The following is a 55,039-nucleotide window of genomic DNA, read 5'->3' as shown; positions in this document are numbered from 1 at the left end:
CCGCCAAGGAGGAGATGCGCCGGGTCAAGCAGGAGTGGAAGGAGCAGGCCCGCCGCGCCAAGGACGAGAGCCGCCGGGCCCGAGAGGAGGCCCAGCGAGCCCGCCGCCAGGCCCAGGAGGCGCAGGCGCGGGCGCGGGCCCAGGCGCAGGAGGAGATGCAGCGCATCGCCCGCCAGGTGCAGGACCGCGTCCAGGACCACTTCGCCCAGGGCGACTGGCCCACGGGCCTGCGCGAGGGCCTGTCGGAGCTGGCCAAGGAGCTGGGCGACTTCGGCAAGTACTGGGGCTCCCCCCGCACCTCGGGGGAACCGGCGCCGAAGCACACCGGCTCCGTGTCGGACCCGCACGACGTCGCACCGGGCCCGTGCTTCCCGGCCGAGGACTTCCCGGCGGAGTACGAACCCTCCTGGGCGCACGCCGACTTCACCGGCGACCCGGCCCGCGACCTGGACCGCCTGTTGGACCGCTTCCGCGACGACATCCGCGACGCGGCCCGCGACCACGGGGTCACCCCGGACCAACTCCGCGACGCCCGGCGCCATCTGTCGACGGCCGCGGCCCGCATCGCCGCCCTCCTGCGCACGCCGAACGCCGACCGGGGGGCCTGACGGAGGGCCCGGGACGCGGTTCACCGACCTGACAAGCCGAGTGCGGAAAGGGCGGGCCGGGACACCCGGCCCGTCCGGCGCCCCGGCCGGAGTCAGGAGTTGGTGAGCACGATCTTTCCGAACTGCTCGCCGGACGCGAGGCGTTCGAAGCCCTCGCGGGCCCGGTCCAGCGGCAGTTCCTCGTCGATGACGGGCCGGACACCGGTCGCCGCGCAGAAGGAGAGCAGGTCCTCCAGCTCGTCCTTGGTGCCCATGGTGGAACCGACGACCTTCAGCTCGAGGAAGAAGATCCGGGTCAGCTCGGCGTGGGAGGGCCGGTCGCCGCTGGTGGCACCGGAGATGACGAGCGTACCGCCGGGCCGCAGCGACTTCACCGAGTGGGACCAGGTGGCGGCGCCCACGGTCTCGATGACCGCGTCCACCCGCTGCGGCAGCCGTGCTCCGGGCTCCACCGCCTCCACGGCTCCCAGCTCGACGGCCCGCTTCCGCTTGGCCTCGTCGCGGCTGGTGGCGAGGACGCGCAGGCCCGCCGCCTTGCCGAGCACGATCGCGGCCGTGGCGACACCGCCGCCCGCGCCCTGCACGAGCACCGAGTCCCCGGGCCGTACCCCGGCGTTGGTGAACAGCATCCGGTAGGCCGTCAGCCAGGCCGTCGGCAGACAGGCGGCCTCGGCGAAGGACAGCTCCTTGGGCTTGGGCAGCACGTTCCAGGTCGGCACGGCGACCTGCTCGGCGAAGGTGCCCTGGTAGCGCTCGGTCAGGATGGAGCGCGGCTCGTTCGGGCCGACGCCGTGGCCGGTCTGGCCGATGACGGAGTGCAGGACGACCTCGTTGCCGTCCTCGTCGACGCCGGCGGCGTCACAGCCGAGGATCATCGGAAGCCGGTCCTCCGGCAGACCGACGCCCTTGAGGGACCAGAGGTCGTGGTGGTTGAGGGAGGCGGCGCGCACATCGATCGTGCTCCAGCCGGGCCGTGCCTCGGGGGCCGGACGCTCCCCCAACTCCAGGCCGGTGAGCGGCTGGTCGCGGTCGATTCGGGCGGCGTAGACAGCGAACATGCAGCCGACGATAGGTGGGCTGATCAGCCAACGGAACCACACGGCCCTGTGACACATGCCCTCTTGCGCAAGGGCACCCATGCGGCGCAGCCCCGGCGGCGACCCGAAGGGCACTCCCTGAGGACCCGGGACTTCACGGGCACGTCCTCGCCCCTGGGGCCACCCACCGCCTCGGCGCACCTCCTCGACACCCGATGCGGTGCGCGCGGGCGGCAGAGAAATGGCCCCGCCTCGGCAGGCGGGGCCATGCAGCGCGACGTCAGCGACGAGCGACGCCCTCGGCCCGCGCAGCGGCCGCCACCGCGGCCGTCACCGCCGGAGCGACCCGCTCGTCGAACGGCGAGGGGATCACGTAGTCGGCGGCGAGGTCGTCGCCGACCACCGCGGCCAGCGCCTCGGCGGCGGCGATCTTCATCCCCTCGGTGATCCGAGTGGCCCGCACCTGCAGCGCACCGGCGAAGATGCCCGGGAACGCCAGCACGTTGTTGATCTGGTTCGGGAAGTCGGACCGCCCGGTCGCGACGACCGCCGCGTACTTGTGGGCGACGTCCGGGTGCACCTCGGGGTTCGGGTTGGCCATCGCGAACACGAAGGCGCCCTCGGCCATGGAGGCGACGGCCTCCTCGGCGACCGTGCCGCCGGAGACGCCGATGAAGACGTCGGCGCCCGCGAGGGCGTCCTCCAGCGAGCCGGTGATGCCGGCCTTGTTGGTGAACCCGGCGAGCTCCCGCTTGACCGGGGTGAGGTCCTCCCGGCCGGCCGAGACGACGCCCTTGCGGTCCGCCACCGCCACGTCCCCGATGCCGGCCTCGACCAGCATCTTGGCAATGGCGACACCGGCCGCGCCGGCGCCCGAGATGACCGCCCGCAGCTGACCGATGTCCCGACCGCTGAGCCGCGCCGCGTTCCGCAGCGCCGCGAGCGTCACGACGGCCGTGCCGTGCTGGTCGTCGTGGAAGACCGGGATGTCCAGGCGCTCCTGCAGCCGGCGCTCGATCTCGAAGCACCGGGGCGCCGAGATGTCCTCCAGGTTCACCCCGCCGAAGGACGGGGCGAGCCGGACGACGGTCTCGACGATGTCGTCCACGTCGGTGCAGTCGAGCGCGATCGGCACCGCGTCGACGCCGCCGAACTGCTTGAACAGAATCGCCTTGCCCTCCATCACCGGGAGGGATGCCTCGGGACCGATGTCCCCGAGTCCGAGCACGGCCGTACCGTCGGTCACGACGGCGACCACCGACGACTTCCACGTGTAGTCGTTGACCAGCTCCGGCTGCTGCGCGATCGCGGTGCACACGCGAGCGACGCCGGGCGTGTACGCGAGGGAAAGGTCGTCCTTGTCGCGGACCGGCACGGTGGCCTGCACGGCCATCTTGCCGCCGCGGTGCAGCGCGAACACCGGATCGAAGGAATCGAGGGGCTCCGCCCCGCCGTCCTGATCCGCTTTGCTGTCGCTGCGAGGATTGACGATCTCCGCTGCCACTTCGTTGTACCCCTTAGGTGTGCATGGTTTGAGGGTCGACCACTCCTGGTGAGGGGTGGGCGGGCACCGCGTACCGCCCGATTGCTGATACGTACGGGCCGTACGCGACGGGCGCGCCGCACACGCGCCCTGAGCCCCGGATGAGGGGTGTAAAGAACCTTCTTACCGGACGGACGGCGCCCACGACGAGTCCATTAGGTGCAAGGTCACATCACGGCACCAGAAAGCCACACGGAGATGACGCGCGGCTGACGACCGCGCCAAGCACCCGGAGACACCGGTATGCGGACACAGGCGCTGACCACATCGTGAGATGCGCCGAAGATTTTCCGGCCGGAAGGCTGGAGTACCGCAGATGGTTCGGTGGTGAACGACCAAGGATGTACCGACCTGATGCGGTTCGGGGGTGACCCGTTATCCGATTTTGACATGGCGACGCCCCTGCACGGCGTAGTCCGAATGGCAAGATGCCGTAAACCCACGAGGTCGCGACACCCGAAGGTGTGTGTTCTCGCCGACCCATCGCACGTCTTCCCATCCGCCGGAGGAACCACGATGACCGCAAACTCCACCCCTCGTACGACCGCCGCACGCTCTCGTCTGGCAGCGGCCGGTGCGATCGCGGTCGCGGGCGCCCTGCTGCTCACCGGCTGCGGTGACCAGACCAAGGACAACAGCAAGGGCTCCGGCGGCGCCTCCACGGCCGCCGCTCCGCTGGCCGACAAGCTCCCCAAGGAGATCCGGGACAAGGGCAGGATCGAGGTCGGCTCGGACATCGCGTACGCACCGGTGGAGTTCAAGGACTCCTCCGGCAAGGCCGTCGGCCTGGACCCGGACCTCGCCGCGGCCATGGGCAAGCAGCTCGGCGTGAAGCTGGAGTTCCAGAACGGCACGTTCGACGCCCTGCTCACCGGTCTGCGCTCCGGCCGCTACGACATCGCGATGTCGGCGATGACGGACAACAAGAACCGCCAGGAGGGTGTCGACCCCGACACGGGCAAGAAGGTCGGCGAGGGCGTCGACTTCGTCGACTACCTGACCGCCGGTGTCTCGATATACACCCGCAAGGGCGACACCCAGGGCATCACCGGCTGGTCGGACCTGTGCGGCAAGAAGATCGCCGTCGAGCGCGGCACCGTCTCGGAGGACCTGGCCAAGCAGGAGGCCAAGAAGTGTCCGAGCGGCAAGAAGCTCACCATCGAGCCGTTCGACGACGACCAGCAGTCCCAGACCCGGCTGCGCTCGGGCGGCGTGGACGCGGCCTCCTCCGACTTCCCGGTCGCCGCGTACGCGGTGAAGACCTCCGGCGGCGGCAAGGACTTCCAGATCGTGGGCCAGCAGGTCGAGGCGGCCCCGTACGGCATCGCCGTGGGGAAGTCGGACACCCAGCTGCGCGACGCGCTGCAGGCCGCGATGAACGCGATCATCAAGAACGGCGAGTACGCGAAGATCCTCCAGAAGTGGGGCGCCCAGGACGGCGCCGTCAAGGAGTCCGTGATCAACGGCGGCAAGTGACCCGCGGCAGCGGCCACTGAGAGGCAACACCCGTGACTGACATGGAGAAGACGGCCGGGCAGGAGAGCGCTCCCCCGGCCGGCGGCCCGGAGGCCATCAAGGCGATCCCGGTCCGGCACTACGGGCGATACGTTTCCGCCCTCATAGCCATCGCGATCCTCGTCGCGATCATCTACGCGTTCGGCCAAGGCAAGATCAACTGGCACGCGGTGCCGGACTACTTCTTCGACCACCGGATCATGACCGGTGTCTCCAAGACGCTCCTGCTGACGGTCCTGTCGATGCTGATCGGCATCGTCGGCGGCATCGTCCTCGCCGTCATGCGGCTGTCGAAGAACCCGGTGACCTCGTCGATCGCGTGGTTCTACATCTGGTTCTTCCGCGGCACCCCGGTCCTGGTCCAGCTGTTCCTCTGGTTCAACCTGGGCCTGGTCTTCGAGTACATCAACCTGATGCCGTTCTACAAGGACTACTGGTCGAACTTCATGACGCCGCTGCTGACGGCGCTGCTCGGCCTGGGGCTGAACGAGGCGGCGTACATGGCGGAGATCTGCCGGGCGGGCCTGCTCGCGGTGGACGAGGGCCAGACCGAGGCGGCCCACGCGCTCGGCATGAGCCACGGCAAGACCCTGCGCCGGGTGATCATCCCGCAGGCGATGCGCGTGATCGTGCCGCCGACGGGCAACGAGGTCATCAACATGCTGAAGACGACCTCGCTCGTGGCGGCCGTCCAGTATCCCGAGCTGTTCCGCTACGCCCAGGACATCGGCCAGAACTCCGGCGCCCCGGTGGAGATGTACTTCCTGGCCGCCGCCTGGTACCTGATCATGACGTCCGTCCTGAGCGTCGGCCAGTACTACATCGAGCGGTACTACGCCCGCGGTTCCAGCCGCAGCCTGCCGCCCACGCCGTGGCAGAAGGTACGGGCCAACATGTTCTCCCTGGGCCGCCCGAAGGGAGGCATGGCATGACCGAGCAGAAGCCGATGGTCAGGGCCGAGGGCGTGCACAAGTCCTTCGGCCAGGTCGAGGTCCTCAAGGGCATCGACCTGGAGGTCAAGCCGGGCGAGGTGTTCTGCCTGATCGGTCCCTCCGGCTCCGGCAAGTCGACCTTCCTGCGGTGCATCAACCACCTCGAGAAGATCAACGCCGGCCGGCTGTACGTCGACGGCGAACTGGTCGGCTACCGCCAGCAGGGCGACAAGCTGTACGAGCTGCGCGACCGCGAGGTCGCCATGAAGCGCCGGGACATCGGCATGGTCTTCCAGCGCTTCAACCTGTTCCCGCACATGACGGCGCTGGAGAACGTCATGGAGGCGCCGGTGCAGGTCAAGGGCCGAAGCAAGGCAGATGCGCGCGAGCGGGCGATGAGCCTGCTGGAGCGCGTGGGCCTGGCCGACCGGGCCGGGCACTACCCCTCGCAGCTCTCCGGCGGCCAGCAGCAGCGGGTGGCGATCGCCCGGGCGCTCGCGATGGACCCGAAGCTGATGCTGTTCGACGAGCCGACCTCGGCCCTCGACCCGGAGCTGGTCGGTGACGTCCTCGACGTCATGCGGGACCTCGCCGAGTCCGGCATGACGATGGTCGTCGTCACCCACGAGATGGGCTTCGCCCGCGAGGTGGGCGACAGCCTGGTGTTCATGGACGAGGGCGTGGTCGTCGAGTCGGGCCGTCCCCGCGACGTCCTGACGAACCCGCAGCACGAGCGGACGCAGTCCTTCCTGTCCAAGGTGCTGTAGGCACACGGATCACCTGGACGAGGGGAGGTACGGAGATCCCGTGCCGCCCCTCTTCGGGTGCCCCCGCTACGGCAGCAGCTGGGGCTCGAGCGCCAGTGTCCGCAACTGCGCCCCGTGAGCGGGAACGTCTTGAGCACCGGGCCCTGCGAGCCGTTGCCCAGGAAGCCCGTCCAGTCACGGACGATCAGCATGCTGCCGTCCTTGCGCACCGGCCGTGCCTCCAGTACGGCGCCGTAGTACGACGGCTGCACGGCCTTCTGGGCGGGCGTGAGCCAGATCGACAGCAGGCCGCCCGGCACCTTCTCGTTCGTGCACCGCAGCACCGGCGGTGTCACGTTGCCGATGTGGCAGGGGTCCTTGTGGAGGTCGACTCCCTTGGCCTTCACCGCCTTCGCCGGTATCACGCCCACGGAGACGTACCCCACTCCGTCCTTCCGGGCGAACGCGTAGTCCCCGTCGCACCCGCTTCCGCGCCCCGCGTCACCCCTCCCCCTTTCCGCCGGTCCACCGGCTACGGACCGTCTCACCCGTACCAGTGCGGTGGGAGCCCCGCGTGGACGCAGAAGAGGCGGTACGAATTTCTCTCGCACCGCCTCCGTCCATCGGGCCTTTGCCGTACCCGGGCTACTTGAGGGCGAGGAGCAGGGTGTCCGAGGGCGAGCACCACACCGGCCGGGCCTCGGCGAAGCCCTGTGCCAGCAGCGTGCGCGCATGCCAGGCCGGCGACGGCATCTCGCCGTCGGCGTGCTCGCCGTAGATCTCGAAGCGGCGGGCGGTGGGTTCGGCGAGGACCGGGTCCTCGGCCGCGGCCCGCCACCATGCGGCCCAGTCGAGGGCGCCCTCCCGCTTGGCCTGTTCCATGCGCGCGTGGCGCTGGGCGCGCTCCGCCGCGTTGATCCGGGGCGTGCTGTCGTCGATCATGTGGTCCGCGTTCATGAAGACACCGCCGTCGCGGACCAGCTCCGCGACCTGACCGTAGAGGGTCGCGAGGGGTTCGCTGTGGAGCCAGTGCAGGGCCGTGGCGGTCAGGACGGCGTCGTACGAGTCGTACGGCAGCCGCTGCGCCCAGCCGGGGTCCTTGAGGTCGGCGGTGACGAAGGAGACGCGCTCGTCGCCCTCGAAGGTGCCGCGCGCGACGGCGAGCAGGGCCGGGTCGAGGTCGACGCCGGTGCTCGTGGCCTGCGGGAAGCGCCCGAGCAGTCGCGCGGTGATGCTGCCGGTGCCGCAGGCGAGGTCGAGGACGCGGGGAGCCGTGCCCACCAGTGCCTCGACCATGTCGAGCATGATGCGGAAGCGTTCCTCGCGGTCCGGCATGTACCACTCCTGCTGCCGGTCCCAGCTCTCCTGCCACGCGGCCCACTCGGTGCCCGTGGTCGTCGTCATGAAGCCCGTCCCCCTTGTCTGCGTAATACCCTGGTAGCACGACCGGCTATTACCGACCGCAGACACGACCATAAAGCGCCCTCATAAGGACTACAAGTGGAACTGGCCTATTACTCGGATTACGCCGTCCGTCTCGTCAACAGCGAGGAACCGGCCCGGGGCAAGGACTCGCTGACCTCGGTCGAGGCCGTCCGCGACCTCTTCGGGGCCAACGCGTCGGCGGCCCGCCGCGCCACCGACGCCGACGTCACCCGCTTCCGCTCGGTGAGGGCGCGGCTCCGCGCGGTCTTCGAGGCGGCCGACAAGGGCGACGAGACCCTCGCGGTCGACCTGCTGAACTCCCTGCTGCTGGAGTTCCCGGTGTCGCCGCAGATCTCCGGCCACGACCACCGGGACGAGGACGGCCGCCCGCTGTGGCACATGCACCTGGCCGACCATCCGTCGAACGCGACCGCCGGCTACGCCGCGATCGCCGCGATGGGCCTGGCCTTCCACCTCACCGAGTACGGCGTGGACCGGCTCGGCCTGTGCGAGGCCGCCCCCTGCCGCAACGCCTACCTGGACACGTCCACCAACCGCTCCCGGCGCTACTGCTCCGACCGCTGCGCCACCCGCGCCAACGTGGCCGCCTACCGGGCCCGCAAGCGCCTGGAGGCCGACCGGTCCGGCAACAGCGGTCTCGCCGCGGAGAGCGCCCAGCGCACCAGCGCGAGCGGCGAGCGCTGACCGGCCGGCAGCGGCCGGTACCGCAGGCGCGCCCGCCCGAGGACCAGTTCGTCGGGCACGACCCCGTAGTCCGTGCTGTCCCCGCCCGCGTAGGGGTTGTCCCCGAGCACCCACCAACCGCCGTCGCGCCGCTCCACGGCGCGCTTGACGACGAGCAGGTCCTGCTGGAACGGATGACACAGGACGACGACGTCCCCCGGCCTGACCGGGGCCCCGTACTGCACCAGCAGCCGGTCCCCGTGAAGGAGCGTGGGCACCATGGACGGGCCCGTCACCTCGGCCAGTCCGAACGGCGCAACGGCTCTCCCCCGCTCCGTCTCCTGCGACAGCTCCGGCATGGCCGGCACCTCCCCGGTCCGTTCCTCCACAGTCCCAGTCTGACCCTGGACTTTTGTCCTAAGCCCTAGGGGGCACCCGAGAAATAGCCTTCCGCAGGGAGTAATGTCGCACCTGAGAAGACGATCACGAGGAAGGAATGCTCCATGCTTTCCCGCCTGTTTGCCCCCAAGGTCAAGGTCAGCGCCCACTGCGACCTGCCCTGCGGCGTGTACGACCCGGCCCAGGCCCGCATCGAGGCGGAGTCGGTGAAGGCCATCCAGGAGAAGATGGCCGGCAACGACGACCCCCACTACCAGGCGCGCGCCACCGTCATCAAGGAGCAGCGCGCAGAGCTGGCCAAGCACCACGTCTCCGTCCTCTGGAGCGACTACTTCAAGGCCCCGCACTTCGAGAAGTACCCGGAGCTGCACCAGCTGGTCAACGACACCCTGAAGGCCCTCTCGGCCGCCAAGGCGTCCACCGACCCGGCGACGGGCCAGAAGGCTCTGGACCACATCGCCCAGATCGACAAGATCTTCTGGGAGACCAAGAAGGCTTGATCTCCGATCATGCCGTTTGACCTGGGCTTTCCTTGATCGCCTGGTCTTCCGGTCCGCACCCGGTCCGCAGGCCGCCGCGAACGGCGGCATGACGGTCCGGGTGCGGTCTTCTTCGCCCGGCCACAGATGGGCGTAGATCCGCAGCGTGATGACGGCGGAGGCGTGGCCGAGGACGAGCCGGACCCGCTTGACGTTCTGCCGAGGACCGTTGCCAGAGGTCGCGAAGACAGAGGTGGCGGAGGCGGGAGCAGGCCGGCTGCTCGCGGCCTGCTCGGTGGTGAGCTGGCGATGGCCGGGGTACCGCCGTGCTGCTGGCGCGCGCCCGCCATCGGCACCGCACGGTTCTGGAGGACCGGCGGTGGCTGCTGGAGCGCGAACGGGAGGCCGCCGCCCGCCCGGCGGTGGCAGCCGAGCGTGCCCGCCTCGCCCGCGAGTTGCACGACATCGTCAGCCACAAGGTCAGCCTGATGGTCGTCCAGGCGACCGCCGCCCGCGAGGTACCGGCCGTCCTGCCGGACGCGGCCGAGGCCGCACCGGAGGCCGTCGAGGGTGCCGGACGTGACGCGATGACCGAACTGCGGCAGGCGGCAAGCCGCCGCGGGCGCCCAGGCCGCCGACCAGCGCGGCGGCGGGCAGGGTGGTCGGCAGCTCGGCAGGGGAGAAACAACGGCATGCCGAAGACGGCGCAGTGCGGTGTGCGTTCCTCTGCGCAATCGTTCCGTCCCGCGCTGTCGGTGCCCTGTGCCAAGCTGTGGACGTGACCCTGGAGGACCTCAGACGGCTGCGGCGCGTGCGCGACCGCATGGACCGTGAGTACGCCGAGCCGCTCGACATGACCGAGCTGGCCCGCGGCGCCCACATGTCCCCGGGCCACTTCCAGCGCAGCTTCCGCAAGGCCTTCGGGGAGACGCCGTACAGCTACCTCATGACCCGCAGGATCGAGCGGGCCAAGGCGCTGCTGCGGCGGGGGGACCTCACGGTCACCGAGGTCTGCCTGGCCGTGGGCTGTACGTCGCTCGGTTCCTTCAGCTCCCGCTTCACCGAGTTGGTCGGGGAGACGCCGAGCGCCTACCGGGCCCGCGACCACCAGGAGGGCGCGGTGATCCCGTCCTGCGTGGCCCGGACGTTCACGCGGCCCCGCCGCAGACCCTGCTGAGCCGCCCGCACCCGCCGTCGGCGGCTGCGCCGGTCCCGCCGACTCGCGCGCGCACCGGCGCGGATGGGCCTAGCGTGAGGCCATGGACGTGAAACTCAAGCAGTGCTTCATCGCGGTGGACGACCACGACAAGGCGCTCGCCTTCTACCGTGACGTGCTCGGCCTGGAGGTCCGCAACGACGTGGGCTTCGAGGGCATGCGGTGGGTGACGCTGGGCTCGCCGCTCCAGCCGGACGTCGAGATCGTGCTGGAGCCGCCCGGCGCGAACCCGGACGCCTCCCCCGCCGACCGGCAGGCGCTCGCGGAGCTGCTGGCCAAGGGCATGCTGAGGGGTGTCATCTTCACCACCGAGGACTGCGACGCGCTCTTCGAGCGGGTGCGGGAGTCCGGCGCCGATGTGCTCCAGGAGCCGACGGACCAGCCGTACGGGGTACGCGACTGCGCCTTCCGGGACCCGGCGGGCAACCAGCTGCGCTTCCTCCAGCGGCCCGCGGAGTGAAACGCCGGGAGGTCCGGGGGAGTTCACGGGCGCACGCCGAGTCGTGAGCCCCCCTCACCGGTCACCCCCAGGGCTCCACGTCCACCACGGCGTCCGCAGGCACCGGCCCGTACACGTGCGGGAACTCCTCCCCGCCGGGCTCCATGGCCTCGTACTTCACCCGTGCGCCGACCAGGGCCGGGTCCACGACCAGCACGACCAGTTCGTCCGGGCCGTCGTAGTCGCCGTAGAGGAACGCGGCGACGCGCGGGAGCTGTTCGCGGGTGGAGAAGTGGATGAAACCCTCCTCCTGGAGGGTGCGGCCACGGGTCGACATCTCATAGGCGCCGCGCTCGCGGGCCGCCTCCCACAGGGAGCGCTCGGTGACGTGGAAGATACGGGGCAGTTTCGGCATGCGGCCACGCTACGGCCCTGCCGGTCCGCGCGTCTCCTCATGCGTCGCCGACGTCGTCGGCGACGTCCATGATCGGCCGGATCACCACAGGGTACTCGTTCGCGCCCTCGGGGCCGGGACAGCGGGTGACGCGTTCGGCGATCTCGGTGACCCGGTCCAGGCTCGCGCAGTCCACCACCCAGTAACCCGCCGGCAGCGGGTCGGTCTCGCCGTACGGGTCGTCGGTGATCACGGTCGCGCCGCCCTTTCCTCGCGCCACCAGCCGGGTCCGGGCGGGCTCGGCCAGCCCCTGTGCGGCCACCAGTTCCCCGGACGCGTCGAGCTCGTCGTTGATCGCGCTCATGTACAGGTACATGGCCTTGAGTCGCGCCTCCGTCCAGGCAGGAGCGTGCTCGGTGGGCCGGCCGGCCATCGCGTCGTACTCCGCCTGCGTCGCGTGCACCGTCACCAGGTACTTCATGGCCCCCTCCTTCGACCTGGGACCGCCCCGGCTCAGGGTGTTCCGGCCGCGGGGTCACCGGGGCGCGGGCGCCCGGTCCCGTCCTCGGGAGCATGCGGCTCGGCGGGCTTTCCGTGGGCCGCGCAGTCGGGGTTGCGACAGGGGCCGGGCCTCCACACCGGTACCCAGGCGCCCAGCGTCTTGCGCCGCCCGACGACCGTGTCGACGGGCCATCCGCAGACGGGACAGACGTGGTCCTGGCTGTCCATGTCCTCAGGGTAGGGCGGGCCGGGACTCAGCGCTTCCTGCGGTACGTCCGCACCAGCCCGCCGTTGCCGAAGGCGCGCACCGAGTCCGGGGTGAACTCCTTGTCCGGCCTCCCGCACCGACGAAGACCCCGGGCCCCTCACGACCGCCGACAAAGGCCCCGGGTTCCTCCCAGCCCCCGCACCAGCAGACGCCCCGGGCTCCGTCCGGTTCCCCGCACCCGCAGAGGCACCGGCCCCCCTGCCACCCGCGCCGGGCTCAGTTGCTGCGGCGGGTCACGAACTCGGCGAGTGCCAGCAGGCCGTCCGCCGCCTCGGGAACGGGGACCGCGCGGGACAGCTCGTGCACGGCGCGCGCCATCCGGTCGGCCGCCTCGGCCTGTGCCCAGTCCCGGCCGCCCGCCCGCTCCACCGCCCGTGCCGTGCGCGCGATGCCCTCGTCGTCACCGGAGACGTACGGCTTGCCGTACAGCTCGGCGAGTTCGGCCGCCGCCCCGGTACCGGAGACGAGGGCCGCCACCACCGGCAGCGACTTCTTGCGGGCCGCGAGATCGGCGCCGGCCGGCTTCCCGGTGTGCCCTGGGTCGCCCCATATGCCGATGACGTCGTCGATCAGCTGGAAGGCGAGCCCGGCCTGACGGCCGAAGCCGTCCAGCGCCGCCACCTCGTGGCCACCGGCGCCCGCGTACAGCGCGCCGAGGGCGCAGGCGCAGCCCAGCAGGGCACCGGTCTTCGCCTCGGCCATGGCGAGCACCTCGTCGAGGGTGACCTCGTCCGGCGCGCGGTGCTCCAGGTCCGTGTCGGTGTGCTGTCCGGCGCACAGCTGCACGACACAGTCCGCGAGCCGTGCCGCGGCCGGCCCGGAGGCGGGGTGCTGGTCCTCGGCGAGCAGCCGCAGGGCCAGCGCCTGGAGGGCGTCACCGGCGAGTATCGCGTCGGTGACGCCGAACACGGTCCAGGCGGTGGGCCGGTGCCGGCGGGAGGTGTCCCGGTCCATCACGTCGTCGTGCAACAGCGTGAAGTTGTGGACCAGTTCGACCGCCACCGCCGCCCGGACCGCCGCCGTACGGGCCGCCGGTCCGCCGAGAGCCGCGGCCGCCGCCAGGACGAGCGCGGGCCGGATCGCCTTGCCGGCGTTGCCGGCCGCCGGGGTGCCGTCCGCGGTCTGCCAGCCGAAGTGGTAGAGCGCGACACGGCGCAGAGGGCCCGGCAGCGACTCCAGGGCCGCGCGCAGCTCCGGGTCGACGAGGGCCCGGGTGCGCTCCAGCAGCACCGCCGCCTCCGGCCCGTCCGGGTGACCTTCCCGCGGTCCCTCGGTGTGCCCGTCGAGCGGGCCCGCACCGGCGACGCCGGGCCCTCCCCGCCGTTCCCCCGCCGCGCCCGGGTGCGGCACGGCGGGGGAACGCTGCTCGGTCTCCGTCATGAACTCGGCCATGTCTCCCCCTCGCCAGGTCCCCGGACACCGGCGTCGCCGGCCCGGCCGGACGCATATTCCGAGGGTCTACCCCTGCCGACGGCCGGAGACACGACCACGAAGTGCGGAAACGTCACCTCCACCGGCCGATCTCGACGTTCTCCAGCACGCCGAGCGCGTCGGGCACCAGCACGGCGGCCGAGTAGTAGGCCGTGACCAGGTACTTGACGATGGACTGTTCGTTGATGCCCATGAACCGCACGGAAAGACTCGGCTCGATCTCGTCCGGGATGCCCGACTGCCGGAGGCCGATGACACCCTGGTCCTGCTCGCCGGTGCGCATCGCGATGATCGAGGTCGTGCGCTGCGGACTGACCGGAATCTTGTTGCACGGGTAGATCGGCACACCGCGCCACGTCGGGATGCGGTTGCCGGCGATCTCGATCGTCTCCGGGACCAGTCCCCGCTTGTTCAGCTCGCGCCCGAACGCGGCGATCGCGCGCGGGTGGGCCAGGAACAGCTTGGTGCTGCGCCGGCGGCTGAGCAGCTCGTCCATGTCGTCAGGGCCGGGCACGCCGTCGTGCGGCTGGATCCGCTGGTCGTAGTCGCAGTTGTGCAGCAGGCCGAAGTCGCGGTTGTTGACCAGCTCGTGTTCCTGGCGCTCCTTGAGCGCCTCGACGGTGAGCCTGAGCTGCTGCTCGGTCTGGTTCATCGGCTGGTTGTACAGGTCGGCCACGCGCGTGTGGATGCGCAGCACGGTCTGGGCGATGCTCAGCTCGTACTCGCGGGGCCGGGGTTCGTAGTCGACGAAGGTGTGCGGGATGTCGGGCTCGCCGAAGTGGCCGGCCGCCAGCTCGACCTCCTTCTCGCCGTACTTGTTGGTCGGCTGCTCCGGCGTCGAGCGCAGCCGCTCGAGGTGATCGCGCAGGGTGTCGGCGCGCTCGGCGACCCGCTCGAAGTCGTCGCGGCTGAGGATCAGCACGGTGGTCGGGGTGTCCGCGCGGACGGTGCACTCCCAGATGGCGTCCGGGTCCAGCAGCGCCCGGTCGCCGAAGTAGGCGCCGTCGGCGAGGACTCCGAGGACGGCGTCGTCACCGTAGGGGCCGGTGCCGATCTTCTCGACCCTGCCGTGCGCCAGCAGGTACACCTCGCCCGTCCGGTTGCCGAAGTCGGCGATCACCTGACCGGGGGCGAAGTCGCGTTGGCGGCAGCGCCGGGCCAGCTCCGTCAGCACCTCCTCGTCCTCGTAGCCGCGCAGGGCCGGCAGCTCGCCGAGTTCGGCCGGGATCACCTCGACCTGGTCCCCGGTCTTCACGAAGGTGATGCGGCCGTCGCCGACGGTGTACGCGAGCCGCCTGTTGACCCGGTAGGTGCCGCCCTGGACGTCGACCCACGGGAGTGCGCGCAGCAGCCAGCGGGAGCTGATCTCCTGCATCTGCGGTACGGACTTGGTGGTGGTGGCCAGGTTCCGCGCTGCCGCCGTCCCGAGGGACTGCTGCGGCTTGCCTTGATCCGTGCGGACCTCTTCGCCTACCGACATAGAGAATTTGCCTCCCAGGTATGCCCGGCGCCGAATCGCAGCAGGCACCGGTCTCGACACCGAGCCTTCCAGCACGGAACGTGATCGCTCAATTACCTGAAAGAGCGGGAATGGATGATCGGACTACTGGGCAGAAAGGGGGACCGCGGACCGGCGCGGCAGGAAAGTCGGCATGGCCCCATCCCTGTCCGCGGGCGGGTTTCCGGAGGTGCGAGCAAAGGGCCTCACGACCGGCGCAGCCGCAACCGCAACGGCCCGTGGGGTCCTGCACCGCGTGGTGATCCACCACGCGGCGACGCGCACACGGTGCGTGTCCGCCGGGACGGCCGTCCCCGCCCGCCCCGGGCTGGCACCGGCCGACGAGGCGGGTACGGAGACGGCCGGCACCTCCACGGCTTCGCGTGCGAGAACCTGGGCGACGGTGCGGACGCCCGGCCTCCGGCCCCGGCCGGAGGCGGTCGGACGGGCCGCCGCGGCGGTGTGTCGACGGCACCGGGCGGTTCGGGCGACGACGGGAGTGGCGGCCCGGGAAGGCGGATCCGCGGGGGTCCGGGGCGGACGGGCCGCGGGTGCGGGTGGGCGAGCGGCCGAAGCGACGGCGGGGCGCGGACAATGGAGCGGTGACCAGCCCCGCGACGCTCATGCCCCGCCTCCCCTCCCCCCTCCAGGACGTGGACGACGAGCGGTTCGGGCGGCGTGGGCTGCGGCTGCTCCTCAAGCGTGACGACCTGATCCACCCGGAGCTGATCGGCAACAAGTGGCGCAAGATCGTGCCGAACATCGAGGCGGCGCGGGGCCGGCCGTTGGTCACCTTCGGCGGGGCCTACTCCAATCACCTGCGGGCCACCGCCGCCGCGGGCCGCATCCTCGGGCTGGAAACCACCGGCGTGGTCCGCGGCGAGGAACTGGCCGACCGTCCGCTGAACCCCTCGCTGGCCCGGTGCGCGGCGGACGGCATGCGGCTGCACTTCGTCGACAGATCGACGTACCGGCACAAGCACGAGCCCAAGACGCTGGACTCCGTGCTGCGGGCGGTCGGCGCCGAGGGGGCGTACGTCGTGCCCGAGGGCGGAAGCAACAGCGCGGCCGTGCTCGGGTGCCGGGCGCTGGGCGAGGAACTGCGCGGTCACGCACGTGTCGTCGCCGTGGCCTGCGGCACCGGCGGCACGCTCGCGGGCCTGGCCGCGGGCCTGGGCCCCGGCCAGCGTGCGCTCGGCGTCCCCGTCCTCAAGGGCGGCTTCCTGGGCGAGGAGGTACAGGCGCTGCAGGAACGTGCCTTCGGCGGCCGCGCCGGCGACTGGTCCCTCGACGAGCGCTTCCACTTCGGCGGGTACGCCCGTACGACACCCGCGCTGCACGCGTTCGCGGACGACTTCGAGGACCGCCACCACGTGCCCGTCGAACGTCTCTATGTCGCCAAGCTGCTCTACGGACTTGTCGCCCTCGCGGACGAGGGCGCCTTCCCGCCCGGGACGACGGTCGCCGCCGTCGTCACCGGGCGCCCGTTCCCTCGGCCCTACTCCGCCTCCCGGTAGGCCGCCGCCTCCTCCAGGTCCAGGCGTCTGAGCAGCGCGCGCAGCATCTCGTCGTCGATGTAGCGGTGGTCGCGGAGCTTGACGAAGACCTCGCGTTCGGTGCTGATCACCTCGCGGGACAGGCGCCGGTAGGTGTCGTCGACGGACTCGCCGCTGATCGGGTTGGTCTGGCCGAGGCGCTCCCAGACGGCGTTGCGGCGGCGCTCCAGGACCGTGCGCAGCCGGTCGGCGAGCGGCGGGGGCAGGGCGTTGCGCTCGTCGGCGAGGAGGTCGTCGAGGCGGCTCTCGGCGGCGCGGGAGGCCTGTGCCTGGGCGTTGGCCTCGGCGAGCGTCTCCGCCTGCGGGTCGCGGCCGGGGAACCGCAGCAGGCGGATGAGGGGCGCGAGGGTGAGGCCCTGCACCACGAGGGTGCCGATGACCGTGGTGAAGGTCAGGAAGAGGATCAGGTTCCGCTGCGGGAAGGGGGCGCCGCCGTGCACCGTGAGCGGGATGGAGAACGCGATGGCCAGCGACACCACACCGCGCATGGCGGCCCATCCCGTCACGACCGGAGCCCGCCAGGTGGTGTCCGGCTCGCGCTCCCTGATGCGCCGGAACAGCGCGCGGGGCAGGAAGGTCGCCGGAAACACCCACATGAAGCGGGCCGCGACGACCACCAGGAAGACCTCGATGGCGTACCGGATCGCGTCGGCCCCCTGGTAGGCGCCCAATCCCTTGAGGACGGTCGGCAGTTGCAGGCCGATCAGCGCGAACACCGCCGACTCCAGCAGGAAGGCGACCATCCGCCACACCGCGTCCTCCTGCAGCCGGGTGGCGAAGTCGACCTCCCAGGCGTGGTGCCCGAGATAGACCGCGACCACCACGACGGCGAGGACGCCGGAGCCGTGGAACTGCTCGGCGACGCCGTAGGCGACGAACGGGATCAGCAGGGAGAGCGTGTTCTGGAGCAGGGCCTCCCTCAGGTGGGTGCGCAGCCAGTGGATCGGCACCATGAGCACCAGGCCGACGACGACGCCCCCGACGGCGGCCCGCAGGAACTCCCCGATCCCGCCCGCCCAGGTGGCGCCCTCGCCGACGGCCGCGGCGAGCGCCACCCGGTAGGCGGTGATCGCGGTGGCGTCGTTGAGCAGCGACTCGCCCTGGAGGATGGTGGTGATGCGGGACGGCAGGCCGACCCGGCGCGCGATCGCCGCGGCCGCGACCGCGTCCGTCGGCGCGACCACCGCGCCCAGCACCAGCGCGGCGGGCAGCGGCAGCCCCGGTACGACGAGGTAGGCGATCCAGCCGACGGCGAAGGTCGCGAACAGCACGTACCCGATCGACAGCAGCCCCACGGGCCGCATCTGGGCGCGCAGATCCAGGTAGGAGCTTTCGGTGCCCTCCTTGTACAGCAGCGGCGGCAGCACCAGCGGCAGCACGACGTCCGGGTCGAGGGTGTAGTGCGGGACCCCGGGGAGGTACGAGACCGCGAGGCCCACGGCGACCAGCAGCAGCGGCGCCGGCACCGGGGTGCGCCGGGCGGCCCCCGCGACCGCCGCACTGCCCGCCACCAGCAACAGCAGCGGCATCACGTCCATGACCCTCGCCCACCCTCGTTTTCCGCGCGGTCACCCGCGCGCCCGTCGTAATCTGGCAATCATGAAACAGTGCACGCACGCAGACGCGCTGCCGCACCCGGAACCGGAGCCGCTCGGTCCCACCTGCCCGGAGTGCCTCCGGGACGGCACGCACCCGGTCCAGCTGCGGTTGTGCCTCACCTGCGGCCATGTCGGCTGCTGCGACTCCTCGCCCGGGAGGCACGCCACGCAGCACCACGAGCAGTCCGGTCACCCGGTGATGCGGACGTTCGAGCCCGGCGAGGACTGGAAGTGGTGCTTCGTGGACCACGTGCTGGTGTGATCCCCCTGATCGTCAGCGGGATCCGGCGTGATCGTGTTCCCGTTCCACCCCGTTGTCGTGTGACACTGCATGCGGCGGCGACCTGACGACGGTTCGGGCGTCTGACGTCTGGGTACGTCAATCCGGCGCGCGCTGTTCGCATTTGGACAGGCAAACCCTCTAGACACGGAGCGTATGCACAGCTTTACTGTGAGTGACGCAAGGGGGTTGGGGTCCTGGGACAGGACCGTTCGGAGCGCGATAGCGTCACCGCGGAACCACGTACGCGTTACGCCGGGGGGCGACCCTCGGCGCCGTAGAGCTTGTACCACCATGGAGGTGAGGGTGTCCCAGATCGCAGGCGAGCCCGCGGCGAATCAGGACTTCGTGGAAGTCCGGCTGCCGGCCGCGGGTGCCTACCTGTCGGTGCTGCGGACGGCCACGGCCGGTCTCGCGGCCCGCTTGGACTTCACCCTGGACGAGATCGAGGACCTGCGCATCGCCGTGGACGAGGCCTGCGCGATCCTGCTCCAACAGGCCGTGCCCGGCTCCGTGCTCGGCTGTGTCTTCCGGCTCGTCGACGATTCGCTGGAGGTCACGGTCTCGGCGCCGACCACGGACGGTCACGCACCCTCGCGGGACACCTTCGCCTGGACCGTGTTGTCGGCCCTCGCGGGCAAGGTCTCGTCCGCCGTCGACGAGGACAAGACCGTGTCGATCAGCCTCTACAAACAGCGCGGCGCGGGCCCCGGCCCGGCGTGAGGAACGGGGACGGTCCGGTGCGGGACGAAGAGCGCGGCACACGGGAGCTGCCGGCCGGGGACGGGGGTGCCCCCTGGCCGAGCACGGGTGACGTCTCCGGGGCGACTGCCCCGGACACGTCCCGGCGCATGGCGGACGGCATCGACGGCATCCCCGAGCAGGCCAGGCCGCACCCGGAGGACGACTCCGCGCGGATCGGTGGTGACGGCGCCGTCCAGGACGCCCCACCGGCAGCGCCCGGAGGCCGCACGGGGGCCAGGGCTCGGGGAAGGGCTACGGGCGGGACGATGAGCGAGCACGAGCGGTACGCCGAGGGCGACGCGCCGAGCGCGGAGGCCGTACAGCCCGTACGGCACGACCCGGCGGACCGCAGCGGTGCGCGGGCAATGTTCGTGGAGCTGCGCAAGCTGAACGCGGGCAGCGCGGAGTACGCGGAACTGCGCAACCAGCTGGTCCGTATGCACCTGCCGCTCGTGGAGCACCTGGCCCGCCGGTTCCGCAACCGCGGCGAGCCGCTGGACGATCTGACCCAGGTCGCCACGATCGGTCTGATCAAGTCCGTCGACCGGTTCGACCCGGAGCGCGGCGTGGAGTTCTCCACGTACGCCACCCCGACCGTGGTCGGCGAGATCAAGCGGCACTTCCGTGACAAGGGCTGGGCGGTCCGGGTGCCGCGCCGGCTCCAGGAGCTGCGCCTGTCGCTGACCACGGCGACGGCCGAGCTGTCCCAGCTGCACGGCCGCTCCCCCACGGTCCACGAGCTGGCCGAGAAGCTCACGATCTCCGAGGAGGAGGTCCTGGAGGGCCTGGAGTCCGCCAACGCGTACTCCACGCTGTCCCTGGACGTTCCCGACACCGACGACGAGTCCCCGGCGGTCGCCGACACCCTCGGCGCGGAGGACGAGGCGCTGGAGGGCGTGGAGTACCGGGAATCGCTCAAGCCGCTGCTGGAGGATCTCCCGCCGCGCGAGAAGCGGATCCTGCTGCTGCGCTTCTTCGGGAACATGACCCAGTCGCAGATCGCGCAGGAGGTCGGCATCTCCCAGATGCACGTCTCCCGACTGCTCGCCCGCACCCTGGCCCAGCTGCGGGAGAAGCTCCTCGTCGAGGAGTGAACGCCGAGGAGCGAGGCCGGTTATTCGACGCGGCCCGGTCCCTTGATGCCGAGGGCCCGGGTCGTCTCGCCGTTGACGAGCAGTACCAGCGCCGCCACGGCGACGACCGCGATGGCGACACCGGCCGGGACGGCCATGCTGTCGGCCTTGAGCAGGTTGTAGGCGATGGGCAGCGCCATGAGCTGGGTGATCACCGCGGGGCCGCGGCTCCAGCTGCGCCGCAGCAGCAGTCCGCGCGCGGCGAGCAGCGGCAGCAGCGCGAGGACGGCGAGGGTGACGCCGAGGGTCACGGCCTGCTGTCGGTCGTCCGGGTCACCGGCGATCCCGAGCGCGAGCACCCACAGACCGCCGGCCACCAGCGCGATGCCCTCCAGCCCGGCAAGCACGGCGGCGTAGGTCAGCCGGCGGGGGCGGGGTCCGGTGGTGTCCTGGGCGGAGTTCTGCTCACTGCTCACACCACGAGGGTAGCCGTCGGCCGCGCGCGGGTCGGGAGGGGGACACGCACCCGCGGACGACACCGGGAACACGCCCCGCGGTGCGGGAGCGTGTCCGGGCTCACGCCCTCGCCTCTTACCTGATCCCTACCTCGGTCTGGGCCCGGTACCCCCCAGTAGGTACGCTGCCCTCCATGCGTGCACTTCTCGTGGTCAACCCGGCGGCAACCACCACAAGCGCACGCAGACGTGACGTGCTGATCCACGCACTGGCGAGCGAGATGAAGCTGGACGCGGTCACCACCGAGTACCGAGGCCACGCGCGCGACCTCGGCCGGCAGGCGGCGGACAGCGACGACATCGACCTAGTGGTGGCCCTCGGCGGCGACGGCACGGTCAACGAGGTCGTCAACGGCCTCCTGCACGCCGGTCCGGCCCTGGACCGCCTGCCCGGCCTGGCGGTCGTACCCGGCGGCTCCACGAACGTCTTCGCGCGCGCTCTCGGCCTGCCCAACGACCCGGTCGAGGCCACCGGCGCCCTGCTGGACGCGCTGCGGGAGGGCCGGCAACGGGTCGTCGGGCTCGGGCTGGCCTCCGGCACGCCCGGCACCGACGACGAGGCGGTCCCGGACCGCTGGTTCACCTTCAACGCGGGGCTCGGGTTCGACGCAGGTGTCGTCGGGCGGGTCGAGCAGCAGCGCGAGCGCGGCAAGAAGTCGACCCACGCGTTGTACGTCCGCCAGGTGATGCGGCAGTTCCTCGGCGAGCCGAACCGCCGGCACGGCTCCATCACCCTGGAGCGGCCGGGCGAGGACCCGATCGCGGGTCTCGTGGTGGCCATAGTCTCGAACGCGTCCCCTTGGACGTATCTCGGCAATCGCCCCATGTACACATCGCCTAAGGCCTCGTTCGACACCGGCGTCGACGTGCTCGGTCTCAGCCGTCTGTCGGCAGCCGCGGTTGCCCGGTATGGCACCCAGTTGCTCACTTCGTCCCCCGAACGCGGACCCCATGGCAAGCACGTGGTCTCGCTGCACGATCTGGATCGGTTCACCTTGCATTCGAAGGCACCTCTGCCCCTGCAGATGGACGGAGACCACCTGGGACTGCGTACGAGCGTGACGTTCACAGGTGTACGCCGTGCACTGCGTGTGATTGTGTGAGCGGAACCGGCAAAAGTCCTTTCACTCGAACGTTTAGGCCAGGATCCACCCCATGGAAGTACGGCTGTGACCTAGTCGACACCGAGGAATCAAAAAAAACTTTTCGGAAGGGGTTGTATCCGCCGCCGAGGTTTGCGAGTCTCTACGTGGCGATCGGGACGGCCCGCAACACCGGCCTCCACTGATCACCGGAACCCCTCTTCAAACCACAGGACCACGCCGGGGAAGACTCGGCGGTCGGCCCTTCACTTGTCGAGGGATTCGTGAAAGCGTTCACATTCACAAGCAACCTGCACGTCATACGTTCAGAGAACCTAGGAGAGGTAGCAGCCATGGACTGGCGTCACAACGCCGTTTGCCGCGAGGAAGACCCCGAGCTCTTCTTCCCCATCGGCAACACCGGTCCTGCGCTGCTGCAGATCGAGGAAGCCAAGGCCGTCTGCCGTCGCTGCCCGGTGATCGAGCAGTGTCTGCAGTGGGCGCTCGAGTCCGGTCAGGACTCCGGCGTCTGGGGTGGTCTCAGCGAGGACGAGCGCCGCGCCATGAAGCGCCGCGCCGCCCGCAACCGGGCTCGTCAGGCCTCCGCCTGACATAGCCACCCCTGCTGACAGCCTGAGCTTGGCGGCGCGTGCAGCACGCACGCATCTCCCGCCCCCGAGCCGCAGCGCGCAGTATCCCCCGATGCGCTTAGCACTTCGCGGAGCAGCAACGAGCACGAGCCTCGGACCCATGGCGGTCCGGGGCTTTCTGCTGTCAGCGGCCACCCGCAACACCCCTTCGCCGAACGGCGGTCGGGCCGCGGGGGCTACTTCTGGGTCCGCACCGGAATGTCGAGGATCACCCTGGTCCCGCGCCCCGGTGCCGGGACCATGTCGAAGGAGCCGCCCAGCTCGCCCTCGACCAGGGTGCGGACGATCTGCAGGCCCAGGTTGCCCGAGCGGTGGGGGTCGAACCCTTCGGGCAGGCCGACGCCGTCGTCCTGGACGGTGACCAGCAGCCGGACCTCCTTGGTCGTACCGCCGCGGATCGCGGAGACCTCGACCGTGCCGGTGTCGCCCTGGTGGAAGCCGTGCTCCAGGGCGTTCTGCAGGATCTCGGTGAGGACCATCGACAGCGGGGTGGCGACCTCGGCGTCGAGTATCCCGAAGCGCCCGCTGCGCCGGCCGGTCACCTTGCCCGGCGAGATCTCGGCGACCATCGCCAGCACACGGTCGGCGATGTCGTCGAACTCCACCCGCTCATCCAGGTTCTGAGACAGCGTCTCATGCACGATCGCGATGGAGCCGACCCGGCGGACGGCCTCCTCCAGGGCCTCCCGGCCGCGCTCGGACTCGATGCGCCGGGCCTGGAGGCGCAGCAGCGCGGCCACCGTCTGGAGGTTGTTCTTCACCCGGTGGTGGATCTCCCGGATGGTGGCGTCCTTGGTGATCAACTCCCGTTCACGGCGGCGCAGTTCGGTGACGTCCCGGCACAGCACCAGCGAACCGATCCGGGTGCCCTTCGGTTTGAGCGGAATGGCCCGGAACTGGATGACGCCGTCGTTGGCCTCGATCTCGAACTCGCGCGGCGCCCAGCCGCTCGCAAGCTTGACCAGGGCCTCGTCCACCGGGCCCCGGGTCGGGGCGAGTTCGGCGGTGGTCTGCCCGAGGTGGTGGCCCACCAGGTCGGCGGCGAGGCCGAGGCGGTGGTAGGCGGACAGCGCGTTCGGCGAGGCGTACTGGACGATCCCGTCGGCGTCGAGCCGGATCAGGCCGTCGCCGACGCGCGGCGAGGCGTCCATGTCGACCTGCTGGTCGGGGAAGGGGAAGGAGCCGGCCGCGATCATCTGCGCCAGGTCGGAGGCACTCTGGAGATAGGTCAGCTCCAGGCGGCTCGGGGTGCGAACGGTCAGCAGGTTGGTGTTGCGGGCGATCACGCCGAGGACACGGCCCTCGCGCCGTACCGGAATGGACTCGACCCGTACGGGGACCTCCTCGCGCCACTCCGGGTCGCCCTCGCGCACGATCCGGCCCTCGTCCAGCGCCGCGTCCAGCATGGGTCGGCGGCCGCGCGGGACGAGGTGGCCGACCATGTCGTCCTGGTAGGAGGTGGGGCCGGTGTTGGGGCGCATCTGGGCCACCGAGACGTACCGGGTGCCGTCCCGGGTGGGGACCCACAGGACCAGGTCGGCGAAGGACAGGTCGGAGAGCAGCTGCCACTCCGAGACCAGCAGGTGGAGCCACTCGAGATCGGAGTCGTCGAGGGCGGTGTGCTGGCGGACCAGTTCGTTCATGGAGGGCACGTCTGCGAGCGTACCCGCAGGTTCGGACAGGGCCGAAAGCCGTGGTGGGCGGGCCCGGAAACACCCGCGGGCCGCGGCGCCTGGAAGGGACCCTCAACCCTCCCGGCACCGCAGCCCGGAGCATCATCGGCCGTGGGGTGTGCGGTCCCGGTCGGCCGAAGGTCGAGGAGCCGGGGCAGTCAGGGCAGAGAGCTCCGGTTCCTCGATCCGCCTTCCTGTGCGGGGAAAGCGGAGGCTTGTTCGTCTGGTTGCCCACTGTCGATTGTGGACTAGACCACAACGATGTGTCCATGGTCTTGTCGGCATGCACGACGACTGCACGACCCGACGGATGGCACCCGATGCCACGCAGCCTAGCCCGCCTCGGTCAGCCGCGGGGCCAGATGGCCATGGCAATTTCCGCGAGCGCCTCCAGTTCCTCCCGGCGCGCGCCGTCGCGGGCCTGCTGGGACATGCCCTGCAACACGGCCGCGGCGTGCCGGGCGAGGACGCCGGCGCCGGCGCCGGCCGGCAGCCGTCCCACCGCGGCGTCCGCCCGGATCCGGGACTCCACGGCGGCGATGTGCGCGGCGCGCCGTTCACGCAGCAGCCGTTCCACCTCGGCGCTGGTGCAGTTCGTGGCGGCGTGCGCGACCAGGCAGCCGTACGGATGGGCGGGGTCGGTGTACACGGCGGCGGCTTCGCGCAGCATGCGTGCGACGGCGGCGCGGGCGGACGGCTCCTCGACGAGGGCGCGCTCGTGAAAGGCCCCGTACGTCTCGGCGTAGAGCCGCACGACCTCCTCGAAGAGCGTCCGCTTGTCACCGAAGGCCGCGTACAGGCTCGGCGCCGATGCCCATGACCCGGGTGAGGTCGGCGACCGAGGTGGGCTCGTAGCCCCCCTGCCAGAAGGCAAGGAGTGCCTGGTGCAGTGCGGTGGCACGATCGAAGGAGCGCGGTCGGCCGCGCGTCCCGGAGGTGCGCGTCCGCGCGCCGGTCTGCTGACCGCTCACCATGGGCGGCATTTTATAGCGGTCCCTAGAAAAAGGAAGGGGTCGTGTGCCGGTGACCCCCGTTCTGTTAGATTGGTCTAAACCACAGAGTGACGCCCAGAGCCCATTTCAGAACGGCAGGCCCAGCGTGGAAGTTGTCATCGTTCCGGACGCCGCGGCGGGCGGCGAGCTGATCGCCGAGGCCATGGCACAGCTGCTGCGACGCAAGCCCGACGCCCTGCTCGGCGTGGCCACCGGCTCCACCCCGCTTCCCATCTACCAGGCGCTGACCGCGAGGGCCCGCTCCGGCGCCGTCGACATCTCGCGGGCCCGCATCGCCCAGCTCGACGAGTACGTGGGGCTGCCCGCCGACCACCCCGAGTCCTACCGCTCGGTGCTGCGCCGGGAGGTGCTGGAGCCGCTCGGCATCGGCATGGACAAGTTCCTCGGGCCCGACGGCACCGCGGCGGACATCCGGGCGGCCTGCGCGGCGTACGACCGCGCGCTCGCCGCGGCCGGCGGGGTGGACCTGCAACTGCTCGGCATCGGCACCGACGGGCACATCGGATTCAACGAGCCCTGCTCCTCGCTCGCCTCGCGCACCCGGATCAAGACGCTGACCGAGCAGACCCGGATCGACAACGCACGCTTCTTCGACGGTGACATCGAGCAGGTCCCGCAGCACGTCGTCACCCAGGGCATCGGCACCATCCTGGAGGCCCGGCACCTGGTGCTGCTCGCGACCGGCGAGGGCAAGGCGGACGCGGTCGCCGCCACCGTCGAGGGGCCGGTCGCGGCGGTCTGCCCGGCCTCCGCACTCCAGCTGCACCCGCATGCCACGGTGGTCGTCGACGAGGCGGCCGCGTCCAAGCTGAAGCTGGCCGAGTACTTCCGCCACACCTACGCGGGCAAGCCCGGCTGGCAGGGGCTCTGACCCCGCCGGGCCGCCAGTTGGACTAGACCAGCCTCGGTCACCACTGTATATAGAGGAGATCACGGAGCGTGCGGGTGGAGCCCTGAGGGAAGAACCCGTGCCACGATGTGAGCCGTGACCGATGGATGCCGGTCACTTTCGGCACCGGAGCCGGGAAGGCAGAGCATGAGCACCGACGTCAGCAGTGCGGAGAACGAGGCCGGGACGACCGTCCGTACGGCGCGCGTGCCCAAGTACTACCGCCTGAAGAAGCACCTGCTCGACATGACGGAGACCCAGGCGCCGGGCACGCCGGTCCCGCCCGAGCGCACGCTGGCCGCCGAGTTCGACACCTCCCGCACGACGGTCCGCCAGGCCCTGCAGGAACTGGTGGTCGAGGGCCGCCTGGAGCGCATCCAGGGCAAGGGCACCTTCGTCGCCAAACCCAAGGTCTCCCAGGCGCTCCAACTCACCTCCTACACCGAGGACATGCGCGCCCAGGGCCTGGAGCCCACCTCGCAGCTGCTGGACGTCGGCTACATCACCGCCGACGACCGGCTCGCCGGGCTGCTCGACATCGCCGCCGGCGGACGGGTGCTGCGCATCGAGCGGCTGCGCATGGCGAACGGCGAGCCGATGGCCATCGAGACCACCCACCTGAGCGCCAAGCGCTTCCCGGCCCTGCGCCGCTCCCTGGTGAAGTACACCTCCCTCTACACCGCCCTGGCCGAGGTCTACGACGTCCATCTCGCGGAGGCGGAGGAGACCATCGAGACCTCGCTGGCCACCCCGCGCGAGGCCGGCCTGCTCGGCACCGACGTGGGCCTGCCGATGCTCATGCTCTCCCGTCACTCCCTCGACCGCGAGGGCAAGCCGGTGGAGTGGGTGCGGTCGGTGTACCGGGGCGATCGGTACAAGTTCGTCGCGAGGCTGAAACGGCCCGCCGAATGAGGCGTGGGGGACGTTCGCTGAATCGGTATACAGACATGTGATCGAGGGCTTCCGCTGCCGCGACACCGTCACCTACATTGCCTGCGCATTACACATGCGTTCAGTCCCTGGAGACGGAGAGCCGCTGTATGTCCAGTACGCCTGAAGTCAGACCACCGGTGGTCACGCCGGTGCGCATGATCATCGCCCTGTGCCTCGTCGCACCCTTCGTGGCGATGCTGTGGGTCGGCTCCTACTCGAAGACGGACCCCGCCTTCATCGGGATCCCGTTCTTCTACTGGTACCAGATGCTCTGGGTGCTGATCTCCACCGCGCTCACGATGACCGCGTACAGGCTGTGGCAGCGCGATCAGCGCGCCCGCGCCGCCCAGGCCTCCTCCGCTGCCCGGACGGGCGGTGAGGTGAGGTGAAGCACGGCGTCAACGGCGTCGCGCTCGGCGTCTTCATCTTCTTCTTCCTGGCCGTCACGGTCATGGGCTTCCTCGCCGCCCGCTGGCGCAAGGCCGAGAACGAGCACTCGCTGGACGAATGGGGCCTGGGCGGACGGTCCTTCGGCACCTGGATCACCTGGTTCCTGCTCGGCGGCGACCTGTACACGGCGTACACCTTCGTCGCCGTGCCGGCGGCGATCTACGCGGCGGGCGCGTCCGGCTTCTTCGCGGTGCCGTACACGATCCTGGTGTACCCGCTGGTCTTCACGTTCCTGCCGCGCCTGTGGTCGGTCAGCCACCGCCACGGCTACGTCACCACGTCCGACTTCGTCCGGGGCCGCTTCGGCTCCAAGGGGCTGTCGCTCGCCGTGGCGCTGACCGGCATCCTGGCGACGATGCCGTACATCGCGCTCCAGCTCGTCGGCATCCAGGCGGTGCTGGACGTGATGGGCGTGGGCGGCGGCGACAGCACGAACTGGTTCGTGAAGGACCTCCCGCTGCTGATCGCGTTCGGTGTGCTGGCCGCGTACACGTACTCGTCGGGCCTCAGGGCCCCCGCCCTGATCGCGTTCGTCAAGGACGCGCTGATCTACATCGTCGTCGCCGTGGCGATCATCTACATCCCGATCAAGCTGGGCGGCTTCGACGACATCTTCGCCAAGGCTGGTCACGCGTTCAGCCAGACGAACCCGGCCACGGGCAAGCCGCGCGGCGCTCTCGCGCCCCCGCTGGCCGGTCAGTGGACCTACGCCACCCTGGCCCTCGGTTCGGCCCTGGCCCTGTTCATGTACCCGCACTCGATCACAGCGACGCTCTCCTCCAAGAGCCGCGAGGTGATCCGCCGCAACACCACGATCCTGCCGCTGTACTCCCTGATGCTCGGCCTTCTGGCGCTGCTGGGCTTCATGGCGATCGCGGCCGGAGTGAAGGTCGCCAACGGGCAGCTGGCGATCCCGCAGCTGTTCGAGGACATGTTCCCCAGCTGGTTCGCTGGCGTGGCCTTCGCGGCGATCGGCATCGGCGCGCTGGTCCCGGCGGCGATCATGTCGATCGCGGCGGCCAACCTGTTCACCCGCAACATCTACAGGGACTTCATCAAGCCGGACGCGACGCCTGAGCAGGAGGCGCAGGTCTCCAAGATCGTGTCGCTGCTGGTGAAGGTCGGTGCGCTGGTCTTCGTCCTCACCATGGACAAGACCGTGGCGATCAACTTCCAGCTGCTGGGCGGCATCTGGATCCTCCAGACCTTCCCGGCGCTCGTCGGCGGCCTGTTCACCCGTTGGTTCCACCGCTGGGCGCTGCTCGCCGGCTGGGCGGTCGGCATGGTGTACGGCACCCTCGCCGCGTACGGGGTCGCCTCCCCGGCCCAGAAGCACTTCGGCGGCTCGGCCAAGGAGATCCCCGGCATCGGCGAGATCGGCTACATCGGCCTCACCGCGTTCGTCCTCAACGTCGTGGTCACCGTGGTCCTCACGTTCGTCCTGAAGGCCCTGAAGGCCCCCGAGGGCGTCGACGAGACCGAGCCGGAGGACTACACGGCGGACGCGGGCGACCCGGGGGTGCAGGTGGAGCTGCCGCCCGCGACCGCGGGCGCCGGGCACTGAGCGACTGCCGTACGACGGGCCGCCGGAGGAGATCCGGCGGCCCGTTTGCGTGTCCCTCCGGCAGACTCGGTGCCATGGACATCGTGATCCGGCAGGCAGCCCCCGACGAGTTCGACACCCTCGGCGAGATCACCGCCCGGGCGTACCTGGACGACGGACTCCTCGACTTCGGGGAGAGTGACTGGTACCTGGGCGAACTGAGAGACGTGGCCAGGCGAGCGGCCGCGGCACAGGTCCTCGTGGCCGTCCGGAACGGCATCCTTCTCGGCGGAGTCACCTTCGTGCCGTCCCCCGGTCCCATGGCCGACATCGCCCGCCCCGGAGAGGCCGAGATCCGCATGCTGGCCGTCGCGCACGCGGGCCGGGGACAGGGCGCGGGTGAGGCCCTCGTCCGGGGCTGCATCGACCGCGCACGGGCCACGGTGGGCTGCACGGCCCTCGTCCTGTCCACCCAGCGCACCATGCACGCCGCACACCGCATCTACGAACGCCTGGGGTTTGTCCGCGTCCCCGAACGCGACTGGAACCCGCTCCCGGAACTCGCCGACATCACCCTGCTCACGTACGAGTTGACTCTCTGACACCGCTCCGACACAACATCTGGGGGTGACACGACAGCCCGGCACTAGATGTATGCTCATCCTCGCTGTCGTCGCAGGGGAATCCGGTGCGAATCCGGAACTGTCCCGCAACGGTGTACTTGTGCGCGTCTGCGCCCAGGAGTCAGTCCGAGGACCTGCCGGCAGCGCACCCGGGGCCGTCCGGTCCGGGTGCCCAGACGTCCGGGCCTCGTGGAGTGGGCCGGTGGACGCGACGCCGTGTGCGCTCGTGGCTGCCCCCTGCCCTCCGCCAGGTCCCCGTGCCGAGCGAGGGAGAGCCCCACGTGACCATCGCGCCAGCAGATCCGGCTTCAGACAGCGGCATGTCGGCCACCGGTGCGGAGGCCGACGGCCCCGGTACCGCGCTGCTGCGGACCCTGACCGAGCTGACCGCCGACCTCCCCGACGCCGACCCCGGCCGGGTCGCCGCCGCCGCGCTGCGCGGCCGGTCGGCGCACGCCGACGAGGCGGAACTGCGCGAGCTGGCCACGGAGGCCGCCGCCGGGCTCATCTCCGAGGACCCGGCCTACTCCCGGCTGGCCGCCCGGCTGCTGACCCTCTCCATCCGCGCCGAGGCCGCCTCGCAGGGCGTGACGTCCTTCACCGAGTCGGTGGCCGTGGGGCACCGCGAGGGGCTCATCGCCGACCGGACCGCCGCCTTCGTACGGCTGCACGCAGGGCGGCTGGACGCACTGATCGACCGCCGGGCCGACGATCGCTTCGGCTACTTCGGCCTGCGCACCCTGCACAGCCGCTACCTGCTGCGGCACCCGATCACCCGCAAGGTCATCGAGACGCCCCAGCACTTCGTGCTGCGGGTCGCCGCCGGCCTCGCAGAGGACGACACCACCCGCTCGGTGGACGAAGTCGCCGCGCTCTACGGGCTCATGAGCCGCCTCGACTACCTTCCGTCCTCCCCCACACTCTTCAACTCCGGCACGCGGCACCCGCAGATGTCGTCCTGCTACCTCCTGGACTCCCCCAAGGACGAGCTGGACTCCCTCTACGACCGCTACCACCAGGTGGCCCGGCTCTCCAAGCACGCCGGCGGCATCGGCCTGTCCTACTCCCGCATCCGCGGCCGCGGTTCGCTGATCCGCGGAACCAACGGGCACTCCAACGGCATCGTGCCGTTCCTGAAGACGCTGGACGCCTCGGTGGCGGCCGTGAACCAGGGTGGTCGGCGCAAGGGTGCCGCGGCGGTGTACCTGGAGACCTGGCACTGCGACATCGAGGAGTTCCTGGAGCTGCGGGACAACACGGGTGAGGACGCCCGCCGCACGCACAACCTGAACCTCGCGCACTGGATCCCGGACGAGTTCATGCGCCGGGTCGACGCCGACGAGCAGTGGTCGCTGTTCTCCCCCTCCGACGTGCCGGAGCTGGTCGACCTGTGGGGCGAGGAGTTCGACGCCGCCTACCGCAAGGCCGAGCAGGCGGGCCTGGCGAAGAAGACCATGCCGGCCCGTGAGCTGTACGGCCGGATGATGCGCACCCTCGCGCAGACCGGCAACGGCTGGATGACCTTCAAGGACGCGGCCAACCGCACCGCCAACCAGACGGCCCTGCCGGGGCACGTGATCCACTCCTCCAACCTCTGCACGGAGATCCTGGAGGTCACGGACGACTCCGAGACGGCGGTCTGCAACCTGGGGTCGGTGAACCTCGGCTCCTTCGTCGACACGGCGAGCGGCGAGATCGACTGGGCGCGGCTGGACGGCACCGTCCGCACCGCCGTCACCTTCCTGGACCGCGTGGTCGACATCAACTTCTACCCGACCGAGCAGGCGGGCCGGTCGAACGCCAAGTGGCGTCCCGTCGGGCTCGGCGCGATGGGGCTGCAGGACGTCTTCTTCAAGCTGCGCCTGCCCTTCGACTCGCCGGAGGCCAAGGCCCTGTCCACGCGGATCGCCGAGCGGATCATGCTCGCCGCGTACGAGGCCTCCGCCGACCTCGCCGAGCGCAACGGCCCGCTGCCGGCCTGGGAGAAGACCCGTACGGCCCGGGGCGTGCTGCACCCCGACCACTACGACGTCGAGCTCACGTGGCCGGAGCGCTGGACGGCCCTGCGCGGCCGCATCGCCGAGGTCGGCCTGCGCAACTCCCTGCTGCTGGCCATCGCGCCCACCGCCACCATCGCCTCGATCGCGGGCGTGTACGAGTGCATCGAGCCGCAGGTGTCGAACCTGTTCAAGCGCGAGACGCTGTCGGGCGAGTTCCTCCAGGTCAACTCCTATCTGGTGCAGGACCTGAAGAACCTCGGCGTGTGGGACGCGCGCACCCGCGAGGCGCTGCGCGAGGCCAACGGCTCGGTGCAGGACCTCGTCTGGATCCCCGAGGACGTACGACGGCTCTACCGCACGGCGTGGGAGATCCCGCAGCGCGGCCTGATCGACATGGCCGCGGCCCGCACCCCGTTCCTTGACCAGGCGCAGTCCCTGAACCTCTTCCTTGAGACGCCGACCATCGGCAAGCTCTCCTCGATGTACGCGTACGCCTGGAAGTCGGGCCTGAAGACGACGTACTACCTGCGCTCCCGCCCGGCGACCCGGATCGCCCGCGCCGCCCGGGCGCAGACCCCGAAGACCGTCCCCGTCCAGCAGGTCGCCGACCCCGACGCCGTCGCCTGCTCCCTTGAGAACCCCGAGTCCTGCGAGGCCTGCCAGTAATGCCCACCCGCCACCCGACCACCACCCCGGACGGACGGCGCGCCGCGCCGGCGCCCGCTGCCCGTCACGCCGATCTCCTCGATCCGGGCTTCGAACTCACCCTGCGTCCCATGCGCTACCCGGAGTTCTACGAGCGTTACCGCGACGCGATCAAGAACACCTGGCACGTGGAGGAGGTGGACCTCCACTCGGACGTCGCCGACCTCGCGAAGCTGACGCCCGAGGAGCATCACCTCATCGGCCGGCTGGTCGCGTTCTTCGCGACGGGCGACTCGATCGTCGCCAACAACCTGGTGCTGACGCTCTACAAGCACATCAATTCCCCCGAGGCACGGCTCTACCTGAGCCGTCAGCTCTTCGAGGAGGCCGTGCACGTCCAGTTCTATCTGACGCTGCTGGACACCTACCTGCCCGACCCGGACGACCGTGCGGCGGCCTTCGCGGCCGTGGAGAACATCCCGTCCATCCGCGAGAAGGCCGAGTTCTGCTTCAAGTGGATCAACGAGGCGGAGAAGCTGGAGTGGCTGGAGACGAAGGCGGACCGCCGGCGCTTCCTGCTGAACCTGATCTGCTTCGCGGCGTGCATCGAGGGCCTGTTCTTCTACGGCGCTTTCGCGTACGTGTACTGGTTCCGCAGTCGGGGCCTGCTGCACGGTCTCGCCACCGGCACCAACTGGGTGTTCCGCGACGAGACCATGCACATGTCCTTCGCCTTCGACGTGGTCGACACCGTTCGCAAGGAGGAGCCGGACCTGTTCGACGACGCGCTCGGGCGGCAGGTCACCGACATGCTCGAGGAGGCCGTCGAGGCCGAGCTGCAGTTCGCGCGCGACCTGTGCGGCGACGGCCTGCCCGGCATGAACACCGAGTCGATGCGGCAGTACCTGGAGTGCGTCGCCGACCAGCGCCTCACCCGGCTCGGCTTCGCCCCGGTGTACGGCTCGGAGAACCCCTTCTCCTTCATGGAGTTGCAGGGCGTTCAGGAGCTGACGAACTTCTTCGAGCGCCGCCCGTCGGCGTACCAGGTCGCGGTCGAGGGCACCGTCGACCTCGACGAGGACTTCTGATCCCTTCCTTCGTCCCGGGCCTCCTGGGCCCTCCTGATCTGACGGTCGATGATCACGTCTCGCACGATGCCGATCACCGCCGGGAGGACCAGGAGGCCCAGGATCCCGAGCACGGCGATCATTCCGAGCAGTCCTTCTGCCTGTGTCCCGTTCATGCACACCACTGTCGCGCCGAATGCTCCTTACTGGGAGTGGCAGGACTGCCCCAGACCATCGATTTGCTGCCATCGATGCGGCACACTGGGCGCATGCTGCAGAACGTGGTGGCCGTGCTGCTGGACGGCGTGAACCCCTTCGAGATGGCCGTCGTCTGCGAGGTCTTCGGCATCGACCGCAGCGACGAGGGCCTGCCGGTGTACGACTTCGCCGTCGCCTCGGCCGAGGGCCCGGTGCTGCGCTGCAACGCCGGGTTCACCCTCCAGGTCGAGCACGGACTGGAGCGGCTGGAGTCGGCCGACCTGATCGCCGTGCCGGCCGGGTTCTGCTACGACTCGCGGGAGTTCCCGCCCGAACTGCTCGACGCCCTGCGCCGCGGGGTGGGCCGCGGTGCCCGGGTGCTCAGCGTCTGCTCGGGCGTCTTCGTGCTCGCCGCCGCCGGGCTGCTGGACGGCCGGCGCTGCGCCGTGCACTGGCACCACGCCGACGAGCTGGCCCGCCAGTACCCGCGGCTGACCGTCGAACCGGACGTGCTCTACGTCGACGAGGATCCCGTGATCACCTCGGCCGGCACCGCCGCCGGCATCGACGCCTGTCTGCATCTCGTCCGCAAGGAGCAGGGCCCGGAGATCGCCAACAAGATCGCCCGCCGGATGGTCGTACCGCCGCACCGGGACGGCGGGCAGGCGCAGTACATCGAGCGGCCGTTGCCGAAGCGGCCGTGCGACACCGTCGGCGAGGTGCTGGTGTGGATGGAGGAGCACCTCGACCAGGAGGTGACCGTGGAGCAGCTCGCCGCGCGTGCCCACATGGCGCCGCGCACCTTCGCCCGCCGCTTCCAGCAGGAGACCGGGACCACTCCCTACCGCTGGATCCTGCGCCAACGGGTGCTGCGCGCACAGGAGTTGCTGGAAGGCACCGACGAGACCGTCGACGCGATCGCCTGGCGCACCGGGTTCCCTACGGCGGCGGCGCTGCGGCACCAGTTCGTCCGGGTGCTCGGCACCACCCCGAACGCCTACCGGCGCGCGTTCCGGGGCCCGCAGGCCGCCTGAGCGCGCGCCGGTGGCAGGCCCGCTGCCAGGACACCGCTACCAGGGCAGCGGCCTCAGCAGCAGGTTGTGCGGCCGGAGCGTGATGCCCACGCGGGTGGTGTCGTTCGACCCCGCGGCCTGCTCGAAGCGGTACTTCGCCGAGACCGCCGCCGTGATCAGGCTGAGCTGGGTCATGGAGAAGTGGTCGCTGGGGCACTTGCGGTTGCCCACGCTGAAGGGGCTCATGGCGTACTTCGGCACCTCCTTGGCCCGCTCCGGCAGCCACCGGTCGGGGTCGAAGTCGAGGTGCCGGTCGTACGAGCGGGGGTCGCGCTGGATCGCGTAGGGGCTGTGGACGATGTCCGCCCCGGCCGGAATGCGATAGTCGCCGAGCGCGGTGTCGGTCACCGCGCGCCGCGTCAGAATCCATACGGCCGGCCTGAGCCGCATGGCCTCGGTGACGACATTGTTGGTGTGCCCGAGTGAGCGGACGTGCTCGAATCCGACGGGTCGGCCGCCGGTCACGGATTCGACCTCGGCCCGTACCCTCTCCGCGTGTTCCGGGTGTTCCGCGAGGACCTGGAGCAGCCACATGATCGTGGACGCCACTGTTTCGCTGCCCGGGGTGAGTATCGCGACGACCTGGTCGTGGATCTCCTGTTCCCCGATCGGATCGCCATTGTCGTCCTTCGCCTCCAGCAATGCCGTCAGCAAATCGTCCGGCTTTTGACCAGATGCCCTCCGCTCGGCGACGATCTCGTCGACCAGGAGATGCAAATCGGCCAGGGCCCGGTTGAATTCACGGTTGGCCGGGAACGGCAGCCGGTACAGCGGCCCGAGCGGGATGACCATGCGCCGGTACATCCCGCGGAAGACGGTGGCGAGGTCGGCACTGAGCCGCTCGGCGCGCTCGTCCATGCACTCGCCGCGCAGCAGGCAGCGGGCGGCGATCCGGACGGCCACCCGGAACGACTCGGAGGTGCAGTCGACGGTCTCGCCGGGCCGCCAGCGCTCGGTCAGCGCATGCGCCTCCTCCTCCATGATCGGCCCGTAGCCGGGGATGGCGTCCAGCCGGAACGCGGGCTGGATGGTGCGCCGCTGACGGCGGTGCCGGGCGCCGTTGGCGGTGGCCACGCCCTCCTTGCCGAGCAGCCCTTCGAGGGACTCCCACAGCGGTCCGTCGATCTTGAAGTCGGGGTTGAGGGCGAGCGCTCCGGTGAGCGCCGGGGTGGTGACGGCGTACACCGTCTTGGGGCCGAGCCTGAGGCGCACGACGTCGCCGTGGTCGCGCAGCCGGGACATGAACGCGAGCGGGTCGCGGACCAGCTTCAGGCCGTGCCCGAGGCCCGGGAAGGCGCCTTCGGCCAGTGGCGGCTCGCGCAGTGCGGTGGTCCGGGGGGTCTCGGAGGTCTGGGGCTGCACAGACTCGACGGTCATTTCTCACCTGCCGCTTCGTTCGTGACGTACGGGGGCGTGGACCGGTCGTCCCAGGTGTCGACCATGTACCGGCCGGACTCGTGGTGGAACCAGTAGACGGAGCTGAACCAGTTCCGCATATTGCCGACGCAGGCGCGCACGGCGGCGCTCAGTTCCTTTCCGTGGACCGTGCCGTCGGCGAGGTCGCCGGCGAAGCGCAGTGCTTCCTGCTCGACCCGCAGGAATTCACCGACGCATTCCTCGACGCGCCGCCTGACTTCGTCCACGGCTTCCTCGAGCGTCAGGTTTTCATGCGCGATGAGGCTGATACCGAGATTGTGGACCTCGTCGCCCGCTATTTCCTTCGGCAACGAGCACAGATCGTTGTACCAGGCGGCGAATTCCTGACTCAGGAGTGCGGCCCGGCTGTAGGCCTCGTTTTTCCGTACGGAGTCCGGGAGTTCGCACCCGGCACTCGGCTCCAGCAGGTCCGTCCATATCCGGTGCGCGAAGGTGTGCCGGCGCAGGGCGAGGTATTCCTCGACGCCGGGTATGTATCCCTCGGTGCGGTTGCGGAACTCGCGGTCGTAGGCCTCGATCACCGCGTGGAAGTGCCGGGCGAACCGCTGGTTCCAGGTGCGCGGCAGGAAGCCGTACAACCGCAGCACGCTGTCGGCGAACCCCGCGACCAGTGGGTCCGGGTGGTGCAGATGGTGCCGGGGTGCGTCGAGAGCGGTGTGCAGGCGGTGCCTGAGGCGCCGCCAGTCGTCGGGCCGGCCGTGCACGACGTACCGGTCGTGGCGGTCGTCCCAGACGAAGAACCAGGCGCTGTAGTCGGCGATGGCCTGCAGGACCTCGTCGGGGGCGCCGAGGTAGTAGCCGGCCATGAGATCCGTGTAGCACAGGCCGTCGGCATATTCCTCCACCTTGTCCGCCGGCATGAGCCGCTTTTCCAGCAGCCACAGCCGCGTCTTCTCCTGCAGTCGCGGCCAATACGCGTGCAGTTGCCGAGGAAAGGCGGACTCGATCACCGGGAGTGCCAGCGAGGGTGGTACTACGACCGCCGTGGGCGTCGTTGTGGTGCCGTGTCGGAAAGCATGCACGTACAAACCCCTCTCCGCCGCCAGGAGCGCACGCCCCTCCTGTTGTGCCGGGCGTGCGCCGTTGCGTATCCCCGCATCTCCATTCAGCACCACAACTGACCGCCGTGGGAACGGATTTGCTTCACTCACCACCCCAAGATGCCGAGAACTCCCTCTTGCGTGACCGATTAAGGATCATTGGACGCACGCAAGGGATCACTCGTACGACGCACGGACGAGCGAACCGGGGTGACGCAAAGGGCGTCCGACCGGGAATGATCCCGGCCGGACGCCCCAACGGCACAGCGGAGGCCAGTGCCCCGACAGGCGACGTTCGCCCCGTCGCGACACCCGGCACGCCGACAGCACGCACCGGACGCCGCTCCTTGACGGGCAAACGTGCCTGCCGGGGCCCTAGTCGTTGGCGACCACCGGGTAACGTGGCTCGTTCTCGGCCATCTGCCGCAGCGCGTCCTTGCGGTCCCGCTTGGACAGCCGGTCGATGTACAGGTAGCCGTAGAGGTGGTCGGTCTCGTGCTGCAAACACCGCGCGAAGTAGCCGGTGCCGCGCACCTTGACCGTGTTGCCCTTCTCGTCCTGGCCGGTCACCTCGGCGTGGTCGGGACGGGCGAGCGACGCGTACGCCCCCGGCACGGACAGGCATCCCTCGTTGCTGTCGTCCAGCCGACGCCGCTCGGCGGGCAGGTCGACCAGCTTCGGGTTGCACACCACGCCGACGTGCCGGACGCCCTCGTCGTCCTGGCAGTCGTAGACGAAGACCTTCAGGTCGACGCCGATCTGGTTGGCGGCCAGACCCACGCCCTCGGCGGTGCGCTGGCTGGCGAACATGTCGGCGACCAGCTGCTCCAGCTCCTCGCCGAACTCGGTGACGTCCTTGCACTCCTTGTGCAGCACCGGGTTGCCGACCACCGTGATCGGCCGCGAGGTCCCGCGCTCCCGCCAGGCCTTCTCGCGCTCCTCGCAGTCCTCCGTGTCGACGACGTACCCCTCGTCGTCGACGGGGAGCACGCCCGCGTGCTGCTGATCGGTGTCCTGCTGCGCCATGACCGACGTACGCCTTCCTGCGACCTTGGAAAAGTCCGAGTGAAATGTCTCGGGTACAGACTAAAGGCGGCCGGTCACCGGTGGCTCAGCAAACCTCTTCGAGATCCCGCCAGTCCCGCGAGTCCGGGCTGTCGGCGACCCACCCGTCCAGCAGCCCCCGCACCAGCGAAGCCGGCGCGGCCACCCCGCACTCCCGCTCCGGCACCCACAGCTGACCGTCCGTGCGGTGCCCCAGCGGCCCGGGGTGCCCCGGCTCGCTGTGGTCATGCGGATCCAGGTGCAGTCCCTCGCCCTCGTCCGAGGGCATCCGTGACTCCGAGCACATCCGGCACAGCAGCCGCACGGACGAGGACCAGTCCTCCGCGGCGAACCCCGCGTCGGCGGCCAGCTGTTCCAGCGCGTCCCGGTCCGCCTCCGTGGCCGCCTCCAGCAGGACCACCCAGGTCGGCACCGGCGAGGGCGCCCACAGCTCGATCTCGTCGAAGACCGGGTAGGCATGCCCCGTGGACGTGGTGCGCTCGCCGTGCGGGACACCGTCGTGCAGCACGACCTCGCCCCAGCGCCGCCCGGACGAGGGAAGCGGGACGGACAGCACCTCGATCCGCGCCGGGTCCAGCCTGCGCCCCCACACGACCTCGGCCTCGCCCTCCGGGGAGAGCCGCACGGCCGCGCTGCCCAGCTCCATGCCGACCGGCTCCCCGGCCACGGCGGCGCCACCGGGCACCTTCAGGCCGTACGCCTGCCAGGCGCGGCGGGCCAGCGGCCAGTCCTGCAGGGCGGTGGCGGCGATGCCGACATTCCACCAGTCGGGTGCCCCGGTCTCCCGGTCCAGCAGCGCGACCGCCCGGAGCCCCGCGGCCCGCGCCTGTTCCCAGTCGTGCCGGAACTTGTGCAGCAGGGCCAGGTTGAACCAGGACTCCGACAGCCAGGGCTCCAGATCGGCGGCCCGTGTCAGCAGCTCGCCCGCGTCCTCGTACCGGCCGTCGCCGATCAGTGTGAACGCCCGGTCGGTGGCCTGCCGCCAGGAGGCGGAGGGCCGGTGCCGTCCCTTGCCGAAGATCCTCACGATTCCCGCCTGCCAGTTCCAGTTCCGCACAGTGGGCTGGCTTGTGCCCCCGGACACCCTCTCCCTCGCATCCAACCACGTACGCAGGGAAAGGCGCTCATTACCCATGGGTTACCCAGCCGTGCGCGGGGTCAGACAGTGCCGTGCGTCTCCCGTCGCCCGCCGGCGGCGCGCCCTCCCGCCAGGCCCGCGGCCGGGCCAGGACCCGGGCGAGGGACTCCACCACGTCGGGGTCGTAGTCCTCGGCGGTGCCGAGGCGCAGCTCCTCCAGTGTCCGCAGGGGCCCCTCGGGACCGGCGTCCCGGCTCTTCTCCTCGTAGGCGTTCACGGCGCGGACGATCCGGGCGGCGAGCGGCTGTTCGCGGTAGGGGTCCGCCTGTCGCTCCACCACCACGGCGACGGCCGCGGCCACCCCGGTCTGCCGTACGACGGCCCCGCCGAGCAGTGCGATCCGCTGCTGCTGCGCCGGCGGCAGGCCGGCGGTGGCACCGGCCGGGACCGGGTCGACCAGGCTGAGCTGGCCGATGTCGTGCATGAGGGCCGCGTACTCAAGGACGCTCAGTTCGGGCCCGGTCAAGCCGAGGTCCCGGCCGACGGCGAGGCTGAGCGCGGCCACGCGGCGGGCGTGCCCGGCGGGGGTGCAGCCTGCTATCTCGGTGGCGCGGGCGAGGGAGGCGATGGTCTGCCGGTAGGTGGCGCGGACGGCCGCGTACCGGCGCAGGGACAACTGCGTGAGCAGCAGGGGCAGGCAGAACACGGGCAGCGCCCACAGCCCGGCGACGGCCACCCCGAGCGCCATCACCGCGCCGGTCGCGCAGACGGCGGAGCCGATGCCGAGCAGCCCGCGCAGCTCCTCGCGCAGCAGCGGGCCGAACGGCCAGCCGGTGCGGGCGTGGGCGAGAGCGGCGGCCAGGACGGCGTCGCACAGGGCGGTCAGGCCCAGCAGGGCGACCAGAAGGAGGGCGTAGGCGGGACCGTCCCAGGTGTGGAACAGGCCCTTGTCGTACAGGGGTTGGAAGCAGACGGCGGCGAAACCGACGGTGAGCACGCGGCGGGCGAGGTGGTCGAGGGTGGGGATGCGCCCGGACCAGATGTGCGGGACGGCGCCGAGCAGGGCGGCGACGAGGACGACGGTGACGACCTGCGCCGGCTCGTGGTGCGCGGGGCGTCCGGCGTCCGCACCGAGCAGGGCGTACGACAGCGATCCCGCGGTGGCGAGGGGGGCGGCCTGCCGTGTTCCGGCGTCGCTCCACCGGGTCAGCTCGCCGACGGCGGTGAGCACCCCGAAGGCGAGCGCGACGCTCCGGTCGCCGAGCCCCGTCCACAGGGTGACGGCGAGGGAGCAGGCCGCGGCGAGGACGGCGGCGCCGTGCACGATCCGCAGCGGGGTCATCGGGGTGTCCTGGTGACCGCCCTCGCGCCCTCGCTCTCGCGGGACGTCTCGTCGGCGGTGACGGCGGGGTGCCAGCCTCCCCCGCGCTCGGCTTCTCCCCCGGCGCGGGGGCACCCCGATCGGCCCAGCGCGCGGGCGAGCGCGGTGACCATGCGCGGGTCGAACTGCGTGCCGGCGCACCGCTCCAGCTCGGCGACGGCCGCCTCGACGGGCCGGGCCCGGCGGTAGGAGCGGGTGGAGGTCATCGCGTCGAAGGCGTCGGCGACGGCGACGACCCGGGCGCACTCGGGGATGCGGTCGCCGACGAGGCCGTACGGGTAGCCGCTGCCGTCGAGGCGTTCGTGGTGGTGCAGGATCGCGGCGCGGGCCTCGCCGAGGAAGGAGATGCCGCGCACCATCTCGTGGCCGTACTCGGGGTGCAGTTCGATGATCCGGCGTTCCTCGGGGGTCAGCGGGCCGTCCTTGCGCAGCAGCCTCGTCGGGACGCCCAGCTTGCCGACGTCGTGCAGGATGCCGGCGAAGCGCAGCACCTCGACCCGTTCGTCGTCCATGCCGAGTTCGCGGGCGATCATCACGGAGGCCTGGCCGACGCGTTCGCTGTGGCCGCGGGTGTAGCCGTCCTTGATGTCGACGGCCTGCACGAGGGCGCGGATGGTGGCCTGGTGGGCGGCGCGCTCGCGGTGGTACTGGGCGAAGATCCACCAGGAGACGTACATGGGCAGCAGCACGAGCAGGGCGGCGACCGGGCCGTACGGGCTGCGCCACAGCACGGCCATCATCAGCCCGGCGAGCCCCTGCACGGCGACCGGCGCGAGGGAGCGGCACAGCAGCCCGCGCCAGGCCCGACGCAGCGGGACGCCGAGGGCGGCCGCGCGGATGCCGCCGTCCAGGGCGGCCAGGATCAGGCAGAAGGCGACGACGGCCGCGCCGGCGGGCAGCAGCGCGTAGGGGAAGTCGGAGGCGACGACCGCGTCCCGGCCGCCCAGCGCCCAGTGCACCCGGGCGGCGCCCCACACCGCCAGCGTCGGCCGGGCGGCCCGCCACAGGCGGCGCAACGGCGCGGACCCGGGCCCGCCCGGCAGGAGCAGGGCCGCGGGCAGCGGGACCAGTGCGGCGGCCGGCGGCGGCAGCAGGAAGGCCCCGGCGAGCAGCACGGGGTGGAAGGTGCCGCCGAAGCGCTTGCGTACGACGTGCTCGCAGACGGCGTAGAGCGCGGAGAGCAGGGCGAGCGCCCAACACGGGGTGCGTATCGTCGACAGCGGCAGCAGGCAGAGCAGTGCCAACAGGGCGACGGCGGCCACAAAGCCGCGCGCTCGCGCCGGTACCGCCTCCATCGCACCCCTCCCTGCCCATGCCTGTCCCGGGCTCGGAGCCTAGGGCGGGGATCGGGAGTGCGGGATCTATGACCTGAGGATTAGCACGTTCGGGTGATGGCGGGGGATGACCGTCCGGTCAGCTCTCCTGCGGCGCCGCCGTCACTTCGTGCTCGGGCACGGCCTGGCCGGAGCGGATCAGTTCGATCCGCCCCATGACCTTGGCGCGCAGGTCCGTGGGCACGTCGTCATGGCCGCAGCACCGCTTGACCAGCTTCTTCACGGCCTGCTCCAAGCCGTACTTCTCCAGGCACGGCGAGCACTCCTCGAAGTGCTGCTGGAACTTGTCGCGATCGACGTCCGGCATCTCACTGTCGAGGAACTCGTACAGATGGTCGAGGACCTCACTGCAGTCCGTCTCGTGCGGCTTGCCGCAGCTCATGAGCCCGAACCTTTCACTTCGTTCGACTCCCCGGCGCCCGCGGGGACCAGCCCGCGCTCACGGGCGTAGTCCTCCAGCATGCCGCGCAGTTGACGGCGGCCCCGGTGCAGCCGGGACATCACCGTACCGATGGGTGTCCCCATGATGTCCGCGATCTCCTTGTAGGCAAACCCCTCGACGTCCGCGAGATAGACGGCGATGCGGAACTCCTCGGGGATCGCCTGGAGCGCTTCCTTCACGTCCGAGTCGGGCAGGTGGTCGAGCGCCTGCGACTCGGCGGAGCGCAGACCCGTCGACATGTGCGACTCGGCGCGGGCGAGCTGCCAGTCCTCGATCTCCTCCGCGGCGGAGCGCTGGGGCTCACGCTGCTTCTTGCGGTAGGAGTTGATGAAGGTGTTCGTGAGGATCCGGTACAGCCACGCCTTGAGGTTGGTGCCTTCGCGGAACTGGTGGAAGGACGCGTACGCCTTGGCGTACGTCTCCTGCACCAGGTCCTCCGCGTCGGCCGGGTTGCGCGTCATGCGCAGCGCGGCCGAGTACATCTGGTCGAGGAACTCCAGCGCGTCCCGCTCGAAGCGCGCACTGCGCTCCGCGGTCGACTCGTCGGCCGCCTCCGCGCTCACGCCCTGGCCCTCGGGCTGCTCCGCCTGGCCGTTGTCGGTCCCTGCGTCGGTACCGGTGACCGGACCCACCTCCTCAAGATCCCGGGCAGGACCGAGACCGGTCCCACTCGATTCGGAGGATAGAACACGACCCGTGCCTGCCGCCCCTCGAATCGGCGCGGCCTTGGCCGCGTGCAGCACGGTCCAGTCCAGGTCAGCGCTACGCGTACGGCTCGAATCGACGGCGGGAGGGCATACGGTCGAACCCATGCGGCGGACTTCCTCTCCTGCGACGTAGGTGCCGAGGCCTCAGCACTTCTGCCCGTCACAACAGTGGTCCGCCGTGTGACATTCCCTGCCGTCACCCGAGTGACGCGGCCCACTCCACGACGCCCTCGGTGAGGATCTCCAGGGCCTGTTCCTGGCCGATCCCCGCGCGCCTCGGGACCGCGAACCCGTGGTCGCCGTACGGCACCTCGATCAGCCGGTACCGCCCCTCGGGGAACTCCTGCGGCTTCCCGAACGGGTCGCTGCCGCCCTGGACGACCAGGGTGGGCACCCCGGTGCCGAGCAGTTCCTCCGCGCGGGACTTCTCCGGCTCGCCCGGCGGATGCAGCGGGAAGCTCAGCGCGAGCACGGCGTGCGCGCCCAGCTCCCTCGCCGTACGGCAGGCGACCCGGGCCCCGGCGCTGCGCCCGCCGGAGATCACGGGCAGTTCCATCCCGGTCAGCGCCGGCCAGATGCCGCGCCAGCCGGTGTCCAGGGTCTTCGGCGCGGGCGCGACCTTCTTGCCCGCCACCCGCCAGGGCTGCTCGACGAGGGCGACGGTGACGCCGTGCGCGGGCAGGGCCTGGGCGAGGGCCTGGAGGTCGCGGGCCTCGATGCCCCCGCCCGCGCCGTGGCTCAGGGCGAGGACCAGCCGGGGGTCCTCCGCCCGGTGCCAGGTGATGCGTGCGGTCCCGGTGTCCGTCTCGACAATCTCGATCACGCTAGAAGAGTGTGCCCTCTTCCGGCGCCTGAAGCTCCTTCAACAGCTCCGGGCCGTTGTTGCGGACGTTGCTGACGGCGGTGGAGACCGGGTAGGCGCGCATCAGGCGAGGCGGGGGCGGGGCCAGCAGCTCGCGCAGGTCGTCGGGGTCGGTGCGGTCCGGGTCGAGCCAGGCGTCCCAGCGGTCGGGGGTGAGCATCAACGGCATCCGGGGGTGGATGTCGGCGAGGGCGTGCGGGCCCTCGGCGGGGGCCACGGCCAGCGGGGTCCTCTCCGCCTCCGTGGTGATCACCGAGCAGGTGACCCACCAGGCCTGCGGGTGGTCGTCGGGCAGGGTCCGGTCGCGCCAGAACTCGTACAGCCCGGCCATGGCGAACACCGAGCCGTCGGCGGGCAGCACGAAGTACGGCTGCTTGCGCGGCCGCTTCTTCCTCCCCTCGACCTCCAGCTCGCGCTCCTGCGTGCCGGTGACCCACTCGTAGTAGCCGTCCGCCGGGATGATGCAGCGCCGGGCCGTGAAGGCGCGACGGTAGGCGGGCTTCTCGTGCACGGTCTCGGCCCGCGCGTTGATCATCCGGGCGCCGCCCTCGGGCGTCCTGGCCCAGGACGGCACCAGTCCCCACCTGAGTTTGCGCAGCTGGCGAACCGGCCGCGGGGAGTCCGCGTCTTTCAGGGGACGGTCGAGGACGGCGTAGACCTCCTTGGTCGGCGCCACGTTGTAGTCCGGTTCCAGGGTCTCCTTCGGGTCCCAGTTCTCGATCTCGAAGATTCCTGCGAGATCCTCGGGCCTACGACTCGATGCATACCGTCCGCACATACATGCCACACTGCCAGACTCCGTACGAGAACAGGGGCCCCTCGGACACATGGACAGCCTCGCCGCCCTCGCGCTGCCCGACCTCTGGGACCGGCTCACCGGTACCCAGCCCGATCCCGACGTGTGGGTGGTGCTCGCCACCTCGGTGGCCGCGCTCGCCGTCGTCGTCCCGCACAACCTGTGGCGCATATCGCGCAACGCGATCACCATCGCGCACGAGGGCGGCCACGGCCTGATGGCACTGCTCACCGGCCGGCAGCTCACCGGCATCCGGCTGCACTCCGACACCAGCGGCCTCACGGTCAGCCGGGGCAAGCCCTACGGGCTGGGCATGATCCTCACGGCGGCGGCCGGTTACACCGCCCCCTCATTGCTGGGCCTGGGTGGCGCCGCGCTGCTGGCGGCCGGCCGCATCACACTGCTGCTGTGGGCGGCGACGGCGCTGCTGGTGGCCATGTTGGTGATGACCCGCAACGCGTACGGCGTGCTGACCGTGGTGCTGGCCGGGGGCGCCTTCCTGCTGGTGTCCTGGCTGACCGGGCCCCAGGTGCAGGCCGCGTTCGCGTACGCGGTCGTGTGGTTCCTGCTGCTCGGCGGGGTACGGCCGCCGTTCGAGCTGCAGCGCAAGCGGTCACGCCGGAGGGGCCGCGAAGCGCCGTTCGAGGGCGGCGGCAGGGGGGCGGGATGGGCCGGGGACTCGGACGCGGATCAGCTGGCCCGGCTGACGCATGTGCCGGCGGGACTGTGGCTGTTCCTGTTCCACGCGGTGTCACTGTGTTCGCTGATCGGCGGGGGGCGCTGGCTGCTGGAGGTGTGAGCCCCGGCGCGGACGCCCCCGTTCGCGGCGGCTCCGGGCCCGCCCTCATGGAGGTTTCGCCCCTTTTGATCGAGATCTCCGGCCATCCCCAGCCACTACAGTGGGGCGCATGACCGAGAACCCCGCACACACCGCCCTCTGGCCCGCCCCGCACGCGAGCGGAGCCGTCGACGCGACGGTCCACGTGCCCGGGTCGAAGTCGGTCACCAACCGCGCCCTGGTGCTGGCCGCCCTTGCCTCCGAGCCGGGCTGGCTGCGCCGCCCGCTGCGCTCCCGGGACACCCTGCTGATGGCCGGTGCGCTGCGCGCCATGGGCGTGGAGATCGAGGAGACCGTGTCCTCCAGCTCCTCCGTCGCGAGCGGCCCGGAGGGCACCGGCGAGGCCTGGCGGGTGCTGCCGACGGGCCTGCACGGCCCGGCCACGGTCGACGTCGGCAACGCCGGCACGGTGATGCGCTTCCTGCCGCCGGTGGCCGCGCTGGCCGACGGCCCCATCCGGTTCGACGGCGACCCTCGGTCGTACGAGCGTCCCCTGCACGGCGTGATCGACGCGCTGCGGCAGCTCGGCGCCCGGATCGACGACGACGGCCGGGGCGCGCTGCCGCTCACGGTCCACGGCGGCGGGGCCCTGGACGGCGGCCCGGTGTCGATCGACGCCTCCTCGTCCTCCCAGTTCGTCAGCGCCCTGCTGCTGTCCGGCCCGCGCTTCAACCAGGGCGTCGAGGTCCGGCACACCGGCGCGACGCTCCCCTCCATGCCGCACATCCGGATGACGGTGGACATGCTGCGCGCGGTCGGCGCCCAGGTGGACACCCCGGAGTCGGGCGGCGAGCCGAACATGTGGCGGGTGACGCCGGGTGCGCTGCTCGGCCGCGACCTGACGGTCGAGCCGGACCTGTCCAACGCCCAGCCGTTCCTGGCGGCGGCCCTGGTCACCGGCGGCAAGGTGCTGATCCCGGACTGGCCGGAGCGGACAACCCAGCCGGGTGACCGGCTGCGGGAGATCTTCACCGAGATGGGCGGTTCCTGCGAACTCACCGAGTACGGGCTGGTGTTCACCGGCTCGGGCGCCGTCCACGGCATCGACGTGGACCTGGGCGACGTCGGCGAGCTGTCCCCGGGCGTCGCGGCGGTCGCCGCCCTCGCGGACTCCCCCTCCACTCTGCGGGGAGTGGCCCACCTGCGGCTGCACGAGACGGACCGGCTGGCCGCGCTCACCAAGGAGATCAACGAGCTGGGCGGTGACGTCACCGAGACCGCCGACGGCCTGCACATCCGCCCGCGCAGGCTGCACGGCGGCGTCTTCCACACCTACGAGGACCACCGCATGGCGACCGCCGGCGCGATCATCGGCCTCGTGGTGGAGGGTGTGCGGATCGAGAACGTGGCGACGACGGCGAAGACCCTGCCGGACTTCCCCGAGCTGTGGACCGGGATGCTCGGGCAGTAGGGACACGCCATGCGCCGCTACGGCAAGCACACCGACGAGGACGACATCCGCACCCGCCCCGGCCGCCGGGGCACCCGGCCGCGCACGCACATCCGGCCCAAGCACGAGGACGCCGCCGAGGGCATGGTGCTCACGGTCGACCGCGGCCGGCTGACCGTTCTGGTCGGCGACCGGACCGTCATGGCGATGAAGGCGCGCGAGCTGGGTCGCAAGGCCGCGGTGGTCGGGGACCGGGTCGCCCTGGTCGGCGATCTGTCCGGGACGAGGGACACGCTCGCGCGGATCGTGCGGATCGAGGAGCGCTCGTCGGTGCTGCGGCGCACGGCCGACGACGACGACCCGTACGAGCGCGTGGTCGTCGCCAACGCGGACCAGCTGGCGGTCGTGACGGCTCTGGCCGACCCGGAACCACGCCCTCGTCTGATCGACCGCTGCCTCGTCGCGGCCTTCGACGGCGGCCTGGAGCCGCTGCTCGTGATGACCAAGTCGGACCTGGCCCCGCCGGACAAGCTGCTGGAGCTGTACGGCGCGCTCGACATCCCGTACGTCGTCACCAGCCGCGAGGAGCTGGAGAACGGTGACGCAGCGGACCGGGTGCGGGAGCACCTGGACGGCAGGGTGACGGCGTTCGTGGGTCACTCCGGCGTGGGCAAGACGACGCTGGTGAACGCGCTGGTCCCCGAGGAGCGGCGGCGGACGACGGGACACGTCAACGCGGTGACGGGCCGCGGCCGCCACACCACCACGTCGGCCCTCGCGCTCCCGCTCACCGGTGCGGACGGCTGGGTGATCGACACCCCGGGCGTCCGCTCCTTCGGCCTCGCCCACATCGACCCGTCCCGCGTCATCCACGCCTTCCCGGACCTCGAACCCGGTACGGAGGGCTGCCCGCGCGCGTGCAGCCACGACGAGCAGGACTGCGCGCTGGACGGATGGGTCGAGGAGGGCCACGCGGACCCGGCGCGCCTGTACTCGCTGCGCCGCCTGCTGGCCACGCGGGAGCGCACGGAGGGCGACTGAGGGGCCTTCGGGTTGTTTGCCGGGGCCCCGGCTCGGTAAGTGCATAATCGCACCGAGCCGGAGATCCGGATCAACGGGAGGACCCCACATGGCGTGGCTGCTGGTCGTCGTGGCCGGGATGCTGGAGACCGGCTTCGCCGTGTGCCTCAAGCTCTCGCACGGATTCACCCGCCTGTGGCCCACGGTCGCCTTCGCGTCCTTCGCCCTCGGCAGCTTCGGCCTGCTGACCCTGTCCCTGAGGAAGCTCGACGTCGGTCCCGCGTACGCGGTCTGGACCGGTATCGGCGCGGCCGGCACCGCGATCTACGGCATGGTCTTCCTCGGCGACCTGGTGTCCGCCCTGAAGATCGTCTCGATCAGCCTGGTCATCGTCGGGGTGATCGGGCTCCAGCTGTCGGGGTCGGCGCACTGAGGGCGGCGCCGTGGACAGTGCTTCCGGGACGGCCGTACCGAGGTCCTGAGGTCCGGGATCATACCGTCCGGCACGGGGCGACCGCGCGGATCAGCTCCGCCATGCCGTCCTCCCCCGGTGGCGCCGCGACGCAGGACAGGGCGAGGCGTACGGCCAGCTCGCAGGAGCGGGCCAGCTCGGCGGCGTCAGCGGGACCGGCCGCGGCACCCGCGAGGGCGGTGACCGCGCGGTCCCGGACGATCCGTACGAGGTCGCGGGGCGTCGGCAGCGGCCCGTCCGCCCGGCGCTGCGCCGGCACCGAGGAGGCGGAGGTCACGGCGGCTAGCGGCGGGGCGGGCAGCCGCTCGCTCCAGCAGCCGGTGAGCATGGCCCGTACCAGCGCGTTGTCCCGAGCTGCGGAACTGGTCCACTCGGCGACGGCGGTGAGCCGCGCCGTGGGCTCGCCCGGTCCGGCCAGTGCCCGCTCCACTCCGGCGAGGTAGCCGTCGGCCTCCCGCCGCACCAGCGCCCGGGCCAGCCCGTCCTTGCTGCCGAACTCGTTGTAGAGGGTCTGCCGGGACACCCCCGCCGTCGCGGCCACGTCGACCATCCGCACCGCGGACCACGGCCGGCGGGCGAGCGCCGTGCAGGCGGCGTCCAGAAGGGAGTCCCGGGCAGCAGGCATCATCGCCTCCCTGGGGGCGGAGCGGCTCTGCGCCCAGATTTGACGCGCTTGTATGCACTGTCAAGGGTTCGGGAGGGTTGTCTGCCGGAGCGCCGGGAGCGCGGGCGGCCGGGGGTCCTGGGCGCCGGCCGCCGTACGGTCGGGCACCCGTCGTCCCCGCGCGCCTCCGCCGTACCCGCGCATCCCCTTCGTCCCCGCCCCCGCCGTGGCACAAGGCGCCGCCCCGAGGCCCCGGCCCTGGTGGCCCCGTACCGACCGCGGCGGATACCGTTCCCTACATGCCGGACTACCTCGACGACCTGCGTCTCGCCCACGTCCTCGCGGACGCCTCCGACGCCGCCACCATGGACCGCTTCAAGGCGCTCGACCTGAAGGTCGAGACCAAGCCGGACATGACCCCGGTGAGCGAGGCGGACAAGGCGGCGGAAGAACTCATCCGCGGTCAGCTCCAGCGCGCCCGCCCGAGAGACGCGGTCCTCGGCGAGGAGTACGGCGTGGAGGGCTCCGGCCCCCGCCGCTGGGTGATCGACCCCATCGACGGCACCAAGAACTACGTCCGCGGCGTCCCGGTGTGGGCCACGCTCATCTCCCTGACGGAGGCGGCCGAAGGCGGCTACCAGCCCGTCGTCGGCCTCGTCTCCGCCCCAGCCCTCGGCCGCCGCTGGTGGGCCGCGAAGGGGCACGGCGCGTTCACGGGCCGCAACCTGACCGTCGCGAACCGCATCCACGTCTCCGGCGTGGGCAAGCTCGCGGACGCGTCCTTCGCGTACTCCTCCCTGTCCGGCTGGGAGGAGCAGGGTCGCCTCGACGGCTTCCTCGACCTCACCCGACAGGTGTGGCGCACGCGCGCGTACGGCGACTTCTGGCCGTACATGATGGTCGCCGAGGGGGCCGTGGACATCTGCGCGGAGCCGGAGCTGTCACTGTGGGACATGGCCGCCAACGCGATCGTCGTCACGGAGGCCGGCGGCACCTTCACCGGCCTCGACGGCCGCCCGGGCCCGCACAGCGGAAACGCCGCCGCCTCCAACGGACTGCTGCACGACGAGTTGCTGGGGTATCTCAACCAGCGCCACTGAGTCACGGGAGAAACCCGGCCACGCCCTCAACTCACCACGCGCGCCCCCTTGTTGACCCGTCCTTTACCTGGCAGTCTGGAGCCACCCCCACTTTGTGAACTTGTGAATCCTTGCACAACAGGATTCCTAGGAGGTGGCTCCATCCATGCTCGTCCGTGACGCCATGAGCACGGTGATCCTCACCGTCGGCCCCGCCCACACACTCCGCCAGGCAGCGAGCCTGATGTCCGCCCGTCGCGTCGGTGCCGCCGTCGTCCTCGACCCGGACGCCGGCGGCATCGGCATCCTCACCGAACGCGACATCCTCAACTCCGTCGGCCTCGGCCAGAACCCCGACACCGAACACATCCACGCCCACACCACCAACGACGTCGTCTTCGCCGCCCCGACCTGGACCCTGGAGCAGGCCGCCCGCGCCATGGCCCACGGCGGCTTCCGGCACCTGGTCGTCCTCGACCGCGGCGAGGTCGCCGGCATCGTCTCGGTCCGCGACATCATCCGCTGCTGGGCCCCGGCACGGGAGCCCGCACCGGCGCTCTGAGCACCCGGTGCCCCTGCGCCGGGCACCCGGAAGGGGCCGGACTCCGAGCACCGTGGGGTCCGGCCCGCCCAGCGGCGGGTGCCGCCGGTCAGCAGCGTCGGCTCAGCCGCGCAGCACTCGAACCGCCGGGCACCGGCCTCCGCGGTGAGCGGTCCCTGCGTCACGTGCGCCTCCTGCGTTCCCTGCCGGCCGGATGACTGGCGCCTGCCCCGGTCCTGCCCTGTGGCCAATCCGTACCTGATCCCATATTGGACAAGGTCAAATTCAATTGTCAGTCCAATCTCACACCTATTCCCATCCTGGTCCCGCTTGCTGTTAGGCTGGTGGCCATGAGCGACCTTCTGGAACGGCTGCGTGGACGCGGATGGCGGATGACCGCGCAGCGGCGCGTCGTGGCCGAGGTCCTCGACGGCGAGCATGTCCATCTGACGGCCGACGAGGTCCACGCGCGGGCTGTCGCGAAGCTGCCGGAGATCTCCCGGGCGACCGTCTACAACACGCTGGGTGAGCTGGTGTCCCTCGGCGAGGTGCTGGAAGTCACGACGGACAAACGTGCCAAGCGCTACGACCCGAACGCGCACCGGCCGCACCACCACCTGGTCTGCGCCCACTGCGGCGCGATCCGCGACGTCCACCCGACGGGCAACCCGCTCGCCGACCTCCCCGACACGGAGCGCTTCGGCTTCACGGTGTCGGACGTCGAGATGACGTACCGCGGTCTGTGCCCGGACTGCGCGGCGGCGTAACTTCTGCCGACCCACCGAGCCCCGGTGGCCCCTGTGGCGCCGGGGCTCGGTGCCGTCGGCACGCCTTCCCCGCCACCCCCGTCGGCGCCCTCCGAGCCGGCACCCACCGCAGCGGCACGGCCGCCGCTCGACGGCTGTGCCCGGCAGGGACACCGCGCGCACTCGCGTGGCGCGCGGTGTCCCTGCGATGCGGGTCCGCGTCGCCTCAGAACGCCGTCAGGGTGAGGGTGAGGGCCGCGGGACGCGTGTCCTGGATGCAGGAGGCGAAGTCCGCCACGTCGTCGAAGGCTAAGCCGTATGCCTTGCCGTCCACGGTGGCCGCGTGGACGGCCCGCGCGTCGGCGAAAGGAGACGCGCAGGGGCGTGCGGACGAAATTTGTCCGATGCGAGCGGTGATGGCCGGGCGATCAGGGTGACGAACCGCCGGGAGCGCACAAGGTCTGACACCGGAATACGCCGAGGGCCGGAACCCGTCTCTGGATTCCGGCCCTCGACCTTCAGTAGCGGGGACAGGATTTGAACCTGCGACCTCTGGGTTATGAGCCCAGCGAGCTACCGAGCTGCTCCACCCCGCGTCGGTGAACACGACATTACGCGAGACCGGCGCAGCGAAGCAAATCAGTTGGGCGGCGAGTGAGCAGGGCCACTTCCCAGCCGGCCGGGCGGGGCCGACGGGCGGGCAGATACGTCGGAGGCCGGCGCAGCGTCACGCGGAGAGTTCCTCGCCCAGCGCGTCTCTGAGCCGCCCCGCTCGCTCCGCGACCTCCGCCGGGCCCAGTTCGACCGCACGGTCGGCCCAGCGCTGTCCCTCCGCCAGCTCTCCCCGACGCGCGTAGACGAGGGCCAGCCGGAGTGCCGCCCGGCCGTGCCCGGCGTCCGCGGCCCGCGTCCACCACACCGCCGCCTCCGGCTCGCTTCCCTCCCGGGCCAGCAGCAGCCCGAGATTGAAGGCGCCGTTGCGCGACCCCGCCTCCGCCGCCTTCCGGTACCACCGCGCCGCCTCGACGACATCCCCCCGCGCCGCCGCGAGCATCCCGACCCGCACCTGCGCCCGCCGGTGCCCCTGGGTCGCCGCCCGCTCGTACCACTCCTCGCACTCGGTCTTGTCGTGCACGATCTCGCCCAGCTCGTGTGCCGGCTCCGGCGGCCGCCGCGCGTCCAGCAGCGCCGCGAGCCGGTACGCCGCCTCCGCGCTGCCCCCGCCGGCCGCGCACCGCAGATGCCGCTCGGCCTCCTGCTCCTCGCCCCCGCGCAGCCGGGCGATCCCGACCTGGAGCGCGGCCTCGGTGTGTCCGGCCGCGGCGGCCCGCTCGTACCAGCGCAGCGCCGAGGCCTCCTCGCCGCGCGAGGCGTAGAGGATCCCCAGGTTGAACGCGGCGTCGACGCTCCCCGCCTCGGCGGCCTTGGAGAACCACGGCTCGGCGCCGGTGGTGTCGCCGCCCTGGAGCAGCAGGATGGCGAGCGCGTTCGCGGCCTCCCGGTGACCCGCGTAGGCGGCCCGCCGGTACCACTGCTCGGCCTGCGCGGTCCGTCCCTGCTCGGCACAGAGCAGCCCGAGGTTGTAGGCGCCGTTGTCGTCACCGGCCTCCAGCGCGGCCCGGTACCAGCGCTCGGCGGTCTGGGTCTCGCCGCGCTCGGCGTGCAGCGCGCCGAGCGCGTTGGCCGCGTTGCCGTCGCCCTCCTGGGCGGCCCGCAGCCACCACACGGCAGCGCTCCCGGTGTCCCCGGCGTCGCGCAGCAGGAAACCCAGCGCGCAGGCGGCCCGGGGCTCGCCGTCCTTGGCGGAGGTCAGGTACCAGCGCCCGGCCTCCTTCAACTCCCCGCGCTTCTCCAGGATCGCACCGAGGTGCAGCGCGGCCCGCCGGTGGCCGCGCGCGGCGGCCTGCCGGTACCACTGCTCGGCCTCGGCGGCGGCGTTGTCGGCCTCGCACTCGTCCTCGTGTCCGACCCGCCGGTCGAGCGCGCGGGCCAGCCGGTAGGCGGCCTCGCGGTGCCCACGCTCGGCCGCGGCCCGCATCCAGTGCTCGGCGCCGACGTCCCCGCGGTGCTCCAGCAGGTCGGCGAGGGCGTACGCACCGAGGACATGGCCCTGCTCGGCGGACTGACGCAGCCAGTACTCGGCGGCCGGTTCGTCCCCGCGCTCACGGTGGTAGCGGCCCAGTGCGTGCGCGGCGGCGGCGGAACCGGCGACGGCGGCGATGCGCCACCAGCCGGCGGCCTCCTCCGGGTAGCCGCGCTGGTGCAGCAGGACACCCAGGTTGTTGGCGGCGGCCCGGTCACCGGCCGCGGTGGCGGCGCGCAGATGGGGTTCGGCTCCGTCGAGGTCGCCGCGACGCAGCAGCAGGGCTCCGAGGACGCTCGCCGCCTCGGCGTCGCCGCTCTGCGCGGCCAGCCCGAGGCGCACCTCCTCCGCGGCGTCCCCCATCTCGCTCAGCTCGTCGCGGGTGGGCTCCTCGCCGGAAGGCTGCACAAATCGCCCTGACTCGAACAGAGTTGCCTTGTCCCCCATAACGTCCATCGTCGCACCACCTGCAACCTTGGTACACCCGGTATACCGCAGCCCGTGAGGTCACTTCAGCGTTTTGTCGACATGCCCACAGGGCGACAAGTCAAACACACACCGCTCAACTCCCCACGGCGGCACGGCCGTCCCTCCCCCCAGTACATGAGTTCGCACACCACGAAGGCCCGGATCCCTTGGGATCCGGGCCTTCGACTGCAGTAGCGGGGACAGGATTTGAACCTGCGACCTCTGGGTTATGAGCCCAGCGAGCTACCGAGCTGCTCCACCCCGCGCCGTTGCCTGTCAACCGTATCACGGCGCCGGGGGGCTATTGATCAACTCTTGCGTCCTGACCCGTTCTTGCCGGCCTTGACCTCCGCGTCCTCGGCCCGCTTCAGCGCGGCCTGCAGGTCCTTCTGGGCCTTCGCGTACGCGGTCCAGTCCGGCCCGTTCGGCTCCTTGAGGGCCTGCTGGCCCGCGTCGAACGCCTTCTGGGCGTCGGCCAGGGCCTGTTGGGCGGACGGGTTGGCGGACGACGGCGGGTTGGTGGTGCCGGTGTCCGGTGGCGCGGTGGTCGAACCGTCCACGCCGAACACCTTGTTGAGGGCCTCGTCGAGGGTGTCCTCGAACGCCGTCTTGCCGTTGTAGGTGACCAGCACCTTGCCCAGCAACGGGTACTTCAGCTTGTTGCCGCCGAGGACGTAGACCGGCTCCGCGTACAGCAGTCCGCCGTCGAGCGGCACGGTCAGCAGGTTGCCGTACTCGACCTTGGAATGCCCCCGGGTGAGCAGGCTGATCGTCTCCGCGATGTCCGGCCGGGAGTTGAACTGGCTCTGCACCTGTCTGGGGCCGTCGGCCGTGGTGCTGGCCGGCAGTTTCAGGATTCTGATCTTGCCGTAGTCACGGGTGCCCGGGTCGGAGTCGACCGCCATGAACGCGCTGAGGTTGTCCCGTCCGTTCGGT

At 71.2% G+C, this 55,039-nt stretch carries 56 protein-coding genes, 2 tRNA genes, 1 pseudogene and 1 riboswitch (2 of these 60 only partly in view); of the genes and pseudogenes, 30 read left to right on the top strand and 29 right to left on the bottom strand.

Annotated features, from left to right (window positions below):
• A protein-coding gene (locus AC5WRT_RS08035) for a PadR family transcriptional regulator (protein WP_496093553.1) crosses the window boundary here: on the top strand, window positions 1–608 show its 3' portion. 457 nt of this gene lie to the left of the window's left edge; the window shows 608 of its 1,065 coding nt (coding positions 458–1,065); the start codon falls outside the window, past its left edge; its stop codon occupies window positions 606–608.
• 92 nt (window positions 609–700) lie between these two features.
• On the opposite strand, the gene AC5WRT_RS08030 is transcribed toward AC5WRT_RS08035, so the two are convergent.
• Together AC5WRT_RS08030 and AC5WRT_RS08025 are read right to left on the bottom strand one after the other, a co-directional pair.
• The gene (locus tag AC5WRT_RS08030) at window positions 701–1,666 is read right to left on the bottom strand and encodes a zinc-binding dehydrogenase (protein WP_496093554.1); all 966 of its coding nucleotides are present in this window, start codon (window positions 1,664–1,666) and stop codon (window positions 701–703) included.
• Window positions 1,667–1,925: 259 nt separating this feature from the next.
• Window positions 1,926–3,149 (bottom strand): NAD(P)-dependent malic enzyme, encoded by a 1,224-nt coding sequence (locus AC5WRT_RS08025; protein WP_496093555.1) that lies wholly within the window; start codon window positions 3,147–3,149, stop codon window positions 1,926–1,928.
• A 555-nt stretch (window positions 3,150–3,704) separates the two neighbouring features.
• Here AC5WRT_RS08025 and AC5WRT_RS08020 point away from each other — a divergent pair.
• From AC5WRT_RS08020 to AC5WRT_RS08010, 3 genes are read left to right on the top strand one after another with little or no spacing between them, the layout of a single operon-like run.
• Entirely contained in the window at window positions 3,705–4,664 is a 960-nt protein-coding gene (locus AC5WRT_RS08020; RefSeq protein WP_496093556.1) for an ABC transporter substrate-binding protein, read from the top strand.
• Between the two features lie 32 nt (window positions 4,665–4,696).
• Window positions 4,697–5,635: an amino acid ABC transporter permease gene (locus tag AC5WRT_RS08015; RefSeq protein ID WP_496093557.1), complete on the top strand. Its 939-nt coding sequence runs from the start codon at window positions 4,697–4,699 to the stop codon at window positions 5,633–5,635.
• Between the two features lie 14 nt (window positions 5,636–5,649).
• Window positions 5,650–6,402, top strand: a complete 753-nt coding sequence (locus AC5WRT_RS08010) for an amino acid ABC transporter ATP-binding protein (RefSeq protein WP_496093621.1) — start codon at window positions 5,650–5,652, stop codon at window positions 6,400–6,402.
• A gap of 624 nt (window positions 6,403–7,026) precedes the next feature.
• On the opposite strand, the gene AC5WRT_RS08005 is transcribed toward AC5WRT_RS08010, so the two are convergent.
• The gene (locus AC5WRT_RS08005) at window positions 7,027–7,785 is read right to left on the bottom strand and encodes a class I SAM-dependent methyltransferase (protein WP_496093558.1); all 759 of its coding nucleotides are present in this window, start codon (window positions 7,783–7,785) and stop codon (window positions 7,027–7,029) included.
• Window positions 7,786–7,881: 96 nt separating this feature from the next.
• On the opposite strand from AC5WRT_RS08005, the gene AC5WRT_RS08000 reads away from it, so the two are divergent.
• Window positions 7,882–8,511 (top strand): CGNR zinc finger domain-containing protein, encoded by a 630-nt coding sequence (locus AC5WRT_RS08000; RefSeq protein WP_496093559.1) that lies wholly within the window; start codon window positions 7,882–7,884, stop codon window positions 8,509–8,511.
• Here the strand turns inward: AC5WRT_RS08000 and sodX are convergent.
• Window positions 8,415–8,849 carry a nickel-type superoxide dismutase maturation protease gene (gene sodX / locus AC5WRT_RS07995; protein ID WP_496093622.1) on the bottom strand — a complete coding sequence of 145 codons (435 nt, stop codon included), beginning with the start codon at window positions 8,847–8,849 and terminating at the stop codon, window positions 8,415–8,417. The genes AC5WRT_RS08000 and sodX overlap by 97 nt on opposite strands.
• A gap of 144 nt (window positions 8,850–8,993) precedes the next feature.
• Between sodX and sodN the strand changes: the two genes are divergently transcribed.
• From sodN to AC5WRT_RS07975, 4 genes are all read left to right on the top strand, one after another.
• Window positions 8,994–9,389: a superoxide dismutase, Ni gene (gene sodN, locus AC5WRT_RS07990; RefSeq protein ID WP_496093560.1), complete on the top strand. Its 396-nt coding sequence runs from the start codon at window positions 8,994–8,996 to the stop codon at window positions 9,387–9,389.
• A gap of 305 nt (window positions 9,390–9,694) precedes the next feature.
• Window positions 9,695–10,150: a histidine kinase gene (locus AC5WRT_RS07985; protein ID WP_496093561.1), complete on the top strand. Its 456-nt coding sequence runs from the start codon at window positions 9,695–9,697 to the stop codon at window positions 10,148–10,150.
• A complete protein-coding gene (locus AC5WRT_RS07980; RefSeq protein WP_496093562.1) occupies window positions 10,147–10,545 on the top strand; it encodes a helix-turn-helix transcriptional regulator in 399 nt (132 codons plus the stop codon). Before AC5WRT_RS07985 ends, AC5WRT_RS07980 begins: the two co-directional genes overlap by 4 nt.
• Window positions 10,546–10,627: 82 nt before the next feature.
• Window positions 10,628–11,044, top strand: a complete 417-nt coding sequence (locus AC5WRT_RS07975; RefSeq protein WP_351799586.1) for a VOC family protein — start codon at window positions 10,628–10,630, stop codon at window positions 11,042–11,044.
• A gap of 61 nt (window positions 11,045–11,105) precedes the next feature.
• On the opposite strand, the gene AC5WRT_RS07970 is transcribed toward AC5WRT_RS07975, so the two are convergent.
• From AC5WRT_RS07970 to AC5WRT_RS07950, 5 genes are all read right to left on the bottom strand, one after another.
• On the bottom strand, window positions 11,106–11,438 hold the full coding sequence (locus tag AC5WRT_RS07970) for a DUF952 domain-containing protein (protein WP_496093563.1): 333 nt from the start codon (window positions 11,436–11,438) through the stop codon (window positions 11,106–11,108).
• 37 nt (window positions 11,439–11,475) lie between these two features.
• On the bottom strand, window positions 11,476–11,898 hold the full coding sequence (locus AC5WRT_RS07965) for a YciI family protein (protein ID WP_496093564.1): 423 nt from the start codon (window positions 11,896–11,898) through the stop codon (window positions 11,476–11,478).
• Between the two features lie 32 nt (window positions 11,899–11,930).
• On the bottom strand, window positions 11,931–12,146 hold the full coding sequence (locus AC5WRT_RS07960) for a hypothetical protein (RefSeq protein ID WP_496093565.1): 216 nt from the start codon (window positions 12,144–12,146) through the stop codon (window positions 11,931–11,933).
• A 256-nt stretch (window positions 12,147–12,402) separates the two neighbouring features.
• The gene (locus tag AC5WRT_RS07955; RefSeq protein ID WP_496100042.1) at window positions 12,403–13,578 is read right to left on the bottom strand and encodes a family 2 encapsulin nanocompartment cargo protein polyprenyl transferase; all 1,176 of its coding nucleotides are present in this window, start codon (window positions 13,576–13,578) and stop codon (window positions 12,403–12,405) included.
• A gap of 112 nt (window positions 13,579–13,690) precedes the next feature.
• Window positions 13,691–15,097 (bottom strand): family 2B encapsulin nanocompartment shell protein, encoded by a 1,407-nt coding sequence (locus AC5WRT_RS07950; protein WP_496093567.1) that lies wholly within the window; start codon window positions 15,095–15,097, stop codon window positions 13,691–13,693.
• Between the two features lie 620 nt (window positions 15,098–15,717).
• Between AC5WRT_RS07950 and AC5WRT_RS07945 the strand changes: the two genes are divergently transcribed.
• The gene (locus AC5WRT_RS07945; protein ID WP_496100041.1) at window positions 15,718–16,632 is read left to right on the top strand and encodes a 1-aminocyclopropane-1-carboxylate deaminase/D-cysteine desulfhydrase; all 915 of its coding nucleotides are present in this window, start codon (window positions 15,718–15,720) and stop codon (window positions 16,630–16,632) included.
• On the opposite strand, the gene AC5WRT_RS07940 is transcribed toward AC5WRT_RS07945, so the two are convergent.
• Window positions 16,614–18,209: a Na+/H+ antiporter gene (locus AC5WRT_RS07940; protein ID WP_496093569.1), complete on the bottom strand. Its 1,596-nt coding sequence runs from the start codon at window positions 18,207–18,209 to the stop codon at window positions 16,614–16,616. The genes AC5WRT_RS07945 and AC5WRT_RS07940 overlap by 19 nt on opposite strands.
• Before the next feature lie 61 nt (window positions 18,210–18,270).
• On the opposite strand from AC5WRT_RS07940, the gene AC5WRT_RS07935 reads away from it, so the two are divergent.
• The 3 genes from AC5WRT_RS07935 (at window position 18,271) to AC5WRT_RS07925 (ending at window position 20,387) form a co-directional block, all read left to right on the top strand.
• Window positions 18,271–18,531, top strand: coding sequence for a UBP-type zinc finger domain-containing protein (locus AC5WRT_RS07935; RefSeq protein WP_496093570.1), 261 nt, complete (start codon window positions 18,271–18,273; stop codon window positions 18,529–18,531).
• A gap of 324 nt (window positions 18,532–18,855) precedes the next feature.
• Complete coding sequence (locus tag AC5WRT_RS07930; RefSeq protein WP_055705999.1) at window positions 18,856–19,272, top strand: ATP-binding protein; 417 nt, start codon at window positions 18,856–18,858, stop codon at window positions 19,270–19,272.
• 17 nt (window positions 19,273–19,289) lie between these two features.
• Window positions 19,290–20,387, top strand: a complete 1,098-nt coding sequence (locus AC5WRT_RS07925) for an RNA polymerase sigma factor SigF (RefSeq protein WP_496100040.1) — start codon at window positions 19,290–19,292, stop codon at window positions 20,385–20,387.
• 20 nt (window positions 20,388–20,407) lie between these two features.
• Here the strand turns inward: AC5WRT_RS07925 and AC5WRT_RS07920 are convergent, their stop codons facing one another.
• Window positions 20,408–20,842: a hypothetical protein gene (locus tag AC5WRT_RS07920; protein ID WP_496093572.1), complete on the bottom strand. Its 435-nt coding sequence runs from the start codon at window positions 20,840–20,842 to the stop codon at window positions 20,408–20,410.
• 173 nt (window positions 20,843–21,015) lie between these two features.
• Here AC5WRT_RS07920 and AC5WRT_RS07915 point away from each other — a divergent pair, with 173 nt between their 5' ends.
• Window positions 21,016–21,984: a diacylglycerol/lipid kinase family protein gene (locus tag AC5WRT_RS07915; protein ID WP_496093573.1), complete on the top strand. Its 969-nt coding sequence runs from the start codon at window positions 21,016–21,018 to the stop codon at window positions 21,982–21,984.
• Between the two features lie 332 nt (window positions 21,985–22,316).
• Entirely contained in the window at window positions 22,317–22,574 is a 258-nt protein-coding gene (locus tag AC5WRT_RS07910) for a WhiB family transcriptional regulator (protein WP_003992873.1), read from the top strand.
• A gap of 215 nt (window positions 22,575–22,789) precedes the next feature.
• On the opposite strand, the gene AC5WRT_RS07905 is transcribed toward AC5WRT_RS07910, so the two are convergent.
• Together AC5WRT_RS07905 and AC5WRT_RS07900 are read right to left on the bottom strand one after the other, a co-directional pair.
• Window positions 22,790–24,265, bottom strand: coding sequence for a sensor histidine kinase (locus AC5WRT_RS07905; RefSeq protein WP_496100039.1), 1,476 nt, complete (start codon window positions 24,263–24,265; stop codon window positions 22,790–22,792).
• 367 nt (window positions 24,266–24,632) lie between these two features.
• A pseudogene (locus AC5WRT_RS07900) lies at window positions 24,633–25,269 on the bottom strand (TetR/AcrR family transcriptional regulator).
• 115 nt (window positions 25,270–25,384) lie between these two features.
• Between AC5WRT_RS07900 and nagB the strand changes: the two are divergent.
• The 8 genes from nagB to AC5WRT_RS07860 all read left to right on the top strand — a co-directional run bounded on the left by nagB (window position 25,385) and on the right by AC5WRT_RS07860 (window position 34,681).
• The gene (gene nagB / locus AC5WRT_RS07895) at window positions 25,385–26,170 is read left to right on the top strand and encodes a glucosamine-6-phosphate deaminase (RefSeq protein ID WP_496093576.1); all 786 of its coding nucleotides are present in this window, start codon (window positions 25,385–25,387) and stop codon (window positions 26,168–26,170) included.
• A gap of 165 nt (window positions 26,171–26,335) precedes the next feature.
• Window positions 26,336–27,100: a GntR family transcriptional regulator gene (locus AC5WRT_RS07890; RefSeq protein ID WP_330337871.1), complete on the top strand. Its 765-nt coding sequence runs from the start codon at window positions 26,336–26,338 to the stop codon at window positions 27,098–27,100.
• A gap of 128 nt (window positions 27,101–27,228) precedes the next feature.
• Window positions 27,229–27,510, top strand: coding sequence for a DUF3311 domain-containing protein (locus AC5WRT_RS07885; protein WP_496093577.1), 282 nt, complete (start codon window positions 27,229–27,231; stop codon window positions 27,508–27,510).
• The gene (gene mctP / locus AC5WRT_RS07880) at window positions 27,507–29,135 is read left to right on the top strand and encodes a monocarboxylate uptake permease MctP (protein ID WP_496093578.1); all 1,629 of its coding nucleotides are present in this window, start codon (window positions 27,507–27,509) and stop codon (window positions 29,133–29,135) included. The genes AC5WRT_RS07885 and mctP overlap by 4 nt, the downstream gene beginning before the upstream one ends.
• A gap of 74 nt (window positions 29,136–29,209) precedes the next feature.
• Complete coding sequence (locus AC5WRT_RS07875; protein ID WP_496093579.1) at window positions 29,210–29,716, top strand: GNAT family N-acetyltransferase; 507 nt, start codon at window positions 29,210–29,212, stop codon at window positions 29,714–29,716.
• A gap of 52 nt (window positions 29,717–29,768) precedes the next feature.
• A riboswitch (cobalamin riboswitch) is annotated at window positions 29,769–29,893 on the top strand.
• A 125-nt stretch (window positions 29,894–30,018) separates the two neighbouring features.
• Entirely contained in the window at window positions 30,019–32,403 is a 2,385-nt protein-coding gene (locus tag AC5WRT_RS07870; protein ID WP_496100038.1) for a ribonucleoside-diphosphate reductase subunit alpha, read from the top strand.
• A gap of 110 nt (window positions 32,404–32,513) precedes the next feature.
• The gene (locus tag AC5WRT_RS07865; RefSeq protein ID WP_496093623.1) at window positions 32,514–33,470 is read left to right on the top strand and encodes a ribonucleotide-diphosphate reductase subunit beta; all 957 of its coding nucleotides are present in this window, start codon (window positions 32,514–32,516) and stop codon (window positions 33,468–33,470) included.
• Between the two features lie 248 nt (window positions 33,471–33,718).
• Entirely contained in the window at window positions 33,719–34,681 is a 963-nt protein-coding gene (locus AC5WRT_RS07860; protein WP_496093581.1) for a GlxA family transcriptional regulator, read from the top strand.
• Between the two features lie 36 nt (window positions 34,682–34,717).
• Here AC5WRT_RS07860 and AC5WRT_RS07855 read toward each other — a convergent pair whose 3' ends face one another.
• From AC5WRT_RS07855 to AC5WRT_RS07810, 10 genes are all read right to left on the bottom strand, one after another.
• Window positions 34,718–36,097, bottom strand: coding sequence for a bifunctional albaflavenone monooxygenase/terpene synthase (locus AC5WRT_RS07855; protein ID WP_496093582.1), 1,380 nt, complete (start codon window positions 36,095–36,097; stop codon window positions 34,718–34,720).
• Complete coding sequence (gene cyc1 / locus AC5WRT_RS07850) at window positions 36,094–37,179, bottom strand: epi-isozizaene synthase (RefSeq protein ID WP_496093583.1); 1,086 nt, start codon at window positions 37,177–37,179, stop codon at window positions 36,094–36,096. The genes AC5WRT_RS07855 and cyc1 overlap by 4 nt, the downstream gene beginning before the upstream one ends.
• A 393-nt stretch (window positions 37,180–37,572) precedes the next feature.
• Window positions 37,573–38,223 carry a peptide deformylase gene (def, locus tag AC5WRT_RS07845; RefSeq protein WP_496093584.1) on the bottom strand — a complete coding sequence of 217 codons (651 nt, stop codon included), beginning with the start codon at window positions 38,221–38,223 and terminating at the stop codon, window positions 37,573–37,575.
• A gap of 85 nt (window positions 38,224–38,308) precedes the next feature.
• Window positions 38,309–39,289 carry a hypothetical protein gene (locus tag AC5WRT_RS07840; RefSeq protein ID WP_496093585.1) on the bottom strand — a complete coding sequence of 327 codons (981 nt, stop codon included), beginning with the start codon at window positions 39,287–39,289 and terminating at the stop codon, window positions 38,309–38,311.
• Window positions 39,290–39,389: 100 nt separating this feature from the next.
• Window positions 39,390–40,682, bottom strand: a complete 1,293-nt coding sequence (locus AC5WRT_RS07835; protein WP_496093586.1) for an HD-GYP domain-containing protein — start codon at window positions 40,680–40,682, stop codon at window positions 39,390–39,392.
• On the bottom strand, window positions 40,679–42,016 hold the full coding sequence (locus tag AC5WRT_RS07830) for an HD-GYP domain-containing protein (RefSeq protein WP_496093587.1): 1,338 nt from the start codon (window positions 42,014–42,016) through the stop codon (window positions 40,679–40,681). The genes AC5WRT_RS07835 and AC5WRT_RS07830 overlap by 4 nt, the downstream gene beginning before the upstream one ends.
• 118 nt (window positions 42,017–42,134) lie before the next feature.
• Complete coding sequence (rsrA, locus tag AC5WRT_RS07825; protein WP_496093588.1) at window positions 42,135–42,437, bottom strand: mycothiol system anti-sigma-R factor; 303 nt, start codon at window positions 42,435–42,437, stop codon at window positions 42,135–42,137.
• Window positions 42,434–43,129 carry an RNA polymerase sigma factor SigR gene (gene sigR / locus AC5WRT_RS07820; protein WP_496093589.1) on the bottom strand — a complete coding sequence of 232 codons (696 nt, stop codon included), beginning with the start codon at window positions 43,127–43,129 and terminating at the stop codon, window positions 42,434–42,436. Before sigR ends, rsrA begins: the two co-directional genes overlap by 4 nt.
• A 271-nt stretch (window positions 43,130–43,400) precedes the next feature.
• On the bottom strand, window positions 43,401–44,027 hold the full coding sequence (locus tag AC5WRT_RS07815; protein WP_496093590.1) for an alpha/beta hydrolase family protein: 627 nt from the start codon (window positions 44,025–44,027) through the stop codon (window positions 43,401–43,403).
• 1 nt (window position 44,028) lies between these two features.
• Window positions 44,029–44,844 carry an SOS response-associated peptidase gene (locus AC5WRT_RS07810; protein ID WP_496093591.1) on the bottom strand — a complete coding sequence of 272 codons (816 nt, stop codon included), beginning with the start codon at window positions 44,842–44,844 and terminating at the stop codon, window positions 44,029–44,031.
• Window positions 44,845–44,893: 49 nt separating this feature from the next.
• Here AC5WRT_RS07810 and AC5WRT_RS07805 point away from each other — a divergent pair, with 49 nt between their 5' ends.
• From AC5WRT_RS07805 to AC5WRT_RS07790, 4 genes are all read left to right on the top strand, one after another.
• Window positions 44,894–45,661, top strand: a complete 768-nt coding sequence (locus AC5WRT_RS07805) for a M50 family metallopeptidase (protein ID WP_496093592.1) — start codon at window positions 44,894–44,896, stop codon at window positions 45,659–45,661.
• Between the two features lie 109 nt (window positions 45,662–45,770).
• Complete coding sequence (aroA, locus tag AC5WRT_RS07800; protein WP_496093593.1) at window positions 45,771–47,111, top strand: 3-phosphoshikimate 1-carboxyvinyltransferase; 1,341 nt, start codon at window positions 45,771–45,773, stop codon at window positions 47,109–47,111.
• Window positions 47,112–47,120: 9 nt separating this feature from the next.
• Complete coding sequence (gene rsgA, locus AC5WRT_RS07795; protein ID WP_496093594.1) at window positions 47,121–48,131, top strand: ribosome small subunit-dependent GTPase A; 1,011 nt, start codon at window positions 47,121–47,123, stop codon at window positions 48,129–48,131.
• A gap of 88 nt (window positions 48,132–48,219) precedes the next feature.
• Window positions 48,220–48,543: a DMT family transporter gene (locus tag AC5WRT_RS07790; RefSeq protein ID WP_496093595.1), complete on the top strand. Its 324-nt coding sequence runs from the start codon at window positions 48,220–48,222 to the stop codon at window positions 48,541–48,543.
• A gap of 58 nt (window positions 48,544–48,601) precedes the next feature.
• Here AC5WRT_RS07790 and AC5WRT_RS07785 read toward each other — a convergent pair whose 3' ends face one another.
• Window positions 48,602–49,210 carry a TetR/AcrR family transcriptional regulator gene (locus AC5WRT_RS07785; RefSeq protein ID WP_496093596.1) on the bottom strand — a complete coding sequence of 203 codons (609 nt, stop codon included), beginning with the start codon at window positions 49,208–49,210 and terminating at the stop codon, window positions 48,602–48,604.
• Between the two features lie 275 nt (window positions 49,211–49,485).
• On the opposite strand from AC5WRT_RS07785, the gene hisN reads away from it, so the two are divergent.
• The 3 genes from hisN (at window position 49,486) to AC5WRT_RS07770 (ending at window position 51,573) form a co-directional block, all read left to right on the top strand.
• Complete coding sequence (gene hisN / locus AC5WRT_RS07780; protein WP_496093597.1) at window positions 49,486–50,286, top strand: histidinol-phosphatase; 801 nt, start codon at window positions 49,486–49,488, stop codon at window positions 50,284–50,286.
• Window positions 50,287–50,431: 145 nt separating this feature from the next.
• A complete protein-coding gene (locus tag AC5WRT_RS07775; protein ID WP_496093598.1) occupies window positions 50,432–50,827 on the top strand; it encodes a CBS domain-containing protein in 396 nt (131 codons plus the stop codon).
• A 329-nt stretch (window positions 50,828–51,156) separates the two neighbouring features.
• Window positions 51,157–51,573: a Fur family transcriptional regulator gene (locus AC5WRT_RS07770; protein WP_496093599.1), complete on the top strand. Its 417-nt coding sequence runs from the start codon at window positions 51,157–51,159 to the stop codon at window positions 51,571–51,573.
• Between the two features lie 205 nt (window positions 51,574–51,778).
• Here the strand turns inward: AC5WRT_RS07770 and AC5WRT_RS07765 are convergent, their stop codons facing one another.
• From AC5WRT_RS07765 to AC5WRT_RS07745, 5 genes are all read right to left on the bottom strand, one after another.
• On the bottom strand, window positions 51,779–51,949 hold the full coding sequence (locus AC5WRT_RS07765) for a beta-1,3-glucanase family protein (RefSeq protein ID WP_496100098.1): 171 nt from the start codon (window positions 51,947–51,949) through the stop codon (window positions 51,779–51,781).
• Between the two features lie 125 nt (window positions 51,950–52,074).
• Window positions 52,075–52,148 (bottom strand) — tRNA-Met (locus AC5WRT_RS07760).
• 131 nt (window positions 52,149–52,279) lie between these two features.
• On the bottom strand, window positions 52,280–54,091 hold the full coding sequence (locus AC5WRT_RS07755; RefSeq protein WP_496093600.1) for a tetratricopeptide repeat protein: 1,812 nt from the start codon (window positions 54,089–54,091) through the stop codon (window positions 52,280–52,282).
• A gap of 204 nt (window positions 54,092–54,295) precedes the next feature.
• Window positions 54,296–54,369 (bottom strand) — tRNA-Met (locus AC5WRT_RS07750).
• Between the two features lie 42 nt (window positions 54,370–54,411).
• Window positions 54,412–55,039: the 3' portion of a UPF0182 family membrane protein gene (locus AC5WRT_RS07745; protein WP_496093625.1), read on the bottom strand. The gene runs 2,279 nt beyond the window's last position; 628 of the gene's 2,907 nt are visible here — the last part of the coding sequence; the start codon falls outside the window, past its right edge — the gene reads right to left on this strand; the stop codon is at window positions 54,412–54,414.

The sequence above is a fragment of the Streptomyces sp. NTD91 genome (genome assembly GCF_059510455.1).
Note: the sequence above shows the minus strand (reverse complement) of the source record. Positions and strands in the feature narration are given on the sequence as shown.

Excerpts from the sequence above, each read along its gene's own strand:
- AC5WRT_RS08030 (WP_496093554.1), bottom strand. The coding sequence starts at position 1,666 with ATGTTCGCTGTCTACGCCGCCCGAATCGACCGCGACCAGCCGCTCACC.
- AC5WRT_RS08020 (WP_496093556.1), top strand. The coding sequence starts at position 3,705 with ATGACCGCAAACTCCACCCCTCGTACGACCGCCGCACGCTCTCGTCTG.
- AC5WRT_RS08010 (WP_496093621.1), top strand. The coding sequence starts at position 5,650 with ATGGTCAGGGCCGAGGGCGTGCACAAGTCCTTCGGCCAGGTCGAGGTC.
- AC5WRT_RS08005 (WP_496093558.1), bottom strand. The coding sequence starts at position 7,785 with ATGACGACGACCACGGGCACCGAGTGGGCCGCGTGGCAGGAGAGCTGG.
- sodX (WP_496093622.1), bottom strand. The coding sequence starts at position 8,849 with ATGCCGGAGCTGTCGCAGGAGACGGAGCGGGGGAGAGCCGTTGCGCCG.
- sodN (WP_496093560.1), top strand. The coding sequence starts at position 8,994 with ATGCTTTCCCGCCTGTTTGCCCCCAAGGTCAAGGTCAGCGCCCACTGC.
- AC5WRT_RS07975 (WP_351799586.1), top strand. The coding sequence starts at position 10,628 with ATGGACGTGAAACTCAAGCAGTGCTTCATCGCGGTGGACGACCACGAC.
- AC5WRT_RS07970 (WP_496093563.1), bottom strand. The coding sequence starts at position 11,438 with ATGCCGAAACTGCCCCGTATCTTCCACGTCACCGAGCGCTCCCTGTGG.
- AC5WRT_RS07965 (WP_496093564.1), bottom strand. The coding sequence starts at position 11,898 with ATGAAGTACCTGGTGACGGTGCACGCGACGCAGGCGGAGTACGACGCG.
- AC5WRT_RS07960 (WP_496093565.1), bottom strand. The coding sequence starts at position 12,146 with ATGGACAGCCAGGACCACGTCTGTCCCGTCTGCGGATGGCCCGTCGAC.
- AC5WRT_RS07955 (WP_496100042.1), bottom strand. The coding sequence starts at position 13,578 with ATGGCCGAGTTCATGACGGAGACCGAGCAGCGTTCCCCCGCCGTGCCG.
- AC5WRT_RS07950 (WP_496093567.1), bottom strand. The coding sequence starts at position 15,097 with ATGTCGGTAGGCGAAGAGGTCCGCACGGATCAAGGCAAGCCGCAGCAG.
- AC5WRT_RS07940 (WP_496093569.1), bottom strand. The coding sequence starts at position 18,209 with ATGGACGTGATGCCGCTGCTGTTGCTGGTGGCGGGCAGTGCGGCGGTC.
- AC5WRT_RS07935 (WP_496093570.1), top strand. The coding sequence starts at position 18,271 with ATGAAACAGTGCACGCACGCAGACGCGCTGCCGCACCCGGAACCGGAG.
- AC5WRT_RS07915 (WP_496093573.1), top strand. The coding sequence starts at position 21,016 with ATGCGTGCACTTCTCGTGGTCAACCCGGCGGCAACCACCACAAGCGCA.
- AC5WRT_RS07910 (WP_003992873.1), top strand. The coding sequence starts at position 22,317 with ATGGACTGGCGTCACAACGCCGTTTGCCGCGAGGAAGACCCCGAGCTC.
- AC5WRT_RS07890 (WP_330337871.1), top strand. The coding sequence starts at position 26,336 with ATGAGCACCGACGTCAGCAGTGCGGAGAACGAGGCCGGGACGACCGTC.
- AC5WRT_RS07885 (WP_496093577.1), top strand. The coding sequence starts at position 27,229 with ATGTCCAGTACGCCTGAAGTCAGACCACCGGTGGTCACGCCGGTGCGC.
- AC5WRT_RS07875 (WP_496093579.1), top strand. The coding sequence starts at position 29,210 with ATGGACATCGTGATCCGGCAGGCAGCCCCCGACGAGTTCGACACCCTC.
- AC5WRT_RS07865 (WP_496093623.1), top strand. The coding sequence starts at position 32,514 with ATGCGCTACCCGGAGTTCTACGAGCGTTACCGCGACGCGATCAAGAAC.
- AC5WRT_RS07860 (WP_496093581.1), top strand. The coding sequence starts at position 33,719 with ATGCTGCAGAACGTGGTGGCCGTGCTGCTGGACGGCGTGAACCCCTTC.
- AC5WRT_RS07855 (WP_496093582.1), bottom strand. The coding sequence starts at position 36,097 with ATGACCGTCGAGTCTGTGCAGCCCCAGACCTCCGAGACCCCCCGGACC.
- def (WP_496093584.1), bottom strand. The coding sequence starts at position 38,223 with ATGGCGCAGCAGGACACCGATCAGCAGCACGCGGGCGTGCTCCCCGTC.
- AC5WRT_RS07835 (WP_496093586.1), bottom strand. The coding sequence starts at position 40,682 with ATGACCCCGCTGCGGATCGTGCACGGCGCCGCCGTCCTCGCCGCGGCC.
- AC5WRT_RS07830 (WP_496093587.1), bottom strand. The coding sequence starts at position 42,016 with ATGGAGGCGGTACCGGCGCGAGCGCGCGGCTTTGTGGCCGCCGTCGCC.
- rsrA (WP_496093588.1), bottom strand. The coding sequence starts at position 42,437 with ATGAGCTGCGGCAAGCCGCACGAGACGGACTGCAGTGAGGTCCTCGAC.
- AC5WRT_RS07810 (WP_496093591.1), bottom strand. The coding sequence starts at position 44,844 with ATGTGCGGACGGTATGCATCGAGTCGTAGGCCCGAGGATCTCGCAGGA.
- AC5WRT_RS07805 (WP_496093592.1), top strand. The coding sequence starts at position 44,894 with ATGGACAGCCTCGCCGCCCTCGCGCTGCCCGACCTCTGGGACCGGCTC.
- aroA (WP_496093593.1), top strand. The coding sequence starts at position 45,771 with ATGACCGAGAACCCCGCACACACCGCCCTCTGGCCCGCCCCGCACGCG.
- rsgA (WP_496093594.1), top strand. The coding sequence starts at position 47,121 with ATGCGCCGCTACGGCAAGCACACCGACGAGGACGACATCCGCACCCGC.
- AC5WRT_RS07790 (WP_496093595.1), top strand. The coding sequence starts at position 48,220 with ATGGCGTGGCTGCTGGTCGTCGTGGCCGGGATGCTGGAGACCGGCTTC.
- AC5WRT_RS07785 (WP_496093596.1), bottom strand. The coding sequence starts at position 49,210 with ATGATGCCTGCTGCCCGGGACTCCCTTCTGGACGCCGCCTGCACGGCG.
- hisN (WP_496093597.1), top strand. The coding sequence starts at position 49,486 with ATGCCGGACTACCTCGACGACCTGCGTCTCGCCCACGTCCTCGCGGAC.
- AC5WRT_RS07775 (WP_496093598.1), top strand. The coding sequence starts at position 50,432 with ATGCTCGTCCGTGACGCCATGAGCACGGTGATCCTCACCGTCGGCCCC.
- AC5WRT_RS07770 (WP_496093599.1), top strand. The coding sequence starts at position 51,157 with ATGAGCGACCTTCTGGAACGGCTGCGTGGACGCGGATGGCGGATGACC.
- AC5WRT_RS07755 (WP_496093600.1), bottom strand. The coding sequence starts at position 54,091 with ATGGACGTTATGGGGGACAAGGCAACTCTGTTCGAGTCAGGGCGATTT.